We start from the raw sequence: 56,011 nt of genomic DNA, 5'->3' as shown, positions 1-56,011 counted from the left end.
TCGACGACGACCGGGCTCCCGGCCTCGGCGAACACGCCGGCGAGCAGCTTGTCCCGGCTGAACACCTGCCCGGGCCGGACGGCCAACGTGGCCAGCAGCTCGCACTCCCGCCCCGAGAGCCGGACCGGGTCCGTGCCCGCACCGGCGTGCTCCGGGAGGACCTCGCGGGTGTCCAGGTCGAGGCGGTAGCCGCCGACCGGCAGCACCCGGGCGGTGTCGAGATGGCGGCGGCGCAGTGCCCGCAGCCGGGCCAGCAGCTCGTCGACGTCGAAGGGCTTGGCGAGGTAGTCCTCGGCGCCGGCGTCGAGCCCGGCGACCCGGTCGGGCGGGCTGCCGAGCGCGGAGAGCACCAGCACCGGGGTGACGACACCGTGGCGGCGCCAACGGCCCATCAGATCGAGACCCTCGATGGCCGGTAGCCTGCGGTCGAGAACGATCACGTCGTAGTGCCGGGTGAGCCCGAGGTGCAGGCCGCGCTGGCCGTCGGCAGCGACATCGACGCGGTAGCCCTCGTCGGTGAACAGAGCGGCGAGCATCGCGCTGAGCTCGGGTTCGTCCTCGACGAGCAACAGCCGAACCCGGCCGGTGACCGCCTGTGCGGTCGCGTCCACGGCGGCCATCTTCGTCCCCCCGGACCCACCCCGCCAGAGGCTGACGCGACAGCGCCGCGCCACCCACCGTCCCAGGATTCTCCAAGAAATCCGGCGAAGGCTGGAGCCGTGAATCGCTCCCAACGGGCCCTGGTGGCCGACCGCGAACGCGGCCGACACCGGGTCGGCCAGGTGACACGCTGGACCGCTGCGGGCGGTGGCCTGGCCGCGGCGGTGATCGCCGCCCTGCTGGCGCAGGGCCCCGCCACCGCGTCGACCGCTGCCACCACGACCGTCCCCGATCCGGAGCAGGGGCCCGCGCCGGGGGCGCAGGCAGGGTCGCCGGACGCGGCGCAGTACCCCGCTCCGCAGTACTCCCCCCAGGACGGACAACAAGGGAGTGACCAGGGCCTGCAACCCCCGGTGGTGGTCCCGCGGCACTCGCGCGGGGGCGGCTCGCACGCCCTGTCGGGTGCCTCATGACCGCTGCCGTGGCCGACACCGTGACCGAGGTGCGGTTCCCGGCGATCGGGACCACGGCGGTGCTGCTGGTCACCGAACCTGCGGCCGCGCCCGTGGCGGCGGCGGTGCTGCGTGCCCACCTCGCCGACCTCGACCGGGCCTGCAGCCGGTTCCGAGCCGATTCCGAGATCCGCGGGCTGGAACGCACCGCCGGATCCCCCGTGCCGGTGAGCCCGCTGCTCGCCGAGATCCTGGACACCGCGCTGCGCGCGGCTGAGCTCACCGACGGCCTGGTCGATCCCACCGTCGGGACCACGATGGCGGCCATCGGCTACGACCGCGACTTCGCAGCTCTGCCGGTGGACGGCCCGGCCGTCGTCCCGCTGCCGGCGCCGGGGTGGTGGCGGATCGGCTGGAACCCGCGCCGCCGTGAGGTGCTGCTGCCCCGCGGAATCGCCCTCGACCTCGGGGCCACCGCGAAAGCGCTTGCGGCCGACCGGGCGGCGGCACGGATCGCCGACACGGCCGGCTGCGGTGTGCTGGTGAGCCTGGGCGGTGACCTCGCCGTCGCCGGCCCGCATCCGGCGGACGGCTGGCGGGTGCTGGTCGGTGACGACCACACCCGTCCCGACCCCGACGGGGGCCAGACGGTCGCGATCGTGTCCGGCGGGCTGGCGACCTCCGGGACCACCCGGCGCCGGTGGCGGCGTGGCGGCGAGGTGGTGCACCACATCGTCGATCCCCGCACCGGTGCCGCGCCGGGCGGCTGGCGGGCCGTCAGCGTCGCGGCCGCGTCCTGTGTCGATGCGAACATCGCGAGCACGGCGTCGGTGGTGCTCGGTGCGTCCGCTCCGGGGTGGCTGGCCGAGCGCGGCCTGCCCGCCCGGTTGGTCGCTGACGGCGGCCGGGTGTGCACGGTGGCCGGGTGGCCGGCCGGCGCGCCCGCCGGGGCGGGGACCGGCTGATGCAGGCGCTCTGGTACGCCAGCCGCTCGTCGGGGCTGGTCGCGCTGCTGCTCCTGACCGGCACCATGCTGCTGGGTATCACCGGTGTGGTGCGCTTCGCCGCGCCCGGCTGGCCCCGGTTCGTGCTGGCCCAGTTGCACCGCAACCTGTCGCTGATCACGCTGGCCTTCCTCGCGGTGCACGTGTCCACCGCGGTGATCGACCCCTACGCGGGCATCCGCTGGATCGACACCGTGGTGCCGTTCGCGTCCAGCTACCGGACGTTCTGGCTCGGGCTCGGTGTGGTGGCCATCGAACTGCTGATCGCGCTGGTCGTGTCCAGCCTGCTGCGCACCCGGATCGGGCTGCGGACCTGGCGGGCGGCGCACTGGGCCAGCTACGCGTGCTGGCCGGTCGCGGTCGTCCACGGGCTCGGTATCGGCGGCCAGGACATCCGGACCCCGTGGGTGTTGGGGCTGACGGTGGGGTGTGTCGTGCTGGTCGCCGGTGGGCTGTTCTGGCGGGTGCTCGCCGCACCCGCAGCCGAGGCGGGCCGGGCCGAGGTGATCAGGCGATGAATCCTCCGCCGACGACCGGGCCCACGTACGCCGCGATGGCCGGAACCCCGGTCCTGCCCGCCACCGGCCCGCGGCTGCTCGCCGGGTGGCACGAGACGGGCGCACCCGCCGACCTCGCGGAGCACCGTCGCCGCTACGGTCCACTGCCGCTGGCCGGCCGGCCCGGACGGCCGACCGGGTTGATCGACGAGGTCACCGCGGCGGGCCTGCGCGGACGGGGTGGCGCGGGCTTCCCCACCGCGCGCAAGCTCGCGGCCGCCGCGAGCGGTCGCCGGCCGGTGGTCCTGGCCAACGGCTGCGAAGGCGAGCCGGCCAGCGCGAAGGACGCCGCGCTCCTCGACCTCGCCCCGCACCTCGTGCTCGACGGCGCCGTGCTGGCCGCACACGCACTGGGTGCCTCGGAGGCCGTCGTCTGCGTGCACGACGGGGCCGCCGCGCTGAGCACGCTGGCCGGTGCGATCGCCGAACGCGACGATCCGGTGCCGGTCCGCCTGGTCGCCGTGCCCGCGCGGTACGTCGCCAGCGAGGAGTCGGCGCTCGTCCGATTCCTCAACACCGGCGACGCCCGCCCCACCAGCACCCCGCCACGGCCCTCCGAGCGCGGGGTCAACGGGCGACCGACCCTGGTCGACAACGTCGAAACCCTCGCCCACCTGGCCCTCGTCGCCCGTTTCGGCGCCCGCTGGTTCCGCGCCGCGGGCACCCCGGAGCTACCCGGAACGCTGCTGGTCACGGTCGGGGGCGCCGTCCGTCGTCCCGGCGTGTACGAGGTCGCGGGCGGGACCGCACTCGGTGCGGCTCTGCAGCGCGCGGGTGGCCCGGCCACGCCGGTGCCAGCCGTCCTGGCCGGCGGCTACGCCGGAAGCTGGCTCCCGGTCCCGCGCTCGCTGGACGCGCCGTTGAGCCATGAGGGCATGCGCACCGCCGGAGCAGCCCTCGGGGTCGCCGTGCTGCTGGCCCTGCCCACCGGCGCCTGCGGCCTCGCCCAGACCGCGCACCTGCTCCGCTACCTGGCCGCCGAGTCCGCGCAGCAGTGCGGCCCCTGCACCTTCGGGCTGCCCGCGATCGCCACCGACCTCACCGACATCGTGGCCTGCCGCCGCAGCGCCCCCGCCGCACTCGCGCGGCTGCACCGACGCCTCGAGGTGATACCCGGGCGCGGAGCCTGCGCCCACCCCGACGGAGCGGCCCGGCTCACCGCGAGCGCTCTCCGGGTGTTCGCCGCCGACCTGCACGACCACCTGCAGGGACGCCCCTGCCCCGGGGCGGGCGACCCGCCGCTGTTCCCGATCCCGGCACGGCGCTGAGGTGGCCGGACACGGCGGCGAACCGACGCTGCGGATCGACCCGGTCGCCTGCGTCGGGCACGGCCTGTGTGCCGAGCTGCTGCCCGAGCTCATCGACCTCGACGAGTGGGGCTACCCGCTGCCCGACCCCGGCCCGGTGCCCACCGCGCTGCTGGCGCAGGCCCGCCGGACGGTCGCCATCTGCCCCACGCTCGCGCTGCGGCTCCAACGGACGTCGGCTTGACCGGCGCCGTCGAAGCCCCGCCTCGTCAGTGGGGCCGGTTGCTCACACTCACCGCCCGGACGGGTCCCGGCAGGGCGCCGTGCGCCGGCTGACGACGCGGATGACCAGTGCAGGTCCCGCGACGCGGCGAGCTCGCCCACAGTCCCGCGCTGGCGAGGCAGGCTAGGCTCCTGCGCGTCATGCCCGGACATCCCCGCACGCCGCGATTCCCGGTGATCCCAGGCAGCGCCCGCATGCTGCTGCCGTGCCTGCTCGCCCTTCCCATGCTGGTGACCGCGGAGGTCTTCGACCTGCCGGCCGTGTTGTTCCCGGAGGGCATCGCGCTTGCGCTGGGCATCTGGGTGCTGCAGAAGCCCGCGTGGCTCAGATCCCGGGTTCAGATCGCGACGGTCCCGCCCGCGTGCGCCCTGCTGGGTGTGTTGGTCGTGCGGCTGCCGGGTCCGCGCTGGGTTCTGGCCGTCCTCGCGCTCGTTCTCGGAGTGGCGCTCCTTCAGGCGGTGCGCTGCCAACTGGCTCCGGCGCTATCGGCGGCCGTTCTGCCCGTGCTCTTCGACATTCGTGGCTGGCCCTACCCGGTCGCGGTGTTGCTGCTCTGTGCCGTTCTGGCCATGACGGCGCCGCGGCCGTCGCAACCGCAGGCTGCCGCCCGGTGGAGCACACCCGTCCTGGGGGTCTTCGGGGTGTGCGCGGTGGGATGCATTGCCGCAGCCGGCTTGATCGGGCTTCGCCCGCTCGTGGTCGCGCCCCCGCTGCTCGTTGCGTGCTTCGAATGGGTGACCATCGGAGCCCGCCCGCTGTGCAGCGGTATTCGGCGCTGGCTGCTGCTCGTAGCGGCGGGCGTTGTCGGGGCAGGGGCAGCCGCGGTCATCCCGCCCGCATGGGTCGCGGGAACCGTGGCGGTCGCGGTTGCGGCGCTACTCTGCGCGGTGCTGGCCGAGCCACTCACGCCGGCCCTGGCCACCGCGCTGGTTCCTCTCGTCGCCCACGTCCCGGACCCGTGGGTGGTGGGCACTTCGGTCGCGCTCGGAGCGGCCGTCCTGCACATGGCCCCCGTTGCACTGCGTGCCTCATGGCGCGACCGACCCGCACGCTGACCGCGTCGGCTCGGCCGCCGCGTTTCGCCGCCTGAGCTGGCACGGTGCTGTCCGAAGTGGGCCGACGGGCTACCGCCACGTAGATGAGCCTCTTGCCCGCTCGATGCCCGGCTGCTCGGGCCATCGACTCCCCAACCGCGTCCAGCGCGCCGGCGGGAAGTCCACACCACCGCAGAGGAGGCTGTCCCGTGCCGAGCGGGTCAACCGTGAATTCCCTCCGCGAGTGGCGGGCCAGCCGGCCGCCGTACCCAGGGGGTGATCCGCGCTCGCTCTCGGGCCACAGCCGTCGACCGAAGTCGACGGCATGTACGACGACCGGGACACCGTCGGATCCGCCGGCGGGTTCACGAGGTTCGGGACGGCTTCCTGACCAGGGCGGGGGTGGTCGGGTTCTCTACCGCTGCACCCGTCCGGATCTGTCGATACCCGTGTCAGCGCCCCGCGTGTTGGCCCCGGACGACGACGACCGGGCAGGGCGCGTGGTGCATGCACAAGACGACCGATCCCAGGTGCATTCCGGGTGGCTCGCCGCGGCGGGGACTCCCGATCACGAGCAGCTGCGCGTCCTCGACGGCGTCGACCAGCCCGAGCGCCGGGCGTTTTTTCGCCCCTCCGACCTCGAGGGTTCGCTTCCCCAAGGTGTGCGCTGTGACAGGAACGTCCCCATCGAGACGGTTCGATGAGAGACCCAGGTGTCAAGCGACTCCGTCGGTTCTGGAGCAGGGCCCGGTATGCCAGGCGAGGTCGGCGCCACCGGGCCGAGGACTCCTGGGAGCACAACGCCACCCGGGTGGCCGAGGTACTTGCGCCCTACATCCGCCGGCACGCCATCCGGCTCCTGATCCTCGCCGGGGACGTGCGCGCGCCGAAGTGCCTGGACGAGCATCTGCCGGCTCGCCCGGACACTCAGCATGGAGGAACTGGTCGACAGAGGCGCTCGGTCCCCACGTCCGCGGACCTCCGTGCCTCTGCGGGCCCTCGGACACCTCGTCCCGTCGAGTTACGCCGACCGGCGAATCGGTGCACACTGGTTCGAAGCCGCGTCGTGCCCGCGGCGGAGCCGCACAGGGGGACTGCCGTGTCCGCCACGACACCCACTCACCCGCGTGTCGTGCCACGGTGGCGAGCCCCGACAGCGGCGGTACGCACCAGCCCGGCAACATGGAGGACCCTGCGGCGTGAACCCCGACCGGCGGCGATCGGGACACCGGTCCGCCGACTGCCCGGCGACGGGGCGAGCGCGGTGGTCGTCGCCGTGCTGGCCGGGATCAACGTCGTGCAGCACGTGCTGGCCCCGGCGTGGTGGTGGTTCGCGCCTGCGGCAGCGGGCGCCCTGCTGGTGTGGGCACGGCTGACCGGCCTGGGCTGGGCGCAGTTGGGGCTCGGGCGGGACCGGTGGCGGTCGGGGGCGTACTGGGGGCTCGGCGCGAGCCTTGTCGTCGCCGCCGCCTACCTGATCGGAGTGCTGCTGCCCGGGAGCCGATCGGCTTTTCTGGACACCCGCTACCACCTGCCCGTGTCCGGGGCGCTGCTCTCGGCATTGGTGATCATCCCGATCGGCACGGTGCTGCTCGAGGAGATCGCCTTCCGCTCGGTGCTGTGGGCAGCGCTGGCCCGGCACACCCGCGGATGGCGGGTGCTGGCCACCACCTCGGTGGCGTTCGGGCTCTGGCACATCCTGCCGTCGCTGCATCTGGCCGCAGCCAATCCGGGCGTCTCGGCGGTGCTCGGCGGTGGGGGCCGCCCACTCGTCGTGGTCGCCACGGTGGCCTTCACCGCACTGGGTGGGGCGGTCGCCGGCGAGCTGCGCCGCCGCAGCGGCAGCGTGCTGGCCAGTGCCGGCATGCACTGGGCTACCAACTCCCTCGGTGTCCTGTTCGGCCTGGTGGCCTGGCGCCTCGCCGGGTGAATCGAGGTCGCGATGCCCGCATCCAGCGCGGACCGCCCAGCCATCGAGGCCGCGGGCGCACCGCCGGCACCCACCGTGGCTGCGGCGCGCGGGAACGCCGCCCCGCCGCGGGGCCGGTTCACCCGGCTGCGCCGCTACCTGCGCGGGCTGGACCACATCGGCCTGGTGTTCGCCCTGCTCGCCTTCCTCTGCTCGCTGACGCCGTCGCTGCTGCCCCGTTCCTGGGTGCTCCAGGGGCTGGTGTCGGGCCTGAGCGCCACCGCCGGCTACGCCATCGGCGTCGCCGTCACCGAGGTCGGACGCCGGGCCGGTGTCCCGTCCCTACCGGCGCGAGCGCATCGCCGCGTCCGCTGGGGCATCACCGGGTTCGCCGTGATCGCGGTGCCGGCCATGCTGTGGCTGAGCGCCTCCTGGCAGAACGACGTCCGGCGCGCCGTCGCGATGCCGGCCCAGGGCCACTATCTCTACCTCGGGGTGTTCGCGATCGGGGCGGCCGTGTTCGCCGGGCTGATCGGGCTCGCCCGCCTGTTCGGCGATCTCTACAACGCAGTTTTGCGACGCATGCGGCGGTTCATCCCGGTACCGGCGCTCCGGCTGCTCGCCGCGGGCCTGATCACCGTCCTGGTCGTCGTCCTGCTCAACGGGGCCCTCTACCACGGGCTGGTGCTGGCAGCCGACCACGCGTTCTCCTCGGTCGACCGGCGCACCGATGCCGGCGCGCTCCCGCCGTCCTCGCCGCTGCGCTCGGGCGGTCCCGGCTCGCTCGTCTCCTGGAACTCGCTGGGCCGGACGGGGCGCGACTTCGTGTCCTCCGGCCCCACCGTCTCCGACATCGAGCAGCTGACCGGCCGGCCCGCGGTGGCCCCGATCCGCGTCTACGCCGGGGCGAGTTCGGCAGCGAGCCTGCGCAGCCAGGCCGAGCTGGTACTCGCCGAGCTGAAACGCACCGGCGCCTTCGACCGGCCGCTGCTGGCGGTCGCCACCACCACCGGCACCGGCTCGATCGACCCGACGCTGGCCGACCCCCTCGAATACATGTACGGCGGCGACACCGCGATCGCCGCACTGCAGTACTCCCACCTGCCGAGCTGGATCTCCTTCATCGTCGACCGGACCCGGGCCCGGCAGGCCGGCCGCACCCTGTTCGACGAGGTCTACGGCTACTGGGCCGACCTGCCCCCGGACCACCGGCCACGGCTGGTCGTCTGCGGCGAGAGCCTGGGCACCTTCGGCGGCAGCGCCGCCTTCTCCGGCGTCGCCGACCTCACCACCCGCACCCAGGGAGCCCTGTTCGTCGGCCCGCCCAACAGCACCGACCTGTGGCGCGAGCTCACCGACCAGCGCGTCCCCGGCAGCCCGGAGCGCCTGCCTGTCTACGGCGACGGGCAGACCGTGCGATTCGCCGCCACACCCGCCGACCTGCGCGCCCCGGACCGATCACTGCCCAGCCCCCGGGCCGTCTTCGTCCAGCACGCCTCGGATCCCATCGTCTGGTGGTCGACCGCACTGATCTGGACCGAACCCGACTGGCTCGCCGAGCCCCGCGGACCCGACGTCGTCCCTGCGGTGCGCTGGTACCCGCTGGTGACCTTCTGGCAGATCACCTGCGACATGATCATCTCTCTGCAGCCCCCGCCCGGGCACGGCCACCACTACGGCGCCGAGGTACCGATCGCCTGGGCCGCCATCCTGCACCCGCCCGGCTGGACCGACGCGAACACCGCGGCGCTGATATCCCCGCGGTGACCAGGCGACGCCCGGCTCATCAGCGCCTACGGGAGGCCGGCGCCCGGCTGTGGCATGCCCAGCAGGGCGTCCCGGCCTCGTGGTAGGCCGTGCGGCGGCGCTGCTCGACGGGCATCACCACGCTGCGCTCGGCACCGAACCGGATCCGCTCCAGCACGTCGAAGACGTCGCCGGAGGTGACGATCTCTCTGTTCCCCGGGGCGGCCAGGTCGGCCGCCCCCCGGAGCGGCGGAACAGCCACCAGTGGAAGGCGAGCAGCACAAGCAGTGGGCCGATCGGCCCTCCCGACTGTCCGCGGAAGGCCCCACATCCGCGACCGGCCACGCCTCTCCACTGTCCACCCGGGAGGGGTGCCCCCGACTTCGATTGCGTAGTCGGATGACCCGGCTGCTCGGCCTTCATCAGACGTGGCCGGCCGGTGACCACGTGGCGCCATCGCCCGGTGGTGGCTCCGGAGTGCCGGCGGATCTGCGGTACACCGCGCACCTCATGGAGTCGCCGCCGCCAGGCGGCCGACACGATCGACCCGGCTACGAGCACGGCGCCGAGATCGACCGAAGACGAGTGCGAAGTGCTGACCTTCGCGGGCGCAGGCGGGACGAAAGTCCGTCCTCCATCCCGGCCACCGGGCCCGAGGATGGCACTCGCGCTCTCCCCGGCAGGGGGCGAAGCGCTCACCCGGTCCCGCCGAGACGGGGGCTGTCCGTGCCGATACAGACGCCGATACAGACAAGGAGGGACGACATGCAGACAGACATTCCGCAACCACGGGGTCTCGCTGGGCACTTGCTGCAACGGGAGGCGGCCCGGTGGTGGTGGGCGCCCCTCGTGGCCGGGATCATCTGGTTCCTCATCGCCTGGCTGGTGCTGCGCGCGAACGTCACCTCGCTGGCAACCGTCGGCGTTCTCGTCGGCGTGGTCTTCCTCGTCGCTGCGGTCACCGAGGGAGCCCTGGGCGGCATCATGATCGGCGGCTGGAAGGTCGTGCACTACACGCTCGCCGTGCTGTTCCTGCTGGGCGCGTTGTGGTCGTTCGTCCGGCCGATCAACACCTTCTTCGCCCTGGCCTCGACGCTGGGCCTGCTGCTGTTCCTGCAAGGGGTCTTCTACATCGCCCGCAGCCTCGCGCTGCGCGACGAGAGCCCCTACTGGTGGCTGGGGCTGACCTGCGGGGTGTTGATCGTCCTGCTCGCCCTGTGGGTCTCCACCTCCGACCGGGTGTGGGACCTGGCCGGCCGCGCGGCCTTCATCCTGCTCTGGGTGGGATTCATGGCCATCTTCCGAGGGATCTCCGACATCGTGCTGGCCTTCGAGCTCCGCCGGCTGGGGCAACGGGCGCAAGACCGGGAACCGGTAGGCGTCGGCGCGCCGCCGCCCATCCCCGCCGAGGAACGCCGTGCACCGGCGCAGGCGCAGCCGGACAAGCAGCCCCGCTCGTGACCTCAGCAGCGACTTCCGTGCCGAGCCCGTCTTCTCGACAGGTCGGCTGACCCGGACTCAGCCGCCACTCGCCGGGAGCGCCGCGGCCGAGGGTGAACCTGTGTCAGCTGATGGGGGCCGAGGCGGCGATTCCGGAGGCTCGAGGCCGGGCGCGGCCCCGGCCGGTCACTGGCTCGGATCGACCGGAACGCGGCCGGCTGCTCGGTCCAGGCCGAGCATGCAGAACGTCTTTGCGCTGCTCCGTTCGGTGACGAGCTTGACGCCCGGACCTTGCTGAGCCCGACGGCGTCGAGGATGATCTTTGCGGCAATCCGGCGATCGGCGTGGTAGTTGACGATCACGCCGACGCCCTCCACGGCAAGCCGTCTGGCGATGACCGCCGGATACCGCGTGAGCCCCCGTGACCAGCGCCGCCATCTGCGGGCGCTGCGACGCCAACCAGTACAGGGGACGGGTGTGCTGCGGTTCCTGCCCTGGCAACGCGCCGCCGCAGGCACACTGATGGCGTGGGGCGTGCTGCTGGCGCACAGCGTTGTGTGCTCATCGGCATACGGTGCTGCGAGTGTCGGCGCGCGACCCGCCAGGAACGGGGAGGGCATGGCGTTGACTGAGGAGAACGTACTGGTCATCACCCTCGACGAAGCGGCGACGGCCTCGCAGGCCCTCGAGACGCTGACCCGGCTCGCATCCGAGGGCGCGTTCGATCTCCGGGGCGCCGCTGTCGTCCACCGGTGCGGCGATGGCCGGATCCGGATCCAAGACCACGTGGGCGACGTGGAGACAGAGGGCACCCTGGCCGAGCGCCACCCCCGGCTCGCCACCCTCCTCACCATCCTCGCCGGGCCCCTCGACACGCTTCTGTTCGGCAACTCGCTCGTGGTTCTGGCCGGGGCGATGGCCGAGCCGCCGCGCGACGAACTCGCGCTCGAGCACCTCGCCCGAGCGATCCCGCCCGGGAGGACGGCGGTCATCGCCGCCGTGGTGGAGACCGACACCGACGTCCTGGACCGCGGGCTCGGCCCTCTCGGGGGACGGGTGACCAGGCGCCGGCTCGCCGAGGTCCAGGCCGAGATCGGCGCGGCCGATGACGCGCTCAGCGCCGCTGGGACGCAGGCACGGCGAGTGCTGCGCGACGCGCGCCGGACGCACGCGTGACCCGGGTGCCAAGGCGCTGGTCGGTCGCGGCGTGCGGGGTCGAGCAGCCCGTCGACGATCTCGGTGATTCGCTGACGGTCTCGGTGATCCGCCGGTGCATACCGTTGATCCGGCGGGGTGAACTGATGCACGACCACGCGGCGCGGCCGGTCGTGCGTTCCGGCACTTCGCTGCGTGCCATCCGCGCTCTCGGCGGCGCCGTTGGTGCTGGTAGCGCGGTGAGCGCAACCGCCCGTGCCCTCGTAATGCTGGTGACGACACTGCAGCCAGCGATTCGCCGACGTGCCGCGAGTGCCACGGCCGGTGGCTCATCCGTCGTCGCCGACCGGCGGGTCGGTGGCTGCGGTGTTGCGCCGGTCCTCGTAGCGCTGGAGTATCCCGATCCAGTCGATGCGGGTGAGCCCCACCAGCGCAGCGAGCAGGAGCACTTGTACCGCGATGCCCCACGGTGATCTGAACGAGGACATCACCAGCTGCCCGACACTGGTGTTCGCCGCCGCGCTCGCACCACCCACAGCGAGGCCGTAACTGACGAGCCGACCGACGAAGAACGCGGCGGTCAACGGGCCGAGAGCGACCCCGGTGAGCCCGGCCGCCTCGAAAAGCTGGGCGGACCCCACCGGCGCGAAGGCGAACAGGGCCAGCCCGGCGAACGAGCGCGTGCGGGTCCGGCTCAGGACCTTGCCCGCGGCCTCCAGGTTCGCGGTCTGCCGGGCCGGGACGTGCCCCCGCAGATGCCTGAACGCGATGGCGAGCACAAGGCGCCCCGCCGCGGCCGCCATCGCACCGATGAGCACCAGCGGCACCACGGCGAGGTGCCCGTTGAACCGGTAGAACACCAGGACCGCCCAGGTCGGTGGCCCGAAGGCCGGCATGAGGTTCACCCCGAATACGACGGCGGCCACGATCAGGTACGACGCCTGATGCTGCATCATCCGAACCTCCTCCGAGGCCGGCCCAGCCGGGGCTGCCAGCCACGACGGCCACCCGGAGCAGGGCCACTCCGGCCGTGGGTGCGGCCGGTGGACCCGGCCGCCTCCACTCGCCGATGTCCCCACTGGACACCGAAGTCACACCCAGCGGGCGAGGCGTCACGGCCCCGGGACGCTCACCGTGGACCCGTCCACGGCTGGAGGAGGAAACCCACCATGAGTGATACGAGCACCCACCCACCCGCGGCGGCCGGGCGGGGGACCACGGCCTGGTCGACCGGGTTCGCGATGTTCGCCGGCGCGGTCCTGCTGGTGACCGGTATCTGTCAGGCACTGGCCGGCATCTCCGCGCTGTTCCGCGATCAGGTCTACGTGGCCACGCCGAACTACATCTACGCCTTCGACCTCACCGGCTGGGGCTGGTTCCACCTGATCTTCGGTGCGGCGCTCGCGCTGACCGGGATCGGGGTCCTGCAGGGCCAGACCTGGGCCCGGGTCGTCGGCATCGTGCTCGCCTCGCTGAGCATCATCGCCAACTTCCTGTTCACCCCGCACTACCCGATCTGGTCTCTGGTGATCATCGCGCTCGACGTCGTGGTCATCTTGGCGCTGGTCCGCGAGCAGCGGGAGACGGTCTGACCGGCAGCCGAGCTGCCACCCGGCTACCACCTACTCGCCGAGGTCCTCACCCGCATCCGCGCACTGCCCGCCACGTCCTGACCACAGCCACCCGGCCCCGAATTCACTCGAACACGCACACCCGAGACGACGACTCGGGTCGTCGACCCGCGCACAACACCGACCCAGCCCGCAAGATCATCCGACAAAGGTGAAGATCAGTCCGCGGGCTATTCGCGGATTCGGGGCAGGACGGCGGCACGAGCGCGCCCACCACGATTCCGCACGACCGCGCCGCGCTGCATGGTCGCGGACGAAGCCACCGAGGCCGACCACGCAGACCGCCGCCCGCTCCGCCCGGCCCGCGGGGCGCCGTCACCCGCCCCAGGTGAGGCAGTGCTCCCCCCGACCAGGTCATGGTGGGCACATCATTCCCGGGAGGAGCCTCATGACCGAGACCGCCATCGCCGACCACGGGATGATCGGCGACCTGCAGACCACCGCACTCGTGACGACCGACGGGTCGATCGACTGGTTCTGCTGCCCCCGCTTCGACTCCCCGAGCGTCTTCGCCGCCCTGCTCGACGACGGAAAGGGCGGCCGCTTCCGGATCCGGCCCACGGGCACCGCGTTCACCGCCAAGCAGATGTACCTGCCGGACACCGCCGTGCTGGTGACCCGCTTCTTCACCGCCGAAGGCCTCGGCCAGGTCGTCGACTTCATGCCCCCGGCCGGCGACGCGGCCACCGACAGCCACCGGATCGTCCGCATCGTCCAGTGCGTCCGCGGGCGGATGAGCTTCGAGGTCGAGGTGGCGCCCCGGTTCGACTACGGACGGCAACCGCACCGGGCCGAGGTCACGGAGAACGGCGCCGTGTTCTCCGCGAACGGCACCACGCTGACCCTGCACCGGGTCTACGAGACCGGTGAAGAGGCACGGGCCCGCAGCGGCGTCGAGGACGGCGACCTGCACGCGACGCTGGAGCTCTCGGCCGGCGAGCTGCGCGGGGTCGTCCTCGAGTCCGACGCCGACGGTCCCCCGCGACAGATCCGGGTCGCGGAGATCAAGCGGCTGGTCGATGAGACGCAGCGCTACTGGGAGTCGTGGCTGGCGAACTCGACCTACACCGGCCGGTGGCGGGAGATGATCAACCGCTCGGCGATCACGCTGAAGCTGATGACCTACGCCCCCACCGGGGGAATCGTGGCCGCGCCGACCGCGGCACTGCCCGAGCAGGTCGGCGGCGAGCGCAACTGGGACTACCGCTACACCTGGGTGCGGGACGCATCCTTCTCAGTGCACGCCTTGATCCGCCTGGGGATGGTCGACGAGGCCGGCCAGTTCGGCTCCTGGCTGGGCGACCGGATCCGGGAACGGATGGGCAGCGACAGCGGCCCACTCAACATCATGTACCGCATCGACGGCTCCTCCGACCTCAAGGAGGACACCCTGGACCAGTGGGGCGGCTACCGCGGCTCGGCCCCGGTCCGTATCGGCAACGGCGCCGCCGAGCAGCTCCAGCTCGACATCTACGGTGAGGCGCTGGACAGCATCTACGCCGGCGTCCGAGCCGGCCTGCCGCTGCCCTACCGAGGCTGGAAGGCCATCTGCGGCATGCTCGACTGGCTGGTGGAGCACTGGGACCAGCCCGAGGAGGGCATCTGGGAGACCCGCGGCGGCCGGAAGCCATTCACCTACGGCCGACTGATGAGCTGGGTGGCCTTCGACCGCGGGGTCCGGCTGGCCACGCAGCACGGCCTGCCCGCAGACGTCGAGCGCTGGACGGTGGAGCGCGACCAGATCTACCGGCAGGTCATGGAGCGCGGCTTCTCCGACAAGCGGCGCGCGTTCGTCCAGCACTACGACACCGAGGTCCTCGATTCGGCGCTGCTGCGGATGCCCACCGTCGGTTTCATCGACGGCCGCGACCCGCAGTGGCTGTCGACGCTACGGGCCATGGACGAGGAGCTGGTCACCGACAGCCTGGTCTACCGCTACGACCCGGAGGCCTCCCCGGACGGGCTGCGCGGCTCCGAGGGCACCTTCTCGCTGTGCACGTTCGCCTACGTCGACGCCCTCACCCGGGCCGGCCGGCTCCAGGACGCCCGCAGGGCCCTCGAGAAGATGTTCACCTACGCCAACCACGTCGGGCTGTACTCCGAGGAGATCGCCCTGACCGGCGAGCAGATCGGCAACTTCCCGCAGGCCTTCACCCACCTGGCGCTCATCGACGCCGCCCTCACCCTCGACGCCGCACTCGACGCGCGGGCGCGGGCAAAGGCCTGACCTTCCCGTCCGCTCTCCCCACCCGTCCGCCCCGTCCGAAGGCAGCCATGACCTCGACGAGCCGCGGCCTCGCAGCGTCCTCGGCGAGAGCCGCGGTCCTGCCGCTGGCGCTGGCCCAGTTCATCTGCAGCTACGCCGCGTCCAACATGAATGTGGCGATCACCACGATCGCCACGGAGCTCGGGACGTCAATCACCGGGATCCAGACCGCCATCACGCTGTTCACCTTGACGATGGCGGCGCTGATGATCCCCGGCAGCAAGCTCACCGACCTGCTCGGCCGCAAGGTCTGCTTCGTCGCCGGGCTGGTCGTCTACGGCGCCGGTGCGCTGCTGGCTCTCCTCGCCCAGGGCCTGCCGCTGCTGGTGGTCGGCTACTCGCTGCTGCAGGGCGTGGGTTCGGCGCTGCTGATCCCACCCATCTACATCCTCATCACGGTGCTCTTCGACGACCTGAAGACCCGGGCCCGCTGGTTCGGCGTGGTGAGCGGCTCGGCCGGTCTCGGGGCGGCGGCCGGCCCGCTCATCGGCGGCCTCATCACCAGCTACATCAGCTGGCGGGCGTCGTTCGGCCTCCAGGCACTGGTCGTGATCGCGATCATCTGGCTGGCCCGGCGCGTACAGGACCCGCCGCTGCCCGCCGAGCGGCCGCAGTTCGACGTCCTCGGGGCGGTGTTCTCGGCGATCGGCCTGTTCTTCGTGGTCTTCGGCGTCCTGCAGACCGGCACCTACGGCTGGGTCAGGGCGAAGAAGGACGTCACGATCGGGAGCACCGTCCTGATCGCCCAGGGCGGGGTCTCGCCGGTGTGGATCCTCGTCGGCATCGGGCTCGTCTTCCTCGCGCTGTTCATCCTGCACGTGCACAACCGGGAACGGAACGGCCGCACGCCACTGGTGTCGATCCGGCTGTTCCAGAACCGGACGTCGAACCTCGGGCTCGTCACCCAGAACATGCAGTGGCTGGTCATGCAAGGCTCGTTCTTCGTCATCTCGGTCTACCTGCAGCAGGAACGCGGGCTCTCCCCGATCAGCACCGGGCTGATGCTGATCCCGGCCACCATCGGGATCCTGCTCGCCTCGGCCGGCGCCCAGCGCATGGCCGGCCGGCACTCGCAGCGGCTGCTCGTCCGGGTCGGGTTCACGCTCACCGTGGCCGGGATCGCGCTGATCCTCGGCCTGACAGCCTGGCGCCACACCGCCGACTGGACGTTCTGGCCCGGCCTGTTCGTCATGGGCTTCGGCCTCGGCACCATGCTCACCGCGTCGGTTAACGTCGTCCAGTCGGCCTGGCCGGAGGCGGCGCAGGGCGACATCTCCGGCGTGTCCCGCAGCGTCTCCAACCTGGGCTCGTCCCTGGGCGTGGCGATCGCCGGCTCGGTGATGGTGGCCGCCGCCGCCAGCGCTGTCCAGTACGGCATCTCGGTCGTCGTGGTGGGGGCTTTCGCCCTGGTCGGCTGGGTCGCCGCGGTGCTGCTCCCCCGCGAGGCGCGCAGCGAAGAGCCGGCGCCCGCCTGAGCTTGGACGGTCGTGAAAAGGCGGTCCGTGCCGGCCACGGCCCTACGGCTCCCCGCGCGGGCGTGCAAGGATCGCCTTCTCGACGGCGAACCCGGCCCGCACGCAGGGCCGACGCCACGGTGTTCACCAAACTGCCCCGATCCGCACCGTTCACGCCGCAACCCTGCTCGCCGAGATCGGCGACGCCCGTGGACGATTCCCCACCGACGACGCGCTGGCCGCCGCAGCCGGGGTCTCCCCTTCGACCCGGGCATCGGTCCTCAACCACGCTGTTCAACGACAGTTCGCACCACGAATGGCTCCACACGGCGCTGCAGCGGCCGGGCGGTTCGATGCCCGACCTCGGCTAGCGTAGGCGGCTGAGCAGCGACTGCTTGGCCTGTGCGAACTCGTGGTCGGTGAGCGCGCCGGCGCGGTGAAGCTTCGCGAGCTGGCGGAGCTGGGCGACTGGATCCGGTGCCACAGCGGCCGACGGTGCGGGCCAATCGCGACTGCACGCACGGCGTTCTCGACTGCGTCGCGGAGCCATTCGAAAGCTTGTTGCTGCGCGGTCCAGAACACGACGCTGTTCTCGTCGGTGACCGCTTGGTTGGTCTGCTGCCCGAGGCGTGATCGGCGGTCCGTGCCACCGCCGATGCTTCGTGGCCACACTGCCTTGCGGGTGACCGACGCCGAAAGGGCCCCGCTCATCCCCCGACCGGATCGTCGGGACGCCTCCCGGACCGCTGGGCCCGCAGTCGGGCCTCCGCGCGCTGCGCCTCGGCCCGGGTGTTGCGCTCGCGGCGCAGCCACTCCGGCTGCTCCTCCTTCAACGCCGCGATCTGGGCGGTGGTCAGCGGCTCGGTGATCTCGGCGCGGGCCAGCCCGGAGATCGACACTCCCAGTCGGTCCGCGACGACCTGGCGGGGATGCGGGCCGTTGCGTCGCAGCTCGCGCAACCACTCGGGCGGATCGGCCTGCAGGGCGTCGAGCTCGTCGCGCGAGACCACCCCGGCCCGGAACTCGTCGGGCGTCGCGTCGAGGTGCACGCCGAGCTTTTTCGCCGCCGTCGCGGGCTTCATCGTCTGGGTCGACCTCTGCCGCGTCATATGCCCAGGGTATCGGGGCCGGACCAGGCGATAGCCTGGGCCGGTGACCGAGCCGGGCGACACCGCAGTCTTCAGGCTCGGCTACGTCCCAGGCGTCACGCCGGGCAAGTGGGTGCGGATCTGGGCCGAGCGCCGTCCGCACGTCCCCCTGGAGCTGGTCACGGCGACCACGGACGAGGCGGTGGAGCTGATCCGGACCGGCGCCGTGGACGCCGCCGTGGTCCGGCTGCCGATCGACCGGACCGGGCTCCACACGATCCCGCTCTACACCGAGACCACCGTGGCCGTCGTCCCGAAGGAACACGTCCTCACCGCGACCGAGGAGGCCACGGTCGCGGACCTGGCCGACGAGATCGTCCTCCGCCCGCAGGACGACACACTCGCCTGGCCCGGTGACCGGCCGGGGCGGTCCGCGGCGTTCGCCCCCGCGACGACGGCCGCGGCGATCGAGTTCGTCGCCGCGGGCGTCGGCCTACTGGTCGTCCCCCAGTCGCTGGCCCGCCTCCACCACCGCCGGGACCTCGCCTACCGACCGCTGACCGACGCGCCGGGGTCGGGCGTCGGTCTCGTCTGGCCGGACGCGGAGAACACCGAGCTGATGGAAGAGTTCATCGGGATCGTCCGCGGGCGCACGGTCAACAGCTCACGCACCCCCCGCGGGGACGGAACCCCGGCATCGGGCAGACCCGCCGCCACGAAGAAGAGCGGTGCCCGGCGCCCTCCCGCCCGGCGCGGTACGCACCGTCGTTGAGTTCACCCACCGACCCGGCCACGCAGCCCTCGGCGGTGAAGACAGCGCGTCCGCCATCGCGTCGACCGGGATGATCGGCCGGCCGTCATCGGCGGCTGGCTGATCGGCTGCTGACGTCCGACCATGACCCACGCATTACGAGAATTCCGATCGGCGTGTCCACCGTGCTCTGCAGGTCCATCCGTGCACGTCCGCCGCATCGTGGGACGACCTGCTCACAGGTGTCTCCGGACCGTGGCAGCTCGACGAGGCGGCCCAACTCGACGCCGCAGTCGACGAAATCGGGTTCTAGCTGGGCACCCCCACAAGGACTGACCGGTCTACCGGCTCGCACCACCCTGCCGCGGGCGAACTCGATCTCCTACTCGGTGGCCTTCGGATGCGACGGACTCGCCGCGACGACCCACACGACCCGTCGCTGCCCGTCCGGGCAATACCAGATCCGACCACCCGCGGTCACCTCGTACTGCCACTGCGGCAATGTCCGTCCACCGATCTGACGCTCGGCGAGCTGACCCCGCAGGCGGCCGAGCAGGCGGCGCGACCCGATCCCCACGCTTGGCAGGCATCGCTCAGGACCCAGTCGGCGCCGGCACCGGACCGAGATCATCCTCCAGCGGTCGCGACAACTCGGCCACGAGCGCGGGATCGGTGTGCACTGCCGCGGTCGCCTTCCACTCCACCAGGACCTGCGCCAACACCGACCACCGGCCCAACTCCGCCGACGCACCCACCGCCCGCACGAAGTCCGAGACGAACTGGAGCCACTCCGCAGCGGGCAGCAGGTCAGCTCACGGGAACTCCTCGACGAGGACCTCCGCCGCCGCCTCACCAGGCAGGTGGGCGAGCGCGTTGCGCAGCGCCCGCGCCGCGGCCACCGCGCCATCAGCTGCCGAGGTAGCGGAGTCCTCACGTACCAGCAGCAGCGAAACACCGTCCCGACGTCGCACGCGAACATCGCCCTGATCGGCCAGTGCCGCGACACCCTTTAGGGTCGCGCTGCAACTCGCTCCACTGCACCTCGGTCGTCACGCCCGCTCATTCGGAACTTTTTCAGAAGTCTTCGCAAGGCGGTCAGCGTCCACCCACGTTCACCCCGACCACGCCAGCCACCCCGATGTGCAGCGAGGGTGTCGTTTGATATTCGCGTGGTGCGAAACAGAGGCGCGTGGAGACAAACGGATTGAACATCCACAGAGGCCGCTGCGAGGTTTCCACAGGTCAGGACGTGGGCGCGGCAGGGTTCGAACCTGCGACCGCTCGGGTGTAAGCCGAGTGCTCTCCCGCTGAGCTACGCGCCCCGCGGCCGGACCCGCTCGCGCGGATCCGGCCAGGATGATCAGGCCGACAGCGCGGCCACAGCCTTCTTCCAGCCGTCCTGCTCGCGCGCCTCGCCGGGGCCGTTGACCTCGGCGAACTTCACGATGCCGTCCTTGTCGACCAGGAAGGTGCCACGCAGCGCGAAGCCCTTCTCTGCGTTGAAGACCCCGTACTGCTCGGCCACCTGGCCGTGCGGCCAGAAGTCGGCCAGCAGCGGGAACTCGTAGCTCTGCGCGTCCGACCAGGCCTTCAGGGTGAACGGGTGGTCCACCGACACGGCCAGGATCTGCACGTCGTCGTTCTGGAAGCTCGAGAGGTCGTCACGCACCGCGCAGAGCTCGCCGGTGCAGATGCCGGAGAACGCGAACGGGTAGAACACGACCAGTACGGCGCGGTCGCCCCGGAAGGACGACAGCGTCACCTCCTGGTTGTTCTGGTCCTTGAGCGTGAAGTCGGGGGCTTCGGTTCCCACCTGGGGCGCCATGAGCAGCTCTCTCCTCGGCATACGGACTCCTCCGCCGGACTCGGACAGTCGGCGGCAACAGCGACGAGCCTAGGCCACCGGCACCGGCACCCCCACAGGTCGGTGTCACACAGGTTGTTCTCAGGATCGAGGGGGACCCTCTGCCCCGTGCGCTCGACCCCACCGACCCGATGATCGCGGCACTCGCCACCACCGCGCCGCCGCCGCTCACCCTGCTGCGCGCGTTCACGTCCTGGACGCCGAACCCCGGCGTGCTCGTCGCGGTGATCGCGGCGGGCGGGGGCTACCTGGCTGGGCTGCGCCGCCGCGGCGGGGCCTGGCCGCGGGCCCGCACGACGGCGTTCCTGGCCGGCGGCCTGGGCTCGATCCTGCTGGTCACTGTGACGTTCGTCGGCGTTTACGCGGACACGCTGTTCTGGACCCGCGCGCTGCAGAACATCGTGCTGCTCATGGTGGCTCCGATGTTCCTCGCCATGGGTGCCCCGGTCACCCTGCTGCGCGACCTCCTGCCGCCGGGACCGCGCGCCCGCCTCGGCGCGATCCGGCGCAGCCGGATCGCGTACCTCGCCACCTTCCCGGTGGTCGTCACCGTGGTGCTGATCGCACCGCTGTTCGTGGTGTACCTGACCCCGCTCTACGAGCAGTCACTGCGCAACGGCGTGGCGGCGGCGCTGGTCGGGCTGGGCCTGCTCGGCTGCGGGTTCGTGTACTTCTGGACCCGGCTGCGGATCGACCCGACGCCCCGCACCGACGCCTACCTCGTCACCGTCGGGATCACGCTGCTCGAGGTGGTCTCCGACGGCGCGCTGGGGTTGACCTTGTGGCTGGGCCCGCTGATCGCGCCGGACTACTACGTCGAACTGGCCCGTACCTGGGGTCCGAGCCTGCGGGTGGACCAGGTGATCGGCGCCGGGGTGCTGTGGATCGGCGGCGACCTGGCCGGCCTGCCGTTCCTCGGCGCGATCATGCTGCGGATGTTGCGCGAGGACGAGCGGGAGGCCGCCCGGGTCGACGCCGAACTCGACGCCGCGGAAGCGGCGCACGCCACCGCGATGCCGGCCGCGACGGCCGCGCCCCCGGCCGGCCCGGGCGAGCAGGCAGACCAGGACGCGCCGGCGGAACCGGCGGAGCAACCCCGCCCCCGACTGTGGTGGGAGGACCACCCCGAGCTGTCGGAACGATTCCGCCGGCGTCCCTGATGACCTCGGCTCAGCGCTTGGACTTGCCCTGCTTCGGCGCGACCAGCCGGGCCCCGGCCCACTCATCGGTCACGCTCACGTTCGAGGTCTGCGAGAGGCCCGCGGTCGGCGCGGCCTCCGCGATCTCGCTGGGCTCGAGGTGACCGGGGCGGCCGGTCTTGGGTGTCAGCACCCACACCACCCCGTTGTCCGCGAGCGGCCCACGGGCGTCCACGAGGGCGTCGACCAGGTCGCCGTCCCCCTCCCGGAACCACAACAACACGACATCGATGACGTCGACGGCATCCTCGTCGAGCAGCTCGTCCCCGCAGCGTTCCTCGACGGCGTCACGCACCGCCTCGTCGACGTCGGAGTCCCAACCGAGTTCCTGGACGACCATGCCCGGCTCGATGCCGAGCTTGCCCGCGATGTCGGACGACCGTCCGGCATCATCCGCGGCGACCACGCGTGTACCCCTTTTCGCTCTGTGTGTTCCGCGAGCTGGCTGGCCCGCGGCCTGTTCGGATGCGGAATCCGAACATGGCGACGCAGCACTGCGCAACCGCCGTTTCGAGATCACGCGACGAGGGGCACGATAGGGGCACACCCAGACAGTCCGAACACGACCACACGATCAGCCACGCAGGGAGATCCCCTTGACCGGGCCCACCAGCAACATCTCCGCCGCGCGGACGGGAGACGCCCCGCCGCGCCGCGTACACGTCATCCGGGACGGCCTCGCCGCGCACCTTCCGGACATCGACCCGGAAGAGACCGCCGAGTGGCTGGACTCCTTCGATGCGGTCCTCGACGCTGCCGGACAGCAGCGCGCCCGTTACCTGATGCTCCGGATGCTCCAGCGCGCCCGTGAGCGCCACGTCGGGGTGCCGTCCCTGACCAGCACGGATTACGTGAACACCATCCCCACCGACCGGGAGCCGTGGTTCCCCGGTGACGAGGAAGCCGAGCGCGCCTACCGCCGATGGATCCGGTGGAACGCCGCGATGACCGTGCACCGGGCGCAGCGCCCCGGCATCGGAGTCGGTGGGCACATCTCGAGCTACGCGTCGTCGGCGACGCTCTACGAGGTCGGGTTCAACCACTTCTTCCGCGGCAAGGACCACCCCGGCGGCGGCGACCAGGTCTACATCCAGGGGCACGCCTCCCCCGGCATCTACGCCCGCGCCTACCTGGAGGGCCGGCTGACCGAGGACCGCCTCGACGGGTTCCGCCAGGAGCTCAGCCACGGTGGTCCCGGTCACGGGCTGCCGTCCTACCCGCACCCGCGGCTGATGCCCGACTTCTGGGAGTTCCCCACGGTCTCGATGGGGCTCGGCCCGATGAACGCGATCATGCAGGCCCGGTTCAACCGGTACCTGGGTGCACGCGGCTTCTCCGACACGTCCGACCAGCACGTCTGGGCGTTCCTGGGCGACGGCGAGATGGACGAGCCGGAGTCCCGCGGGCTCATCCACGTCGCGGCCACCGAGGGCCTGGACAACCTGACCTTCGTCGTCAACTGCAACCTCCAGCGCCTCGACGGCCCGGTCCGCGGCAACGGGAAGATCATCCAGGAGCTGGAGGCGTTCTTCCGGGGCGCCGGCTGGAACGTGATCAAGGTGATCTGGGGCCGGGAGTGGGACGCCCTGCTGCACGCCGACCGCGACGGCGCCCTGATCAACCTCATGAACACCACGCCGGATGGTGACTACCAGACCTACAAGGCCAACGACGGGGCTTTCGTCCGCGAGCACTTCTTCGGCCGTGACCCGCGGACCAAGGAGCTGGTCAAGCCGCTGACCGACGACCAGATCTGGGGCCTCAAGCGCGGCGGGCACGACTACCGCAAGGTCTACGCCGCCTACGCCGCCGCGCTGGAGCACCACGGCCAGCCGACGGTGATCCTGGCCAAGACCATCAAGGGCTACGGCCTGGGATCGCACTTCGCCGGGCGCAACGCCACCCACCAGATGAAGAAGCTCTCGCTGGACGACCTCAAGCAGTTCCGCGACGAGCAGCGCATCCCGATCTCCGACGCCGACCTCGAGCGCGACCCGTACCTGCCTCCGTACTACCACCCCGGCGAGGACGCGCCCGAGATCCAGTACATGCTCGAGCGCCGCCGCGCGCTGGGCGGCCCCGTGCCGCAGCGCCGCGTCCGCTCCAAGCCGCTGGTGCTGCCCGGGGACAAGGTCTACGACGTGGTCCGCCGCGGCTCGGGCAAGCAGGAGGTCGCCACCACGATGGCCTTCGTCCGGCTGCTGCGCGAACTGGTCAAGGACCCGGAGATCGGCGGCCGGTTCGTGCCGATCATCCCGGACGAGGCGCGCACGTTCGGGATGGACTCCATGTTCCCGACGCAGAAGATCTACAACCCGCACGGGCAGCAGTACACGTCCGTGGACGCGTCGCTGATGCTGGCCTACAAGGAATCCGAGCAGGGCCAGTTGCTGCACGAGGGCATCAACGAGGCCGGTTCGGTGGGCTCGTTCACCGCGGCGGGCACGTCCTACGCCACGCACGGCGAGCCGATGATCCCGGTCTACGTCTTCTACTCGATGTTCGGCTTCCAGCGCACCGGCGACTCGATCTGGGCCGCGGCCGACCAGATGGCCCGCGGGTTCCTCGTCGGCGCCACCGCGGGGCGGACCACGCTGACCGGTGAGGGCCTGCAGCACAACGACGGGCACTCGCTGCTGCTCGCCAACACCAACCCGGCGGTGGTCGCCTACGACCCGGCGTTCTCCTTCGAGGTGGCGCACATCGTCCGCGACGGGTTGCGCCGGATGTACGGCGAGTCGGGCCCGGACGGAACCGGCGAGAACGTCATGTACTACCTGACCGTCTACAACGAGCCGTACGTGCAGCCGGCCGAGCCCGAGGACCTCGACGTCGACGGCCTGCTCAAGGGGCTCTACCGGTACCTGGGCACCTCCCGCGAGGAGGGCCCGCAGGTCCGGTTGCTCGCCTCCGGCGTCGCGCTGCCGTGGGCGCTGCAGGCCCGGGACATGCTCGCCGAGCAGTGGGGCGTGGGCGCCGAGGTGTGGTCGGTGACGTCGTGGGGGGAGCTGCGCCGCGACGGCGTCGAGGCCGAGCACCACAATCTCGTGCACCCCGACGAAGCTCCCCGCACGCCCTTCGTCACCAAGGCGCTCAGCGGGTCGGAGGCGCCCGTCGTCGCGGTGTCGGACTGGATGCGGGCCGTGCCCGACCTGGTCCGACAGTGGGTGCCGGCGCCGCTCGCGACGCTGGGAACCGACGGGTTCGGGCTCTCGGACACCCGGCCCGCGGTGCGGCGGCACTTCGCCGTCGACGCCGAGGCGATCACGGTGGCCGCACTGAGCACGCTCGCCGCCCGCGGGGAGGTCCACCGGGCGGTCGTCACGGAGGCGGCGGCCACGTACCGGCTCGACGACCCGCAGGCGGCCGGGCCGCAGACGAGCGACTCCGGGAACGCCTGAGGACGCCTGCCCCGGGGCCCGCGGGCCCCGGGGCGGCCCCGTCGTGATCACCGTCCGCCACCGGTCCCGAGGCGTCAACGTGCAATAACTCACCGTGACTACCCTCCCGCTTCGCGGTAGATCCACAGGTGAATGGCTCTCGGCAGGAGGCGAATCACACGGTACGCTCCGCCCGACGCCGACCTCGCGTGATCGCGAACGGTGTCCCGACCCGGGCGCGGACCGTAGCGGCCAGGCGGCGCGATGCCGGGGGCGAGTGCCTCGGCACCAGGTACGAGGAGAGCAAGAATGGCAGAGGGCACCGTCAAGTGGTTCAACAGCGAGAAGGGCTACGGCTTCCTCGCTCCCGACGGTGGCGGAGCGGATGTGTTCGTCCACTACTCCGCGATCCAGACCAACGGTTACAAGAGCCTCGATGAGGGTCAGCGCGTCTCGTTCGACATCGAGCAGGGCCAGAAGGGCCCGCAGGCCACCAAGGTCACGCCCCTCGGCTGATCTGGCGCGTCAGGAGAACGCATCCCGCTCGTCCCCGCCCACCCGGCCGCCTCCGGCGGAACAACGGCAGGTGGTGACGAGTCGTCCGGGATCCCGGGTGGCCGCCCTCGCGGCCGCTACCCGGGTTCCACGGACGGTGGTTCAGCCTGCTCACGCGATGGTCGCGTGCATCTCCCAGACGAGCACCTCGGCGCCCTCGGCCCCTGCGGTGACCCGCTGGCCCTCGCCGACCGTGACCCGCGCGGCGTCACCGGTGTGCAGCACACCGGCGCCTTCCAGCTCGACGTCACCGCGGGCGACGAACAGGTGCACCAGCGGCGCGTTCGGCAGCGCCGTCGCATTCCCGGGGCGCAGTCGCGCGGCGTAGAGAGCCGCGTTCTCCTGCCGGATGGAGATGGCGCGGTCACCCGTGTGCTTCGGCATGCCCGAGGCGACGACGGCCAGCTCACCGGAGTCCAGCGTGCCGCCGATGTCGAGCTGTTCGTAGCCCGGCGTGATCTGCTCGGTGTCCGGGACGACCCACATCTGCACGAAGTGCACGTCGTCGTCGTGCCTCGGTGCGGCCCCGTCGAGCCGCCATGAGTCGTTCTTCTCCGAGTGCAGGATCCCCGAGCCCGCGCTCATCCGCTGCGCCAGCCCCGGGTAGATCAGTCCGGAGTGGCCGGTCGAGTCCTGGTGCACCAGCGAGCCCTCCAGCACCCAGGTGACGATCTCCATGTCGCGGTGCGGGTGGGTCTCGAACCCGGCGCCGGCCTTCACCCGGTCGTCGTTGCTGACCATCAGCAGGCCGAAGTGGGTGTTGGCGGGGTCGTAGTGGTGGCCGAAGGAGAAGCTGTGCCGCGAGTCCAGCCACTCGATCTCGGTGTGCGGCCGGTCGTTCGCCCGCCGGACGTCGATCGACGGGGTGAGCGTGCGGCGGCGTTCCTGCGTCATCGGGTGGCCTTTCGTCCGTGGGCCGCGTTCATTGTCTTCGCAACCACATCGGGCGACCGGATGTTCCCGCCCGTCCCGGCGCGCGTGCCATGCTGCCGGACGTGACCCCAGCAGAGGTCCGCGCGCCCGCGGCCGGCCCGGGCCAGGTCCGCCCGGTGTCGCCGGCGACGTTGCGCCGCCTCGAGCTGGCCGCCGGCGGACTGGCCAGCGCGTGCCTGGCCGCGATGGAGGAACGCCAGCCCTGGTTCGACCGGCTCTCGGCCGACCAGCGCGCCGGAGTGCTGCTGGTGACCCAGACCGGGGTCAGCAACTTCGTCGCCTGGCTGGCCGAGCCCGCGGAGACGATCCGGCTCACCGCCGAGGCGTTCCGCATCGCCCCGCGCGATCTGGCGCGCCGGCTCAGCCTGCGCCAGACCGTGGAGCTGGTCCGCATCGCCACCGACGTCTTCGAGCAGCGGCTGCCGCCGCTGGCCGCCGACGAGGCCGAACACCGGGTGCTCGCCGAGGCGGTGCTGCGGTTCGGCCGCGAGATCGCCTTCGCCGCCGCCACGGTCTACGCCGGCGCTGCCGAGGCCCGCGGCGCGTGGGACGCCCGGCTGGAGGCCCTGGTGGTCGACGGGGTGGTGCGCGGCGACGCCGACGACGCCCTGGTCTCCCGGGCCGCCGCCCTGGGCTGGGATCCGGCCGCCGCGGTGCGGGTGCTGGTGGGCAGCCCGCCGGTGGACAACCCGCCCGAGCAACTGGGCGAGCTGCGCCGGCACGCCGTCCGGATCGGCCGCTCGGTGCTCGTCGGGGTACAGGGCAGCCGGCTGGTGGTGCTGCTGTCGGAGCAACGCCCGGACCGCACCCGCACCGATCCGCCCGCCGACCACGATCCACACCCGATCGGACGGCTCGTCGACGACTTCGGGCCCGGACCGGTCGTCGTCGGCCCGGTGACCGCGAACCTGGCCTCGGCGCACGCGAGCGCGCGCGACGCGCTCGCCGGGCTGCGGGCCGCCCCCGGCTGGCCCGAGGCACCGCGCCCGGTCGCCGCGGAGGACCTGCTGCCCGAGCGGGCGATGTCGGGCGACCCGGAGGCACACCGGCAGCTCGTGGAGGGTGTCGTTGCGCCGCTCGCCGCCGCCGGCGGCGAGCTGCTGCGGACGCTCGCGGCCTATCTGGAGGGCGGCAGCGCGCTGGAGGCGTGTGCGCGCGCCCTGTTCGTGCACCCCAACACCGTGCGGTACCGACTGCGGCGCGTGAGCGAACTCACCGGCCGCACGCCGACCGATCCGCGCGACGCGCTCGTGCTGCGGACGGCGCTCATGGCCGGCCGGCTCGCCGCTGCAGCCCGCCCCGACACACCCGCCGAAACGCTCTGAGCTGCGGCGAAGCCTCGTCGATACCTGCTCGACCCTACAAAGACATCCCGCCATCGCCTGCTCGGAGCGCAGCCCGGCCCCAGGTTCTTGTGGGAAACCTCCAAAGGCACATGGCCGAGTTCGTGCGTGGCGGTATCCCACTTCGCGCCCGCGGCAGTGTTTGCTCCCCGATGTGATCGCGTTGCTCGCGCCCGGGCAGGGTTCGCAGACCCCGGGCATGCTCTCCCCCTGGTTGGACGATCCCGCCGCTGAGCGCATGCTCGACGCCTGGTCCGACGCCACCGGACTGGATCTGCGACGGCTCGGGACCACCGCCGACGCCGACGAGATCAAGGACACCGCGGTGACTCAGCCGCTGGTCGTCGCCACCGCGCTGCTGGCCGCGCGGCGGCTCGCTGCCAAGATCGAACTGCCGGCGTCGGCGCCGACCGCGGGGCACTCCGTCGGGGAGCTCGCCGCGGCCGCCGTCGCCGGGGTCCTCTCCGCCGACGCCGCCGTCGCCCTCGCCGCGGTCCGCGGCCGCGAGATGGCCGCCGCCTGCGCGCTGGAACCCACCGGAATGAGTGCGGTGCTCGGCGGCAAGCCCGAGGAGGTCGTCGCACGGCTGGCCGAGCTGGGGCTCGACCCGGCCAACCGCAACGGCGCCGGGCAGATCGTGGCCGCCGGTCCGACCGGGGCGCTCGCCGCACTGGCCGAGAACCCGCCGGAGCGGGCCCGGGTGATCGGGCTGCCGGTGGCGGGGGCGTTCCACACCCGGTTCATGGCGCCGGCCGAGGAAGCGCTGCGCACGCACGCCGCGTCGGTGGATCCGGCCGACCCCGGGCGGCCCCTGCTCTCGAACGCCGAGGGTGCGGTCGTCACGACCGGCGCCGATGCGCTCGGCCGGCTGGTGGCACAGGTGACCCGCCCGGTCCGGTGGGACAAGTGCATGGCGACGTTGCGCGAACTGGGGGTGACCGCGGTGATCGAGCTGCCGCCGGCCGGCACGCTGGTGGGGCTGGTCAAGCGCGAGCTGAAGGGTACCGCGACACTGGCCCTCAAGACCCCCGATGAGCTCGACGCCGCCGTCGAGCTCATCGCCGAACACGCCGGCCGATCGGAGGACCAGCGATGAGTGGCGGCTTCCGTCTCCCCCCGAGCGCCCCCGGCGCCCGCATTCTCGGCATCGGCAGCTTCCAGCCGGAGAAGGTCGTCACCAACGACGACCTGGCCCAGCGCGTCGACACCAACGACCAGTGGATCCGCGAGCGGGTCGGAATCGCCGAGCGCCGCATCGCCGAGCCCGGCCTGAGCCTGGTCGACATGGCGTCCGAGGCCGGGGCCCGGGCGCTCAAGGACGCCGGACTCACCGGGTCCGACGTGGACACCGTCATCGTCGCGACCTGCACGATGCCCAACTCGATCCCCAACGCCGCCGCGCAGACCGCCGAGCGGGTCGGCATCACCGCGCCGGGCGCGTTCGACCTCAACGCCGCGTGCGCCGGGTTCTGCTACGCCCTCGGCACCGCCTCCGACCTGATCCGGGCCGGCTCGGCACAGAACGTGCTGGTCATCGGAGCCGAGAAGCTGTCGGACTGGATCGACTGGGACGACCGCTCGACCTGCATCATCTTCGCCGACGGCGCGGGCGCCGCCGTGGTCGGCGCCGCTGCGGGCGAGGAGCAGGTCGGCATCGGCCCGGTCGCCTGGGGCAGCGCCGGAGATCTCGCATCCGCCATCGAGATCCGGAGCGAGACGAACAAGCTCTACCAGGAGGGTCAGGCGGTCTTCCGCTGGGCCACCACGAAGATCGCCCCGGTGGCGCTGCGCGCGGTCGAGCTCGCCGGCCTCACTCCGGCCGACATCGACGTGCTCGTCCCGCACCAGGCCAACCTGCGCATCGTCGAGGCGGTCGCCAAGCGGCTACGGGCCAAGGGCGCGCGCGAGGACATGCGGGTGGCCGACGACATCGTGCACTCCGGTAACACGTCCTCGGCCTCGATCCCGCTCGCACTGGATCACATGCGCGCCGAGGGCCGGGTGCGCACCGGCGAGAACGTCCTACTCGTAGGCTTCGGCGCAGGCCTGTCCTACGCGGGACAGGTCGTCGTCTGTCCCTGACCGAGACCTGAGATTTCCCACCAGAAGGAGAACACCGTGGCTGACAACACCGAGATCCTCAGCGGCCTCGCCGAGATCGTCGAGGAGGTCGCCGGCATCGACACGGCCGACGTGACCACCGAGAAGTCGTTCGTCGACGACCTGGACATCGACTCGCTGTCCATGGTCGAGATCGCTGTGCAGGCCGAGGATCGGTTCGGTGTGAAGATCCCCGACGACCAGCTCGCCGAGCTCAAGACGGTGGGCGACGCGGTGGACTACATCGCGAAGAACCAGTGACGGCACCTGACGTCGTCGTCACCGGGTACGGCGCGACGACCCCGCTGGGCGGGGACGCCGCGTCGACCTGGGACGCCCTGCTCGCCGGGAAGTCCGGGATCGGCCTGACCCAGGGCGACTGGGTGGCCAAGCACGACCTGCCGGTCAAGATCTCCGCGCAGCTCGCCGTCGACCCGTCCGAGGTGCTGCCGCGCGTGCAGGCCCGCCGGATGGACCGCTGCGAGCAGGTCGCGGTGATCGCCGCCCGGGAGGCCTGGCAGCACGCCGGTGCCCCCGAGGTCGAGCCGGAGCGGCTCGCGGTGGTCATCGGCACCGGGATCGGCGGCGCCGTCACGCTGCTCAACCAGGACGACCTGCTGGAGAACGACGGCCTGCGCAAGGTCTCCCCGCTGACCGTCCCGATGCTCATGCCCAACGGCCCGGCCGCGATGGTCAGCCTCGAGCTCGGGGCGCGCGGCGGGGTGCACGCTCCGGCGTCGGCCTGCGCATCCGGAGCCGAGGCGCTGGCCTGGGCCTGGCGGCTGCTGCGCGCCGGTGAGGTCGACGTGGTGGTGGCCGGTGGCGCAGAGGCGTGCATCACCGGGATCACCGTGGCCGGCTTCGTGCAGGCCCGGACGCTGAGCCAGCGCAACGACGAGCCGGAGAAGGCCTCGCGGCCCTTCGACGTCGCCCGCGACGGCTTCGTGCTCGGGGAGGGCTCCGGGATCATGGTGCTCGAGCGCGCCGAGTTCGCCGCCGCCCGCGGGGCGACGGTGCACGGCAAGCTCGCCGGCATCGGCATCACCTCGGACGCCTACCACATCACCGGCCCGGACCCGGAGGGCTCGGGGCAGGCACGTGCCATCTCGGCCGCGGTCCGCACAGCCGGACTCGAGCCGTCCGACGTGGGGCACGTGAACTGCCACGCCACCTCGACGGTGGCCGGCGACGTGGGCGAGACGGTGGCGGTCCGCAAGGCCCTCGGCGACCACCCGGTGCTGACCGCACCGAAGTCGGCGCTGGGTCACCTGGTCGGTGCCGCGGGTGCGGTCGAGGGGATCATCGCCATGCTCTCGGTCCGCGACGGGGTCATCCCGGCGTCGCTGAACATCGACGAGCTCGATCCCGGCGTCCAGCTCGACGTCGTCACCGGGGAGCCGCGCAAGGTCGACCTGACCGCCGCGGTGAACGACTCGTTCGGCTTCGGCGGGCACAACGTCGCCCTGGCCTTCACCAAGGCCTGATCCGCGAGGTCCGGGCCACCTGCGAGAAGAACACCTTCCAGTCACCAGGAGTTCGGATGACCGCCCTGGCCGCCCATCCCGATCCCGTCGTCGCTCAGGAGCGGCCGCGCGACCCGCGTGATCCGCTGGCCCGGCTCGAGGCCCTGTTCGACGACGGCACCCTCACCCCGATGCGGCCGCAGGACTCCTCCGGGGTGCTCGCCGCGCACGGCCGCATAGACGGGGCGAAGGTGGTCGCGTTCTGCACGGACGCGACGGTCATGGGCGGCGCGATGGGGTCGGACGGCTGCCGGCACATCGTCGGGGCGATCGAGACGGCGGTCCGGCTGCGGGTCCCGGTGATCGGGCTGTGGCACTCCGGTGGGGCCCGGCTGGCCGAGGGCGTCGAGGCGCTCGACGCGGTCGGGCAGGTGTTCGCGGCGATGGTGCGGGCCTCGGGTCGGGTCCCGCAGTTGTCGGTGGTGCTCGGGGCGGCCGCCGGCGGCGCGGCGTACGGCCCGGCACTCACCGATGTGGTGATCATGGCGCCGGACGGCCGGGTGTTCGTGACCGGGCCGGACGTGGTGCGCAGCGTGACCGGCGAGCAGATCGACCAGGAGTCGCTGGGCGGTCCGTCGGCACACGGCAAGCGCTCGGGCGTGGTGCACGTGGTGGCCGAGTCCGAAGCCGATGCGCTGGCCCACGCCCGCCGGCTCACCGGGATCTTCGCCCGGCCGGGGATGTTCGACACCCGCGCGGTCGCCACCCCGGTCGACCTGCGCGCGATGCTGCCCGAGCGCAAGCAGCGTGCGTACGACGTGCGCCCCCTGGTGCGCGGGGTCCTCGACGACGATCCCGACGCCCCCGGGGGTACGGCCTTCACCGAACTGCAGCCCAAGTGGGCACCCAACATCGTGATCGGCTTCGGGCGCCTGGGGGGTCGCTCGATCGGCGTGATCGCGAACAACCCGCTCCGGCTCGGCGGCTGCCTGGACTCGCCGTCGGCGGAGAAGGCGTCCCGGTTCGTGCGGCTCTGCGACGCGTTCGGCGTCCCACTGCTGGTCCTGGTCGACGTCCCGGGCTACCTGCCCGGTGTCGGCCAGGAGTGGGACGGCGTGGTGCGCCGCGGGGCGAAGCTGCTGCACGCGTTCGCCGAGGCCGTGGTGCCGCGGGTGACGCTGGTGACCCGCAAGGCGTTCGGCGGGGCCTACATCGCGATGAACTCGCGCGCGCTCGGCGCCACGGCGGTGTTCGCCTGGCCGGACGCCGAGGTCGCCGTGATGGGTGCGAAGGCCGCGGTCGGCATCCTGCACCGGCGCGCGCTGGCCGCGGCGCCCGAGGAGGAACGCGACGCACTGCACACCCGGCTCGCCGAGGAGCACGAGCGACTCGCCGGTGGGGTGAACCGGGCGCTGGCGATCGGGGTCGTCGACGAGGTGATCGATCCGGCGCAGACCCGGCTGCGGCTGCTCGAGGCGCTCGCCGCCGCCCCGGCGGGGCGTGGCGCTCACGGGAACATTCCGCTGTAGCCGACTCCGTCGTGCGGGCTGGCTAGCAGGCCGCCCCGAGCAGGCTTCCTGCGTTCCCGACCTCCAGCCGCAGCGGGCTGCCGCTCATCGGCAGTGCGCCGCGCCAGCAGATCCGAGCAGCCTGCAGGCCGGCCGGCGCGTCGGACAGGTCCTGGGTGCTGATGAAGCGGACCAGGGCCAGCACCCGGCCGCCGTCGAGATCGACGACGCGGTCGATCCGGATCGTTCCGTCGGTCGTGGTGTCGAGGCTTGCCAGCCACTGCGTGCGGGGCTGCTGCTCGACGCGCTGCCGCACCACCGTGGTGGTCCAGGCCGCGTAGTCATGGGCATTGATCGCGTCGAAGTAGCGCTGCAACTGTGCCCGGACGGCCTCCCCGGCGGGGTGCGCGCGGGCGTCGGCGCTCAGTTCGGCCACCGGGGACCCGGCACCCCGGGCCGGCACCGCAGGTGCCGCACCGGCCGGCGCGACGCCGTCGAAGCTGCGGTAGCCGAGCGACCACGCCGCGACACCGCCCGCCACGAGTAGCACGCTGAGCGTGACGGTCAAGGCCAGCGCCCCCCGCGCTCGTGTCCGCACCCCGGCAGTCTGCCCCAGCGCGGCGGCCCGCCCACGGCAGCGCGCCGGGACCGAGTCGTGATCATCCTCCCGGCCTGCCGGCGCTCGCCGCGGCTCAGCTCACTCGGAGGGCTCCCCGTTCCAGATGTCGACGGCCCACGCCCACGACCCGTCCGGCCGGCGTTCCCAGACGACGACGTACTTCGCGGTGTTCGTGACCGCCTCGCCGCCCTCCGGCCGGATGGTGATGGTCGCGCGGCCGACCTCGTGCAGGATGTCGTCGGATCCGGCGAGCCTCAGCGTCTCCAGACCGACGGGCGTCAGCCGACCTGGTGCAGCCACGTGACCGGCGCGCCGTCCCCGGCCAGCCGGAACGGCTCGAGCGCCGCATCCCAGGCCGACCCGAGGAGCTCGTTGATCCGCCCCGGGATCTGCCCGGGCGACCCGCCGGCCAGCAGCGCACGCAACTGGTCCTCGGCGACCACGATGTCGCCGTTGGCGCTCGTCCGCCCGCTCCACAGGCCCAGGCCCGGGGCGTGACAGAAGCGTTCACCGTCGACGCCCAGGCTCGGCTCCTCGGTGACCTCGAAGCGCAGCATCGGCCAGGCGCGCAGCGCGCCGGCCAGCGCACCGCCGCTGCCGGGTGGCCCCGACCAGGTGCACTCCGCGCGCAACTGACCGGGAACGGCCGGCTGCGGCGTCCATTGCAGCGTGACTCGGGTTCCGAGTACGCCAGAGATCGCCCACTCGACATGCGGACAGACCGCAGTCGGCGACGAGTGGACGAACACCACGCCACGTGTGCTCACTGCAGACCTCCGCTTCGAGACGAGGAACGTCTTCCCCTACGTCCTCGCGCCGCGTCGGGCTGCCGTGGAACTGCTGATTGTCCGGGTCCCGGGCCCGGGATACGAGAGTCGATGTCGCTGCGTGGTGATCACTCTGCCCCATTTGGCGGCAGACAGCCAGCACTGAGTGCTCTCCACGGCGTGTCGCGCACCGCCTGTCGTCGATGCGTCGGGTGCCGGATCAGCCGCGGCCGGTGACCGCTCCGCCGTCGACGAGGGTGGTGTCGGCGAGCAACGACGTGGCCGGAACCTGCACCGGGCCGGCCGTGGCGCCGCGCCGGAACCGGTTGCCGTCCGCGAGGAGCGATGAGGAGCAGGACGTCGGCCCGCTCCGCCGCCCGCGGCGCGACATCGTGCAGCAAGCTGTTGCGCAACGTGGCCCGCGAGCCGAGCCGGGCACCGTCACCGGCCACCCGGGTGATCTCCACCCGTTCGGCGGTCCAATCGTCGTCGCCGATGCCGGCCCCGGTGAACACGCCGGTGACGGCGCTGTCCTCGATCCGGACGGATCCGGGCCGCTGCATGCGCAGGAGGGTACGACCGGCCTCAGGGCCGACCGCGCCGGGTCCGACACAGAGTGAACCGGCATCACCCTGCGTGATAGTGGATGACGCCGTCCTCCTCCGTCGTGACCACCAGACCGCGCTCGGCCAGCACGTCCAGGTGTGCCGAGGTCTCCAGCGTGGCCAGCATCGCGTTGAACGGGTCGAGCTCGTCGAGGGTGCGCTCGCGGCGCGTCCACGGCAGCGCGGCCGCCACCTCGGCGCCCGTCGACCGGCCCTCCTTCACCGCGTGCAGCGTGGCGTCGAGCCGCCGCCCGTGGTGCTCGAGCAGCTCGTCGACCCGCTCGTGCACCCGGCGGCCGACCGGCCCGTGCGCGGGCAGCAGGGCCGCGTCAGGCATGCCGCGCAGCAGCCGCAGCGAGGTCAGGAAGTCCGCCAGCGGGCTGGCCGGCGGGGCCGGCTCGAACCCGATGGACGGGGTGATGGTGGGCAGCACGTGGTCGCCGGCGAACAGCAGCCCGCCCGCCGCATCGGCGAACACCAGATGCCCGCGGGTGTGCCCGGGCGTCTCGATGGCCTGCAGCCGCCGTTCGGTACCGGCGGCGCCCACCGTGACGACCGCGCGGTCGTCCAGCCACTCGTCGGGCATCTCCCACAGCAACGGGTCGGCCTTGGGTGGCGGGGTCGCCTCCAACTGCGCGGCCAGGCGATGCGCACCGGCGCGCCGCAGCCGTTCCCGGTGCACCCGGCCGGCGTCGTGGTCCCGGTAGTTGATCTCCTCCAGCCCGGGTTGCTCCGCGCGGCCCAGCAGCACCCGGGACCCGAACTCGCGGCGCAGCACCACGGCCTGGGTGTAGTGGTCGCGGTGCACGTGGGTGACCAGGAAGCGCCGGACGTCGCCGAGCCCGGCGCCGAGCCGGTCGAGCGCGCCGGCGAGCAGGTCGCGCGCCTCGGACAGCGCCCAGCCGGAGTCGATCAACGTCCAGCCGGCGCCGTCGGCCACCGCGTAGACGTTCACCGCCCGCAGGCCGTCGCTCGGCAGCGGCAGCGGAATCCGGTAGACGCCCGGGGCGCAGCGGTAGACCCCGGGCGCGGTCCAGTCGCCGTCCGGGTCGTCGTCGGGCACCGCGGCGTCATCAGGGCTGATCACGTCTCGCACACTAGATCCGGGTGGGCGCGGTGAACGCGTCGGTGTCGGTCGGGGCCGGCTCGCGGCGGTCGGCGCCGAACATCGCCTCGCCGTAGTACTCGCGGAACGTCGCGAAGATCTCGTCCAGCGGCAGGTCGGTGTGCACGCCGCGGTCGTTGACGTACTCCATGTACTTCTCACCACCCCCGGCGTATTCGTGCATCAGTGCGTCGCTGCGCCCGTCGAACGCGATCGGGTCGACCCCGAAGCGGGCGCAGAGCTCGGCGTTGAACGCCGGCGTCGCCTTGACCCAGCGGTCGTCGAGCAGCATGTCGGTGTAGCCGTGGTAGACGAACAGGTCGGCCCCGCCCATCCGCTCCCGCAGCCGCTGCGTGTTGAGGTGGTTGCGCACGTCGGCGAAGCCGAGCCGGGCCGGGATCCCGACGGCGCGGGCGGCCGCGGTGAGCAGCACCGCCTTGGGGACGCACCAGTTGCTCCTCGAGGTGGCGACGGCGCTGGCCCGGTAGGCGGCCGGGTCGGTGCTGAGCCCGAACGGGTCGTACCAGATCTCGTCGCGGACGGCCTCGAACAACCGCACGGCCATCGCGATCGGGTCGGTCTCGCCGCCCACCACGCGGCGGGCGAACGTCTGCACCTCCGGCGAGTCGGAGTCCACGAAACGGCCGGGGGCCAGGTACTCGGATCCGGCGCTGCGCTGCGGCCCCTGCGATGACCCTTGTGACGACACTGTCGGGTTTCTCCCCTCACCTCGGGCCCCTCCATCGGAACCCCCGCGACTACTCTACGCGCAGGTAGCCTGCACGTAGCGTTGCTACGTTGCGCTGACCCATCCTGCATTCCACCCGTCCGGGTCGCTGCTCGCACCTGGAAGGTGACGCATTGTCGGTTAGTGTCGCCACACCGGAACGGTGAGACGGCCGTTGCACGGCCCGATCGGGCACGACCGGTTCGACGCAGGAGAGGCTGGAGAATGGGACCAAGGGTGCCGGACCACCCGGACGTGATCGAGGCACCGTTCCTCACCGTGGCCGAGGTGGCCGAGCGGATGCGCGTCTCGAAGATGACCGTCTACCGGTTGGTGCACGCCGGGAACCTCCCTGCCGTCCGCTTCGGGCGCTCGTTCCGGGTGCAGCGCGGCGCCGTCGAGGACCTGATCCGGGCCGCCCGCTACGAGGCAGGCTGAGCACCCTGCTGCCCTTCGACGACGCCAGCGCGCGGCGCATCGCGCGCACGTACACGACTCCCGACATCGTCGGTCAGCGCGAGCACACGCTCGCGGCGCTCGACCTCGCGCCCGGCGAGCGGGTGCTCGACGTCGGCACCGGCCCGGGCCAGTTGCTGGCGGCGATCGCTGATCGGGTGGGTCCGGACGGGCTGGCGCACGGCGTGGACCCCAGCCCGGCGATGGCCGCGATGGCCCGGCAGCGCTGCGCGGACCGGCCGGGCGTGACCGTCACCGACGGCGGCGTCGACGGGCCCGGCTCGCTGCCCGACGGGCCGTTCGACGTGGTGGTGTCCACCCAGGTGCTGGAGTACGTGGCCGACATCCCGGCCGCACTCGCCGAGATCCACCGGGTACTGCGTCCCGGCGGCCGGGTGCTGCTGCTCGACACCGACTGGGACTCGGTGGTCTGGCAGGTGCGCGACCGGGAGCGGCACGCCCGGGTACTCACCGCGTGGGAGGCGCACCTGGTCGACCCGCGGCTGCCGCGCACCCTCGGCCCTGCGCTGCGGGCCGCGGGCTTCGACGCGGTCCGGGTCGACGTGGTACCGCTGCTCAACACGGCCTACGCCCGGGACACCTACAGCGCCGGCATCGCCGAGATGATCGCCGCCTTCGTCCCCGGCCGGGACGGGCTGACCCGCGCCGACGCCGACGCCTGGCTCGCCGACGTACGCGACCGCGACGACTACTTCTTCAGCCTCAACCGCTACGCGTTCCGGGCCGTCCGCCCGTAGTGCCTGCCGGCGACCGTTGACAGCTCGACTCCCGGCAGGCGGGAAGCCAGCCCTCGACGGCGCCACCGGGCCCTCGGGCCGCTCGCGCTCGCCGCGGCCGGCCAGCACCTGCTCGCGTGATCGGTGGGGCCGTTCCGGCCAGCCGACGGCGCCCGGCTCGGGCAAGCGCCGCTCACCCTCAGGCCGAGTGTGGAGACCCCGGCCGGTGGTGCTCGGGTTCGGAATGGGGGGTCTGGCGCGGCCGAGGCGTGTTCGCGCTGCCGCGCAGCGACCGAGAGACCCCGGGCCGGGAGCGGCGTCCCGCGCTCGGCGCGCGCCGGTCGGCTCGGCCACGGCCGCCCGCCACGAACGCGAGCAGCGTCCCCAGCGCGACGAGCGCGACCAGCGCCGCCACGATGAGTCCATACATGCCAACCGAGGGAGCAGTCATCGGCTCATCCGTTCTGTGAACACGTGTTCGCCGGGTGAGTCGCTGCTCGGGGGTTGCCGACGCAGTCGTTAGGTCCTGCGCCAGTTCGTTACCGAACAGTTATCATTCGGTGCCACATGGCGGAGCGCCCATCCGCCGACCGGCCCCCAGGCCTCAGCGGGCGCCGTGCGCCCGTCTGAGGAGATCAACCAGCCACTCGCCGGTCCGCAGATCCCCGGAGCGGCGCGTGGCCGGCCTGTCCACGGCCCCGACGATCGTTCGATGGACGAACCGGCGCCGATCGAACGCGAGTCAGGAGCGGGTCGGTGGCGGCGTCGAGGACGAGCCACCACACCGCGCCCGCGACCTCGCGGGTCAGGTCGGCCAGGTCGCGGACAGGCTGCATCGGGGTCATGAGAGTGCCGTTCTGTGCCGGGGAGCGAACTCGTCTCAGAGTCGTCGCCGGGATACCTCCCGCCGACGGCCGTCGAGGCGATCGCGCCGAGCGGTCGGGTGGCCGCGCCCGGTGATTGCGCCATCCCGCCATGCCCTCGACGCCGTTCGCCGCAGTTGCGCCGGCTGGACGACACCGCCGCTACTCCGCGGTCACGGCGGACGCTTCCGCTGCCGGTTGTGGTGGCGGTGACCGGTCAGCGCCCCATGCTCGGGCGCCCGTGGTGGTTCGGCCTCAACCGCTACGCGTTGCGGGCCGTCCGCCCGCGCGGGCGCAACGGCGTCGCCGGCAGTTCCGGGGCGGCCAGCGCCGGGCCGTCGTAGCCGCACACCGCGCCGAAGCGGTTCCCGCCGCTGCCCGCCAGCTCGGCCTGCCAGTCGGCCCGCGCCGCGGCGACCTCCTCGCCGCTGCTCCCGACGAAGTTCCACCACATCACGATCTCCTCGGCGAACGGCACCCCGCCGAGCAGCAGCATCCGGCTGTCGGTACCGGCGCGCAGCCGCAGCTCCGAGCGCCCGCAGCCCAGGTAGCAGAACGTCCCGGGGTCGAGTTCGCCGTCGATGTCCGGCGCGCCGGAGACGGTCAGCACCGCGTGCTCGAAGTCGGGCTCCAGCGGGATCCGCACGTCACTGCCCGCGTCCAGCGCGATGTCGACGCCGACCAGCGGGCTGTAGAGCCGGCCCGGGGAGAACGCCCCGCCCAGCTCGCCGAGCAGGACGGTCGCGCGCAGGCCGCGGTCGGTGACCACCGGCAGGTCGAGGTGGTGCTCGAAACGCGGCGCCGTCACCCGGTCGGCGTCGGGCAGTGCGATCCACAGCTGGGCGCCGTGCAGCACCGGCGCGTGCGGGTCCGGTGACTGCTCGGAGTGCGCGATGCCCGCCCCCGCCGTCATCAGCGCGAGCTCCCCGGGGCGGACGAGCACGTCGCCGCCCAGGCTGTCGCGGTGGTGCACCTCCCCGTCGAGCAGCCAGCTCACGGTCTGCAGCCCGACGTGCGGGTGCGGGGCGACCTGCATCCCGGGCTCGTCGGCGATGTCGTCGGGACCGTAGTGGTCGACGAAGCACCACGCGCCGACCATGCGCCGGTCGAGGCTGGGCAGCAGCCTGCGCACCTCGGTGCTCGCCCCGAGCTGCACAGTCCGGGCCGGCAGCAGCTCGCGCACCGGACCCGCCGTGGCGGTGCCGGCGCAGACCCGCAGCGCGCTGTCGGTCGCTGTGTTGCTCATTCAACTACCGTACTGTCCGCCCACCCGTTCGCGGGCACCCGACCTGACCGGTCGTGCAGGGTCAGAAACCGAACGTGACCACCGGGGGCAGATCGCCGTCGCGGAGCCGGTCGAACACGTAGCGCTCGTGCGGAACCACCGGGTCGGGCAGAGCGTCGAGGGCGAACCAGCGCAGGTCGGCCGCCTTCTCCGGCTCGACCAGCCGGGGTTCCCCGGTCCAGCGCCGGCACTCGAAGAAGAAGTCCACCCGCTCGTCGACGGACCGGTGGTTGCCCCGGGTGCGGTGCATCCCGGTCAACGGGGCGAGGTCGGCCGCGTCGATCGTGACACCGATCTCCTCGGCGGCCTCCCGGCACGCCGCGGCGAGGACGGACTCGTCGGCCTCCACGTGGCCCGCGGCCGCGGTGGCCCAGTGGCCGTCCATGAACCCGGTGTTCCGCCGCAGCTGCAGCAGCACCTCGTCACCCCGGCGCAGCAGGACGTACGCCGCGGGCACCAGCCGGAACCGACCGGTCGGATCGGGCGCCGGGTCGGATGTGGGAGCGGGCACCGACCGACTCTATGCGTCCCCCCTGCGCCGCCCACCGGGGCCTGCCCGACCCGCGAGATACGCCGGTTCCACGGCGATCCGGCGCGATTCGTCGGCCTGCTGGAGGAGTTCGTGGCCCCCGCCGCAGCGGCGCACTGAACCCCCGAGCAGTGGCGTCGGCTGCTGCGCGCCCCGAACCCGTCGCACCAGGATCAGGTGGCCGAGCGCTCGGCGACCTGAACCGGCCCGCCCGTCGCCGGAGCGAGTCCGGCACCGGCGGCCGCCCTCGTCACACCGGTGCGCATGCCGTGCCCGGGGCGTGCGACGGTGCCCTGGTGATCGACCCACTTCCCGCCGACGCCCCCGTCCTGCTCGTGGACGACAGCCCGCTGCCCGCCGGACTCGACTCCCGCCTGCGGGAACAGCTCACCTTCATCGTGGAGATCGACCGGCTCAAGACCGTGCTGCGGGCCTCCCCGCTCGCCGCGGCCGACCGCCGGGAGAACGACGCCGAGCACTCCTGGCACCTGGCGATGATGGTGCCGTTGCTGGCCGAGTACGCCGACCGGCCGATCGACGTCGGGCACACCGTGCAACTGGTCCTCGTGCACGACCTCGTCGAGGTCTACGCGGGTGACACCCCGCTGTACGACGCCGCCGCGCGGGCCGGCCAGGAGGCCCGCGAGCAGGCCGCCGCGGACCGGCTGTTCGCGCTGCTGCCCACCGACCAGGGCACCCGGCTACGGGCGCTGTGGGACGAGTTCGAGGCGCGGGCGACACCGGAGGCGATGTTCGCCAAGGCCCTCGACCGGCTGCAGCCGGTGCTGCTCAACTGGATGGCGGCGGGTGGCACCTGGCGCACCTACGGCGCCACCGCCGCGGAGGTGCTGCACCGGACGTCGGCGATCGGCGAGGCCTCGGCCACCCTCGGCACGGCGCTGAGAACGATCGTCACCGAGGCGGAACAACGCGGCTGGACCCGCACCCCCTGACTGCGTCATGGCTCCACAACGCGGGGGCACCGGCGCGCGAGGCGCGGGGCGAGCAATGCCCGCCCCGCGCCGACGCGTCGTCGTGCTGGTGCAGGGGCCCTATTCGGTGCCTGCGGTATGCCCCGGTCGGGCGGCGACGAAGGCGTGCCAGTCGCGGGCAGCGAGCTGGGACCAGCGGGTGGCGGTGACGTGGTGCAGGCCGATCAGATCGGCCAAGACGGCAGGCGGGAGCTGAGCGGCAAGAGCTATCAGGGCTGCGTTGCGGGCTGGCCGGGCGTGCAACCCGAAGCCGGCGAGTTTGGCTCCAAGGCCCTCGGCGCTTAGAGGTCGGCCGGGGACCAGGCCGGTGAAGAGCCATCGCCGCGCGCCCGGACTAGGTGAGTAGCGGGAACGCCCGCGCCCAGCTTCGGCGAGGTCACTGAGCATCTGAGCCAGCTTGGGCGGTAGAAGCAGGCGGTGGGCGCCGACGATGAGGTAGGCGGGTCCGTCGTCCTGCTGCTCAAGGTGATCTGTGGTGAGACTACGGACGCGGATGAGGGGGAGCCCGTAGAGCAGGATCAGGGCTGCCGCGGCGCGGGTGTCCAGTGGAGCCGTTGTGTCGTGGAGGCTGCGTTCGAGCAGCCGCCAGCGGTCCTGTTCGTCGAGCATCTCTGCGGGCTGGGACCGCGCTTGGGTTGGGACGCGGAGGTCCTTGACCAGGCGGTGTGATCGAGCCCAGGCCAGGAAGTAGCGGACTTCGCGGAAGCGGGTGGTGCCTTCAGCGAGCCAGCGATCGACGGCCGCTTGGTCGGTCGCTGCGAGGTCGAGTTGCAGGGTGTCGAGCCAGGTGAGGAACTCGAGGGCGACGCGGATCTTCATGCGGATGTGGTGGCCCGCCTGAGCTTGGTAGCGGCGTCGGGCCGCGATGCGGCGGGCGCGGCGTAGCACGAACCAGTGGGCGAACGGCTGGATCAGACGGACGTGGTGGTCCGGTTGGTCGACGAGCAAGGTGTCGAGCCAGGGCGGGATGCGTTCGAGGTCGTCGTTGCGGGCGGGCAGGACGCCTGCTTCGACGAGCAGTTGGCGCAGGAACATTTCCGCCCGGGTCTGGGGCAATGTGTCGAGGTAGTCGTGGGTGACCGCCTCCTCGCGGCTCGCGAGCTCCCGCAGTAGTCGCGCGCTGCCACTGCGGGCGAGCCATGCGATCTGTCCGTTGGGGTGCTCGGCGGCGAGGAGGAGCTCGCGGACGGGGGCGAGCTGTGTGTTGAGGGTGCCGTCGGGGCTGGTAAGTAGCTCGTCGACGCGGTCGGTGAGCACGCATCGGGCGCACTTGTCGCCGGTGTGGTGGCGGCCCGGGCGGTAGCAGGTGCGGCAGCGTGGGTCGAGGTCGCTGCCTGCGCAGGGCCCGCAGATGGAGCCGCGGTCGTCGTGGCCGATGAGCACGCGAACCTCGCGGCAGCCTGCGCAGGGAGCGGGATGGTCGTGCAGCGCGCAGTAGCAAGTGCTGCAGACTGGCCCGAGCGGGAGGAGCGCGTTGACGGGGCGGGAGCGGAGGCAGCGCGCGCATGTCCGTGGGATGCGGGGCGTGCAGTTTTTGCAGATCCACTCGCCGTGGTCGTCGCGGTGTCCCGGTCGGTCGCGGCCGCACTGGCTGCAGGTGGCGGTGGCCCTGGTGGCGGGATTGCAGCTTTCGCAAAGGTCGGGTGCGCCGTTCTTGCCGCGGCGGGAGACGATCCGGACCCGGTTGCAGCGTCCGCAGAGCGCGCGGGGCCGATGGTGCCGGCGGTAGCAGTTGACGCAGAGGGGCCCGTCGTCGCTGACGAAGACGACTCGGCCGACGCGTCCGCAACCAGCGCAGGGCTGCTGGGGCGGGGTCCAACAGCGCGAACAGATGGCGCCGCCGTTGTCGAGGCGGGCGACGGCGTGCTGGTCGCGGCCGCATCGGGCGCAGGGCTCGATCCGATCCGTGCGGTAGCAGGAGTAGCAGATCCGGCCTTCAGGTCGGCGGGCGGCAATACGAGTGTTTGTCCGCCCGCAGCGCGCGCAGTCGCCGAAGTAGCTCTTGGCTCCGCAGGCTTGACAGACTCGGCCGTTGCTGGCGATCCGCGGCAGGTTCGCGGTCTGCTTGCCGCAGCTGGTGCAGCAGGGCAGCACGACTGGGTAACCGGCGACGGCGAGCAGACCAAGCAGCCGCAACAGCACCTTGGGACCGTCAGTTGAGCCTGTCAGCAGGGCGTCCGGGTGGGCTTGCAGGTGGTCAGCGAGCTCGCGTAGCCCGATTCCGCCGGTGGCTCGTGCGGCGGCCAAGACCTCGTCGAGTGCTCGCTCGTCGAGATCGGCGATTGAGGAGTTGAGCGTCATTCGGATCGCAGTCTGACGCTGCTGGGTCTGTTCTCGGCGCCGGGTCTCCCGAGTCTTGCGAGAGGTCACGACTGGCGCGGGCGACGGATGGTGGTGCGCCGAACTTCCGGAGCGGGCCGGGGAGCGGTGTCGGTGCCGGTCTTGCGCACCGTGGCGTTGACAATGGTGACCTCGATGAGGTCGTTGGGGCTGCAGTCGAGGATGTCGCAGAGCGCGGCGAGGGTGTCCATCGAGAGACGCTGCGGGGGCTGGGTGACCAGCCGGTAAACCTGTTCGCGGGAGAGTTCGATGCCGCGCTCGGCGAGTAGCGGCACCAGGTCTGAGGTCTGGAACAGGTCGCGCTCGGCCATGCGTCGGCGCAGGTGCCACTGAACGCCCATCTTCTTGATCATGAGTCGGGCTCCCAGAGGTCGAGGCTGGGCGCGGTCAGCGACCGCTGCAGCAGTCGGTTGCGGTAGTCGTCGGAGACTCCGGTGTAGATCGCCGTGGTGCTGGCGTAGGAGTGACCGACCTGCTCTTGGACGAAGCGTTCGGGATAGTCGAACTCGACCAGGTGCGTGACGTAAGAGTGCCGCAGTGAGTGCAAGTCCAGCTCAGGGTCGATGCCAGCCGCGGCGCGGGCGTGCTCGAAGGCCTCGTTGATCGACCGCAGCGACATCCGGCCGCGGCGCTCGGTCATCCAGAATGCCGGATGCTCCCCCGGGACGAACATCGGCCGGACCTCGGTGAGGTAGTGCTCGATCAGCTCGACGATCCAGTCGAACTCCGGAACCGTCAGGACAGTGCGACGCTTTGCAGCGCTGCCGCGCGAGGACTTTCCGTGGCGAACGAACAGTCCGCCGACGCGGCCGAAGGCCTTTGCCTTCGGGTTGCTGCGGAGATCCACGAGGTCGAGACCCCGGGCTTCCTGACGGCGCAGCCCGAACGCGTAGACGGTCTTGAGCAGCACCGCGTCCCGTTGCGCGGCGGCGGCGCCCTTGCGTCGACGTCCGCGGATCTCCTCGACGCGCCCGTCAGCGGCGTCGAACAAGGCCTGGACCTCGTCGTAGCTCAACGGGCGCCGTGATGTGCGGCCCTCGAACTCGACGTTGTGGACCACCGAGTTCCACTCGTGCAGCACCTGCTGCGGAGCAGCGCCGAACCGCTTCAGACACTCGCCGGGCCAGCCATAGCGGGCGTCGGTGACGTACTCACAGAACAGCCGCAGCGCGTTCTGGTAGCTGCGGGCGGTCGACATCGCCACCGAGAGCGAGACCATGAACGCCTCGAGCTCGCTCGGTGTCCACTGCCAGGGTACTGGTTGGAGAACCGGGCGAACCGGCGCACCATCTCGAGCCGGGGCTTGATCGTCGCGTCCGCCCGCAGGAACCGCGACCGCTGCTGGCGTGACCAGCCCTCCAACATCGCCTCGAACATCGCCGGGCCGGGGTCCAGATGACGAACCCCGGACACCAGCACTGAGGACGCCGCCCCCGGCAGCACTGCACCTTGGTCCACGAGGTTGCATCTAACACAACATCGATGCATTCGATCAAGGAGAGTCCCGGTCCAACCCGAGGGCAGCGCCGCCAGGTGTCTAGCCCGTCGCCTCGGTCGCGTCAGGCGGAACCACGAGGGTCAGCGAGCGGGGGTCGGCATCGGCTGCGTGGAAAAGCTGCGGCAGCTCGGCCCCGGTCAAGCCGTTCAGGGCCAGACTCGCGCGGCCCAGCTCGTGCGCCTCATGCAGCGAGGTCCCGTCTGCGATGGACGTGTAGAACCGTGCGGCGTAGGAGATCGCCGTCCCGTCCTCGACGCTCTCAGACATCCCGATCGCGAACGGCACGACCTGCTCGACCAGCCGAGCCGCCTGATCCGCCGACTCGCACGAGTTGAGCATCACCAGCAGAGGGGGTTCGCTCACAGCACCCAGCGTCCTGGCGAAGGCGTCGGCTCCGACATCGACACCCGCGTGGGGCTGGTCGACGTCGTTCTCGAACACCAGCAAGTCCTTGCTGCTGTGCCCTGAGAAGTGGACGACGTGCGGACGGAACCTGACCAAACCGTCGAGCAGGTCATCGGTAGTCGCAGAGGACTTCACCTCGAACTCGATGAGATCGCGGTGCAGAGCGCTCTCGGTCGCACGACGAATCCGTGTCTGTTCACGGCCAACCCGGAGGTCCCCCTCCGACGAGGCTGCGAGCATCAGGATCCTCAGACGCTCCGCCTTCGGCGGCCGCATCTCCCGCAGCTCACTCACGTCAGCTTCGGTCCGAGCAAGCCTCGCCATGAGCTGCCGGTGGTCCTGATCGGCTCGCCGCCGAGCCGCTGCATGCTCTGCTTGCTGCTTCCGAGCCTCGTCCTGCTCGGCCTTCGACAGTCGAGCCTGCAAAGTGGCGATGTCCTTCGCGAGGCTGGCAACCTTGCCCTGCGTGGCGGCGGCCTCCTTGGCCGCGTCGTTCGCCGCCTTCTCGTAGCGTTCGGCATCGCGGTGCTTCGAGCGGCGAGTGATCTCGCTCTTCGTGCCGCTTGCGGCCGCCCTGGCCTTCGCGGCGGCAGCGCGCTTGTCGGCCTCCTTCTTGCGGGCATCCCCCGCCTTGCGCTCGGCTGCAGCCTGCTGCTCCTGCTTCCTGAGCAGTTCCCTGCGGTAGTGATCGCTATTCATGACGCTGCCTCTCCGCGCGCCACCTCAGACCTACGCGCGACCGCTCTGAGGCTCACAGCCTCAGAGTTTTCGGATCCGACTTTGGCGCACGCAGGCCTGACCGATCGGGTAGTGATGGGCCACTTCCCGTCGCGGGATGCACTGCGGCGTCGTTAGGGTTCCGAGGCCCGGGCCGAGGATGGTGCCAACATCCTCGGCCCGGGCCTCATCGCCCTACTTCTTCTTCTTGCTCGGGCGGGTCTGCGCCAGAGCGCTTCCTGCAGCCGACTTGGCCGCCGGCGACGCCTTGCTCTGCAGGACCTTCGATGCCGCCTTCGCGACCTTCGCGCTGGTCTGCTTCGGATTGGTCTTCGCCACATTTCCTCCTCTCTGAGCTCCGATCCACCTCGGGCCGCCTAGATCCTCAGCAGGGGTCATAGGCGGCCCGAGTCACCGGCGGGTTACACCCGCCGGCCGTCGCGTGGGGGTAGCGCCCCCTTCTGTGGAGTTGTCGGCCGACGACGCGACCTGTTGCAGCTAGCGCAATACCGCCTATTTTCAGCTGCAGCCGCTGGTCGAGCCGCAGCCCTCGCACACGTAGCAGGACCCGGCCGGGCGCATCTTCGTCCCGCAGGTCATGCACAGCGGGGCGTCGGCGGCCTTGCCCAGCCGCAGCTCGAGCAGCTCGGTGGAACTGCCGACCTCGACCGGGGCCGGCGTCACCCCGGCCGGGGTCTCCGACTGCGCGGGCGCCGCGTCCACCGAGGTCCGCAGGGCCTCGAGGTCGACATCGCCGTAGCTCTCCGCCACCTGGGCGGTGCGCTCGTCGGCGGAGAAGATGCCGAGCTGGGCCCGCTTCTCGTAGGGCAGGTAGTCCAGCGCCAGCCGGCGGAACAGGTAGTCCAGCACGCTCGTCGCGATCCGCACGTCCGGGTCGTCGGTCATCCCGGCCGGCTCGAAGCGCAGGTTGGAGAACTTCGAGACGTAGAACTCCAGCGGGATGCCGTACTGCAGGCCGACCGAGATGGACATCGAGAACGCGTCCATCACGCCCGACAGCGTGGAGCCCTGCTTGCCGAGCTTGACGAAGATCTCGCCCAGCCCGTCGTCGGGGTAGGACCCGGCGGTCAGGTAGCCCTCCGCGCCGCCGACGGTGAACGAGACCGTCTCGCTCGGCCGCTTCTTCGGCAGCCGGCGGCGGACCGGACGGGCCTCGACGACCGGCGCCGCGTCGGCGGTCGCGGTCTCCTTGGCGCCCTTGCCGGCCGACAGCGGCTGGCCGACCTTGCAGTTGTCGCGGTAGATCGCCAGCGCCTTGAGCCCGAGGCGCCAGCCCTCCATGTAGATCTTCTCGACGTCGGCGACGGTGGCCGCCTCCGGCATGTTGACCGTCTTGGAGATCGCGCCGGACAGGAACGGCTGGACCGCGGCCATCATCCGGACGTGGCCCATCGCGGCGATGGACCGCTCGCCCATCGCACAGTCGAACACCTCGTAGTGCTCGGGGCGCAGGCCCGGGGCGTCGATGACGTGCCCGTGCTCGGCGACGTACTCGATGATCGCCTCGGCCTGCTCGGGCTGGTAGCCCAGGACCTGCAGCGCCCGCGGCACCGTCTGGTTGACGATCTGCATCGAGCCGCCGCCGACCAGCTTCTTGAACTTGACCAGCGCCAGGTCCGGCTCGATACCGGTCGTGTCGCAGTCCATCATCAGGCCGATCGTGCCGGTCGGGGCCAGCACCGAGGCCTGCGCGTTGCGCCACCCGTTGCGCTCGCCGATGGCGAGGGCGTCCTTCCAGGTGATGGTGGCCAGCTTGTGCACCGGGATGCTGGCAGGCAGCGTCCGGACCGCGTCGTTGGCGGCGGCGTGCTTGCGCATGACGCGCTGGTGGGCCTCGGCGTTGCGGGCGTAGCCCTCGTAGGTGCCGACGACGCCGGCCAGCTCGGCCGAGCGCTTGTACGCGGCGCCGGTCATCAGCGAGGTGATGGCTGCGGCCAGCGAGCGGCCGCCCTCGGAGTCGTACGCGTGCCCGGTGGCCATCAGCAGCGCGCCGAGGTTGGCGTAGCCGATACCCAGCTGGCGGAACTTGCGGGTGGTGTCGGCGATCGGCTCGGTCGGGAAGTCGGCGAAGCAGATCGAGATGTCCATCGCGGTGATGACGATCTCGACGGCCTTGGCGAACCGCTCGGCGTCGAACCGGCCGTCGTCGCGCAGGAACTTCAGCAGGTTCAGCGACGCGAGGTTGCAGCTGGAGTTGTCCAGGTGCATGTACTCCGAGCACGGGTTGGACGCGGTGATCCGGCCCGACTCCGGGCAGGTGTGCCAGTCGTTGATCGTGTCGTCGTACTGGATACCGGGGTCGGCGCACTCCCAGGCGGCCTGCGCGATGCCGCGGAACAGCGTCTTCGCGTCGATCGTGTCGATGACCTCACCGGTCATCCGGGCGCGCAGCCCGAATTCGGTGCCCTCCTCGACCGCACGCATGAACTCGTCGGTGACCCGGACCGAGTTGTTCGCGTTCTGGTACTGCACCGACGTGATGTCGGCACCACCGAGGTCCATGTCGAACCCGGCGTCGCGCAGCACCCGGACCTTGGCCTCCTCCTTGGCCTTGGTCTCGACGAACTCCACGATGTCGGGGTGGTCGACGTCGAGGACGACCATCTTGGCGGCCCGGCGTGTCGCGCCACCGGACTTGATGGTCCCCGCGCTGGCGTCGGCGCCGCGCATGAACGAGACCGGGCCGGAGGCGGTGCCGCCGGAGGAGAGCAGCTCCTTCGAGGAGCGGATGCGCGACAGGTTCAGCCCGGCGCCGGAACCGCCCTTGAAGATCAGACCCTCCTCGCGGTACCAGTTGAGGATCGACTCCATGGTGTCGTCGACGGCGAGGATGAAGCACGCGCTGACCTGCTGCGGCGAGCTGGTCCCGACGTTGAACCAGACCGGCGAGTTGAAGCTGAACACCTGGTGCAGCAGCATCCAGGTGAGCTCGTGGGCGAAGATCTCGGCGTCCTCGGCGGTCGCGAAGTAGCCGTTGTCCACGCCGGCCTTGTGATAGGCGCCCACGACTCGGTCGATGAGTTGGCGCAGGCTCGACTCCCGCTGCGGCGAGCCGACGGCGCCGCGGAAGTACTTGCTGGTGACGATGTTGGTCGCGTTGACCGACCAGAAATCCGGGAACTCGACGCCGCGCTGCTCGAAGTTCACCGTGCCGTCGCGCCAGTTGGTCATGACGACGTCACGGCGCTGCCAGTCGACCTCGTCGTAGGGGTGCACGCCGGGAGTGGTGTAGAGGCGCTCGACGGTCAGCCCGACCGGCCGCTTGCGCTTGTCCCCCTGCTTGGCGCCGGACTTGTCCCCGCGTCCCGAGGCTGTGGCCCCGACGGTCTCCGTCATGCTCTCCCTCTTCTGCTTGCCGAACATGCTCTGTGGGTGCCCTCGGCCCCGGTGGGAGTCGACGGCGGACTCCGGTCGGGTACGTCAACCGGTGGAGGAACCACTGCGCTGTTCGACTGCTTCCCCGGCAGCCGGCCGACGCAGATCGGCGATCTCCTTCTCGAAGTCCTCGATGGAGGAAAACGAGCGATAGACGCTGGCGAAGCGCAGATAGGCGACTTCGTCGAGTTCCCGGAGCGGCCCCAGGATGGCCAGCCCGACCTCGTGGCTGGGGATCTCGGCGGCCCCGCCCGCCCGGACCGCCTCTTCGACGCGGTGCGCGAGCTGCTGGAGCGCGTCCTCGTCGACCGGGCGCCCCTGGCAGGCACGCCGCACGCCGCGCACGACCTTCTCGCGGCTGAACTGCTCCGTGACCCCGCTGCGCTTGAGCACCGCCAGCACAGCTTCCTCGACCGTGGTGAACCGGCGGCCACACGCCGCGCACGAGCGGCGACGCCGCGTGGCCTGACCGTCCTCCACCTCGCGGGAGTCGATCACACGGCAGTCCGAATGACGACAGAACGGGCAGCGCATGATGCGTCCCCCTCCCCCGAGAACCCCAACCTGTAGCCGAACGACACGAGTGTAACCACAACATGTTGGGGTTACGAAGCTCTGCACACCGGTCGGTGACATGTGTCGCCCAATCGAGACAGCACGCCGTACAGCACCCGGCACACACCGCGTCGGCACCGGCGGAGAGCCGTCAGCCGAGCGGTACCCGGACGACCCGTCCGGGGTCCGGCCACTGCGCAGGGGCACCACTCTCGACCACGATCCAGGCGACGACGGCATCGGCGTCCACCGCGCACTGCTCGGGCGCGACCCGGCGCGCCAGGTCCTGCACCGTCTCCCCGGGCGCGCCGTCGCCTCTCGCCGGTCCCCACCGCGACCGGCGCTGCACCCGGCGCCCACGCCACCGCGGCCAGGCCTCGGCGGATCCGCGACGGCCCGATCGCAGCCCGGGCCCGACCACGGCGCCCTGCGCGCGGAGCGCGACCCGCTCGTGGCAACCCGCCTACTGTACGTACACCCGAACGCGCACTCACGGCCGGCGTCCCGGAGACCGAATCGGCACGCTCCGCTGCGCACACGGCGCGCCGCACGGCTGCCCGTTCGCCGCCGATCCGGGCCGATCGCACTCCGGTACCCGGCCGGCCGATCGCGCAGCGCCGTCACCGCGCCCGCCCCGGCGACCCTCGCCCCCCGGTGCCCCGACATCCATGACGGCCCCCTTGTCGCCGCATCCGGTGGCCCGGGCCCGGCGGGCCCGGGCCCGGCCGAACACCTGTGCGCTGTCCGGCAGCGGGGTCCGACGATGCCGGACGACTCGGACGGCAGACCGTCAGCCGGCGGGCACCCGCAGCACCTGGCCGACCCGCAATGACGTCGAGGACAGCCCGTTGTCGACGACGATCCGCTCCACCACCGCGGACGTGTCCGACGCGGGAGCGGCCCGCCGGGCCACCCCCCAGACCGTGTCGCCGGCACGCACACTGACCTCCCGGGTCCCCGACGGGACCGTCGAGCGGGCGACGGCGTCGCCGGCCAGCCCGGCCAACTGCCCCCACCCGACGACGGCCCCCGCCGAGACCAGCATCAGCACCGCCCCGGCCACCGCACGCCGCAGCCGGTAGCGCCGCGCCGACGGGGTGCCCGCGACAACCCGGCCCGGGCGGCCGGACGCCGGCCGGGCCAGCACCCGGGCCCGCGCGGGCAGCGGGGCCGCGGTGACCGGGCGCACCGGCACCGCCGCGACACCGGGCCGGACCGGCCGCGGGCCCCGGCCCGGAGCCGCGCGGCGCCGCCCACGGCGCACGCCGGGCACACCCGCCCGCGCGTCACCGGGCGGCCCGACCCTGCCGTCGATCGTGCTGAGCCCCATGGCGACCTCTCCGTCCCTCGCGTGCCCGACCCCGGTTCGCACAGACGTTCGATCGAACGTCTGTGCGATGTGTACCAGCTGGAGCCGTCGGAATCGAGAATCCGAGGGCGTGTCGTTCGAACATGTGTTTGGCGCAGCGGGTGATCCGGTCTAACGTTTGTGCAACGACGCGGCGCCCACGGGGCCGCGAGAACACGCGATGAGGAGGCGAACCAGATGGCACGGGACGAATCCGGCACCGGCGCGGACGCCGGCCGGGGCCCCGGGCAGGTGCGCGCCTTCCCGGACCCCCCGGCCGATCCGGTGGGATTGACGCCGCGCCAGCGCAAGGTGCTCGAGGTGATCCGGGACTGGGTGGAGCGGTTCGGCTACCCGCCGAGCGTGCGCGAGATCGGTGACGCGGTCGGGCTCACCTCCACCTCGTCGGTGCATCACCAGCTGCGCACCCTGGAGCGCAAGGGCTATCTGCGTCGTGACCCCAACCGCACCCGCGCGGTCGACGTCCGCGGCCCCGACGAGGGCCCCGCGGCCCAGGAGCAGGACGCGGTGCCGGGTCGGATCGCCGTCGAGGTGGCCGACGCCGAGTCCGGGGCGACGGGCTCGGATCGCCCGTCGCCGGCGTTCGTCCCGCTGCTGGGCAACATCGCGGCCGGTGGGCCGATCCTGGCCGAGCAGGCCGTGGAGAGCGTCTTCCCGCTGCCGCGTGAGATCGTCGGTGAGGGCACGCTGTTCCTGCTGAACGTGCGCGGCGACTCGATGGTCGACGCGGCGATCCGGGACGGCGACTGGGTCGTGGTGCGCCAGCAGCCGGTCGCGGAGAACGGCGAGATCGTCGCCGCGATGATCGACGGCGAGGCCACGGTGAAGACGTTCAAGCGCCGCGACGGGCACGTGTGGCTGATGCCGGCCAACCCGGCCTACGACCCGATTCCCGGCGACGAGGCCTCCGTGCTCGGCCGGGTGGTGGCGGTGCTGCGCCGCCTCTGAGCGGCCCCTGAGCCGTCCCCGGAGCCGCCTGGGACCGGGGGTCGGCGAGCCGCTCAGCGCCGGCGCCGCCGGGCCCCGTGCACGGCCATCACCACGGCCAGCAGCACGAGTACGCCGGCCGCGGCGACCGCCCCCACGGCGGCCGGCAACCACGCCGGCGCGCTCTCGTCGGCGCCCACCACCGGCGGGTCCGCGGGCGCCGGCCCGCGGCCGCTCGTGGCGGCGAGACCGGCGGCGCCCGGTACCGCCCGGATCTCGCCGGGTACGACGCGTAGCTCCGAGCCCGACAGCAAGGTGCCGTCGGGCTCGAACGCAAGGGCCTCGCCCTGGGGTTCGCCGGGCAGCGGGACGCGGGCCGGGGTGCCCGCCAGCGCAGCGACCAGGTCGCCGTCGGTGACCGGGTAGAGCCAGGCGTCGGTGTAGCTGCGCAGCGCTGCGACCCGGCCGTCGGCGCTGAGCGCCGCGCCGGTGACCTGCCGCGACCCGAGCCCCCCGAGCGGGCCGCCGGCCGTGTCGGACGCCGGCAGCGCCACCTCGCCGACGAGCGCGAGCGGGGTCGGGCCGGGTTCGGCCGGCGGGCCGGCCGGCCGGTAGATCCCGGCCCGGCCCACCTCCTTGGTGATGAGCAGCGGGACGCCGTCGGCACCGACGAGCAGCGCCTCGGCGTCGTGCGGGCCGTCCGGGTAGGTCAGCCGGTGCAACCGGGCGCCGCCGGCACCGCCCGCAGGCAGCGCGACGAGCGCGACGGTGTCCCGGCGGCGCTCGTTGTCACCGGTGTCGGCGACCCACAGCGTGCCGTCGGGACCGCGGGCGAGGTCCTCGGCGTCGAACGGATCGATCGCGGCCGTGCGGGTCTCGAGCACGCGGCAGATCGGGCCGGTGGTGTCGAGCCGGTGCAGTTCGACGCGGCGCCCGCCGTCGTCCGTCGCCCACAGCCCGCGTTCGTCGACGACCATCCCGGACAGCTCGGACAGCCGGGGGTCCTCGACGGTGCAGCGGGTCTGCGGCGCGGGCGCGCCGGCCGTCACCGGTCCGGCGGTCAGCGCCGCGGCGAGCAGACCGGCCAGCGCCGGAATGCTCAGCGGCCCGCGCCGTCGCCGGCAGCGCTGCCGGTCGAGCCGGCCAGCGCGAACGGCAGCACCGCCGTCGCCAGTTCGGCGCCGACCCGGGCGTGCAGCCGGGTGCCCTCGGCCGTGTGCTCCTCGGCGAGCACCTCGCCCTCGGCGTGCACCCGGGCCGCCAGCGAACCCTCGGTGTAGGGCAGCAGCAGCTCGACGTCGACCTCCGGGCGCGGCAGCAGGTCGGCGATCCGCCGGCGCAGCCTCGCCACCCCGTCGCCGCGGCGCGCGGAGACGAACACCGCGTCCGGCAGCAGGTGGCGCAGCCGGGCCAGCTGCAGGTCGCCGGCGGCATCGGTCTTGTTGACCACCAGCAGTTCCTGCGGCATCCGCCCGTGCCGCTGCTCACCGATCTCGATCAGCACCTGGCGGACCGCCTTGATCTGGTCCTCGGGCAGCGGGTCGGACGCGTCGACGACGTGCAGCAACAGGTCGGCCTGCGCGGTCTCCTCCAGCGTCGAGCGGAACGCCTCGACGAGCTGGTGGGGAAGGTGGCGCACGAAACCGACGGTGTCGGTCAGCGTGTACGCACGCCCGTCCGGCGTCGCGGCCCTGCGGGTCGTCGGGTCCAGCGTCGCGAACAGGGCGTCCTCGACCAGCACCCCGGCGTCGGTCAAGGCGTTGAGCAGGCTCGACTTGCCGGCGTTGGTGTAGCCGACGATGGCCACGCTCGGCACCTCGTTGCGCCGCCGGTTGCCGCGCTGGGTCTCGCGGACCGTGCTCATCGCGGCGATCTCGCGGCGCAGCTTGGACATGCGGTGGCGGATCCGCCGCCGGTCGAGCTCGATCTTGGTCTCACCCGGGCCACGGCCACCGATGCCGACGCCGCCGGCGGCCCGGCCGCCGACCTGCCGGGACAGTGCCTCACCCCAGCCGCGCAGGCGGGGCAGCAGGTAGGAGAGCTGTGCCAGTTCGACCTGCGCCTTGCCGTCCCGTGAGCGGGCGTGCTGGGCGAAGATGTCGAGGATCAGCGCGGTCCGGTCGATCACCTTGACCTTGAGCTTCTCCTCCAGCTGACGCAGCTGGCCGGGCGAGAGCTCGCCGTCGGCGATCACGGTGTCGGCGCCTGCGGCCTGTACCGCCGCGCGCAGCTCCTCGACCTTGCCGGTCCCGATGAAGGTCGCCGGGTCGGGGCGGCTGCGCCGTTGCACGAGGCCGTCGAGCACCTGGGAGCCGGCGGTCTCGGCCAGCCGGGCGAGTTCGACGAGCGACGCGTTGGCCTGCTCGGAGGTGCCCTCGGTCCAGACGCCGACGAGCACGACGCGCTCGAGCCGCAGCTGGCGGTACTCGACCTCGGTGATGTCGGTGAGTTCGGTGGAGAGCCCCGCTACCCGCCGCAGGGAGGTTCGCTCCTCGAGCTCCATGTCGCCCGTCGAGGGCGGTGTGGCCGTGCCGGCCAGGCCGCCGCGTGCGGTCGTGTCCAGTGGGGATTCAGTCATCGTGAGGTTCATGCTCCCACGTCAACGCTTCCGACGTCCGCTTTGTTTCGTCCCGGCCACCCGGCCGGTCGGGTAACCGGGCCGCGCCGGCGACCCTGCCCCTCAGACCTGGGCGTCCCACCACGAGCCCTCGAGCTCCCCGTGGCCGACCAGCACCGCCGGGCCGTGCAGCGTGGTGCTGCCGTCGTCGACGGTGACCCGCAGCCGCCCGCCCGGGGTGCGCACCGCGACGGTGCCGGAGCCGGCACCGGCGTGGCGCAGCACGGCGACGACCGCGGCGACGGTCCCGGTGCCGCAGGAACGGGTCTCCCCCACCCCGCGCTCGTGCACCCGCATGGCGACCTCGCCGCTCCCGCCGGTCAGCGGGCTGACGAACTCGACGTTGACCCCGTGCGGGAACAGCGCCGGGTCGTAGCCCGGCGGCACCTCCAGCTGGAGGCTCTCCAGCTCCACATCGGTCACGCAGGCCAGGTGCGGGTTGCCGACATCCACCGCGATGCCCGGGAACGCGCGCCCGGCGACCGCGGCCGTGCTGGCGTCACCGATGAGCGCCGGGCCCATGTCGACCGAGACCTCGCC

The 56,011-nt window shown here is 72.2% G+C and carries 58 protein-coding genes, 1 tRNA gene and 1 pseudogene (2 of these 60 only partly in view); 30 read left to right on the top strand and 30 right to left on the bottom strand.

Annotation, left to right across the window (positions count from 1 at the left end; all coding sequences use genetic code 11):
- On the bottom strand, window positions 1-611 hold the 5' portion of the coding sequence (locus HF526_RS01065; RefSeq protein ID WP_420821571.1) for a response regulator transcription factor. It extends 97 nt beyond the left edge of the window; the window shows 611 of its 708 coding nt (coding positions 1-611); the start codon lies at window positions 609-611; its stop codon lies beyond the left edge, outside the window.
- A gap of 108 nt (window positions 612-719) precedes the next feature.
- Between HF526_RS01065 and HF526_RS01060 the strand changes: the two genes are divergently transcribed.
- From HF526_RS01060 to HF526_RS01035, 6 genes are all read left to right on the top strand, one after another.
- Window positions 720-1,073, top strand: a complete 354-nt coding sequence (locus tag HF526_RS01060) for a hypothetical protein (RefSeq protein WP_169379275.1) — start codon at window positions 720-722, stop codon at window positions 1,071-1,073.
- Window positions 1,070-2,017, top strand: a complete 948-nt coding sequence (locus tag HF526_RS01055; protein WP_169379274.1) for an FAD:protein FMN transferase — start codon at window positions 1,070-1,072, stop codon at window positions 2,015-2,017. Before HF526_RS01060 ends, HF526_RS01055 begins: the two co-directional genes overlap by 4 nt.
- Window positions 2,017-2,574: a ferric reductase-like transmembrane domain-containing protein gene (locus tag HF526_RS01050; RefSeq protein ID WP_211176583.1), complete on the top strand. Its 558-nt coding sequence runs from the start codon at window positions 2,017-2,019 to the stop codon at window positions 2,572-2,574. The genes HF526_RS01055 and HF526_RS01050 overlap by 1 nt, the downstream gene beginning before the upstream one ends.
- A complete protein-coding gene (locus HF526_RS01045) occupies window positions 2,571-3,881 on the top strand; it encodes an NADH-ubiquinone oxidoreductase-F iron-sulfur binding region domain-containing protein (RefSeq protein ID WP_239028130.1) in 1,311 nt (436 codons plus the stop codon). The genes HF526_RS01050 and HF526_RS01045 overlap by 4 nt, the downstream gene beginning before the upstream one ends.
- Window position 3,882: 1 nt before the next feature.
- On the top strand, window positions 3,883-4,104 hold the full coding sequence (locus tag HF526_RS01040) for a ferredoxin (RefSeq protein WP_169379273.1): 222 nt from the start codon (window positions 3,883-3,885) through the stop codon (window positions 4,102-4,104).
- A gap of 233 nt (window positions 4,105-4,337) precedes the next feature.
- Window positions 4,338-5,198, top strand: a complete 861-nt coding sequence (locus tag HF526_RS01035; RefSeq protein WP_169379272.1) for a hypothetical protein — start codon at window positions 4,338-4,340, stop codon at window positions 5,196-5,198.
- A 431-nt stretch (window positions 5,199-5,629) separates the two neighbouring features.
- Here the strand turns inward: HF526_RS01035 and HF526_RS01030 are convergent, their stop codons facing one another.
- Window positions 5,630-5,836, bottom strand: a complete 207-nt coding sequence (locus HF526_RS01030) for a universal stress protein (protein WP_239028129.1) — start codon at window positions 5,834-5,836, stop codon at window positions 5,630-5,632.
- 41 nt (window positions 5,837-5,877) lie between these two features.
- Here HF526_RS01030 and HF526_RS37260 point away from each other — a divergent pair.
- From HF526_RS37260 to HF526_RS01020, 3 genes and pseudogenes are all read left to right on the top strand, one after another.
- Window positions 5,878-6,087: pseudogene (locus HF526_RS37260) on the top strand (baeRF2 domain-containing protein); the annotation flags it as partial.
- Window positions 6,088-6,441: 354 nt separating this feature from the next.
- Window positions 6,442-7,107, top strand: a complete 666-nt coding sequence (locus HF526_RS36720; RefSeq protein ID WP_338051204.1) for a CPBP family intramembrane glutamic endopeptidase — start codon at window positions 6,442-6,444, stop codon at window positions 7,105-7,107.
- Between the two features lie 12 nt (window positions 7,108-7,119).
- Window positions 7,120-8,853, top strand: a complete 1,734-nt coding sequence (locus HF526_RS01020) for an alpha/beta hydrolase (protein ID WP_169379270.1) — start codon at window positions 7,120-7,122, stop codon at window positions 8,851-8,853.
- Window positions 8,854-8,872: 19 nt separating this feature from the next.
- Here the strand turns inward: HF526_RS01020 and HF526_RS01015 are convergent, their stop codons facing one another.
- On the bottom strand, window positions 8,873-9,094 hold the full coding sequence (locus tag HF526_RS01015; protein ID WP_169379269.1) for a hypothetical protein: 222 nt from the start codon (window positions 9,092-9,094) through the stop codon (window positions 8,873-8,875).
- Window positions 9,095-9,597: 503 nt separating this feature from the next.
- Here HF526_RS01015 and HF526_RS01010 point away from each other — a divergent pair.
- Together HF526_RS01010 and HF526_RS01005 are read left to right on the top strand one after the other, a co-directional pair.
- The gene (locus tag HF526_RS01010) at window positions 9,598-10,293 is read left to right on the top strand and encodes an HdeD family acid-resistance protein (RefSeq protein ID WP_169379268.1); all 696 of its coding nucleotides are present in this window, start codon (window positions 9,598-9,600) and stop codon (window positions 10,291-10,293) included.
- A gap of 330 nt (window positions 10,294-10,623) precedes the next feature.
- The gene (locus HF526_RS01005; RefSeq protein ID WP_169379267.1) at window positions 10,624-11,448 is read left to right on the top strand and encodes a hypothetical protein; all 825 of its coding nucleotides are present in this window, start codon (window positions 10,624-10,626) and stop codon (window positions 11,446-11,448) included.
- A gap of 308 nt (window positions 11,449-11,756) precedes the next feature.
- Here HF526_RS01005 and HF526_RS01000 read toward each other — a convergent pair whose 3' ends face one another.
- Window positions 11,757-12,383, bottom strand: coding sequence for a hypothetical protein (locus tag HF526_RS01000; protein ID WP_211176582.1), 627 nt, complete (start codon window positions 12,381-12,383; stop codon window positions 11,757-11,759).
- A 213-nt stretch (window positions 12,384-12,596) separates the two neighbouring features.
- On the opposite strand from HF526_RS01000, the gene HF526_RS00995 reads away from it, so the two are divergent.
- The 4 genes from HF526_RS00995 (at window position 12,597) to HF526_RS34915 (ending at window position 17,154) form a co-directional block, all read left to right on the top strand.
- Window positions 12,597-13,019, top strand: a complete 423-nt coding sequence (locus HF526_RS00995) for a DUF7144 family membrane protein (RefSeq protein ID WP_169379266.1) — start codon at window positions 12,597-12,599, stop codon at window positions 13,017-13,019.
- Between the two features lie 427 nt (window positions 13,020-13,446).
- Complete coding sequence (locus HF526_RS00990) at window positions 13,447-15,285, top strand: glycoside hydrolase family 15 protein (protein ID WP_169379265.1); 1,839 nt, start codon at window positions 13,447-13,449, stop codon at window positions 15,283-15,285.
- A gap of 47 nt (window positions 15,286-15,332) precedes the next feature.
- Window positions 15,333-16,799: an MFS transporter gene (locus HF526_RS00985; protein WP_169379264.1), complete on the top strand. Its 1,467-nt coding sequence runs from the start codon at window positions 15,333-15,335 to the stop codon at window positions 16,797-16,799.
- Between the two features lie 70 nt (window positions 16,800-16,869).
- Complete coding sequence (locus HF526_RS34915) at window positions 16,870-17,154, top strand: transposase (protein WP_338051205.1); 285 nt, start codon at window positions 16,870-16,872, stop codon at window positions 17,152-17,154.
- Here the strand turns inward: HF526_RS34915 and HF526_RS00975 are convergent.
- The gene (locus HF526_RS00975; protein WP_169379263.1) at window positions 17,146-17,262 is read right to left on the bottom strand and encodes an SHOCT domain-containing protein; all 117 of its coding nucleotides are present in this window, start codon (window positions 17,260-17,262) and stop codon (window positions 17,146-17,148) included. The two genes, HF526_RS34915 and HF526_RS00975, sit on opposite strands and share 9 nt — an antisense overlap.
- 223 nt (window positions 17,263-17,485) lie before the next feature.
- Window positions 17,486-17,887: a DUF5997 family protein gene (locus HF526_RS00970; protein ID WP_169379262.1), complete on the bottom strand. Its 402-nt coding sequence runs from the start codon at window positions 17,885-17,887 to the stop codon at window positions 17,486-17,488.
- Between the two features lie 43 nt (window positions 17,888-17,930).
- On the opposite strand from HF526_RS00970, the gene HF526_RS00965 reads away from it, so the two are divergent.
- On the top strand, window positions 17,931-18,638 hold the full coding sequence (locus HF526_RS00965; protein WP_169379261.1) for a LysR substrate-binding domain-containing protein: 708 nt from the start codon (window positions 17,931-17,933) through the stop codon (window positions 18,636-18,638).
- A gap of 791 nt (window positions 18,639-19,429) precedes the next feature.
- On the opposite strand, the gene HF526_RS00960 is transcribed toward HF526_RS00965, so the two are convergent.
- The 3 genes from HF526_RS00960 to HF526_RS00950 form a co-directional block, all read right to left on the bottom strand.
- Window positions 19,430-19,588 carry a hypothetical protein gene (locus tag HF526_RS00960; RefSeq protein WP_169379260.1) on the bottom strand — a complete coding sequence of 53 codons (159 nt, stop codon included), beginning with the start codon at window positions 19,586-19,588 and terminating at the stop codon, window positions 19,430-19,432.
- Window positions 19,589-19,867: 279 nt separating this feature from the next.
- A tRNA-Val gene (locus HF526_RS00955) sits at window positions 19,868-19,939 on the bottom strand.
- A gap of 38 nt (window positions 19,940-19,977) precedes the next feature.
- Window positions 19,978-20,442, bottom strand: a complete 465-nt coding sequence (locus HF526_RS00950; RefSeq protein ID WP_169379297.1) for a peroxiredoxin — start codon at window positions 20,440-20,442, stop codon at window positions 19,978-19,980.
- A 170-nt stretch (window positions 20,443-20,612) separates the two neighbouring features.
- Between HF526_RS00950 and HF526_RS00945 the strand changes: the two genes are divergently transcribed.
- Window positions 20,613-21,641 (top strand): cytochrome c oxidase assembly protein, encoded by a 1,029-nt coding sequence (locus tag HF526_RS00945; RefSeq protein ID WP_169379259.1) that lies wholly within the window; start codon window positions 20,613-20,615, stop codon window positions 21,639-21,641.
- Between the two features lie 10 nt (window positions 21,642-21,651).
- Here HF526_RS00945 and HF526_RS00940 read toward each other — a convergent pair whose 3' ends face one another.
- On the bottom strand, window positions 21,652-22,086 hold the full coding sequence (locus HF526_RS00940) for a DUF3052 family protein (protein ID WP_169379258.1): 435 nt from the start codon (window positions 22,084-22,086) through the stop codon (window positions 21,652-21,654).
- 190 nt (window positions 22,087-22,276) lie between these two features.
- Between HF526_RS00940 and aceE the strand changes: the two genes are divergently transcribed.
- Window positions 22,277-25,081, top strand: a complete 2,805-nt coding sequence (aceE, locus tag HF526_RS00935) for a pyruvate dehydrogenase (acetyl-transferring), homodimeric type (RefSeq protein ID WP_169379257.1) — start codon at window positions 22,277-22,279, stop codon at window positions 25,079-25,081.
- A gap of 288 nt (window positions 25,082-25,369) precedes the next feature.
- Entirely contained in the window at window positions 25,370-25,576 is a 207-nt protein-coding gene (locus HF526_RS00930) for a cold-shock protein (RefSeq protein WP_075941971.1), read from the top strand.
- A 150-nt stretch (window positions 25,577-25,726) separates the two neighbouring features.
- Here HF526_RS00930 and HF526_RS00925 read toward each other — a convergent pair whose 3' ends face one another.
- On the bottom strand, window positions 25,727-26,509 hold the full coding sequence (locus HF526_RS00925; protein WP_169379256.1) for a pirin family protein: 783 nt from the start codon (window positions 26,507-26,509) through the stop codon (window positions 25,727-25,729).
- A gap of 101 nt (window positions 26,510-26,610) precedes the next feature.
- On the opposite strand from HF526_RS00925, the gene HF526_RS00920 reads away from it, so the two are divergent.
- The 6 genes from HF526_RS00920 to HF526_RS00895 all read left to right on the top strand — a co-directional run bounded on the left by HF526_RS00920 (window position 26,611) and on the right by HF526_RS00895 (window position 32,983).
- The gene (locus HF526_RS00920; protein ID WP_338051203.1) at window positions 26,611-27,873 is read left to right on the top strand and encodes a PucR family transcriptional regulator; all 1,263 of its coding nucleotides are present in this window, start codon (window positions 26,611-26,613) and stop codon (window positions 27,871-27,873) included.
- A gap of 172 nt (window positions 27,874-28,045) precedes the next feature.
- A complete protein-coding gene (locus HF526_RS00915; protein ID WP_169379254.1) occupies window positions 28,046-28,987 on the top strand; it encodes an acyltransferase domain-containing protein in 942 nt (313 codons plus the stop codon).
- Window positions 28,984-29,973, top strand: coding sequence for a beta-ketoacyl-ACP synthase III (locus HF526_RS00910; RefSeq protein WP_169379253.1), 990 nt, complete (start codon window positions 28,984-28,986; stop codon window positions 29,971-29,973). Before HF526_RS00915 ends, HF526_RS00910 begins: the two co-directional genes overlap by 4 nt.
- 36 nt (window positions 29,974-30,009) lie before the next feature.
- Complete coding sequence (locus HF526_RS00905; RefSeq protein WP_169379252.1) at window positions 30,010-30,252, top strand: acyl carrier protein; 243 nt, start codon at window positions 30,010-30,012, stop codon at window positions 30,250-30,252.
- Complete coding sequence (locus HF526_RS00900; RefSeq protein ID WP_169379251.1) at window positions 30,249-31,475, top strand: beta-ketoacyl-ACP synthase II; 1,227 nt, start codon at window positions 30,249-30,251, stop codon at window positions 31,473-31,475. Before HF526_RS00905 ends, HF526_RS00900 begins: the two co-directional genes overlap by 4 nt.
- A 56-nt stretch (window positions 31,476-31,531) precedes the next feature.
- Complete coding sequence (locus HF526_RS00895; RefSeq protein WP_169379250.1) at window positions 31,532-32,983, top strand: acyl-CoA carboxylase subunit beta; 1,452 nt, start codon at window positions 31,532-31,534, stop codon at window positions 32,981-32,983.
- Between the two features lie 22 nt (window positions 32,984-33,005).
- Here HF526_RS00895 and HF526_RS00890 read toward each other — a convergent pair whose 3' ends face one another.
- From HF526_RS00890 to HF526_RS00880, 3 genes are all read right to left on the bottom strand, one after another.
- The gene (locus HF526_RS00890; RefSeq protein ID WP_169379249.1) at window positions 33,006-33,560 is read right to left on the bottom strand and encodes a hypothetical protein; all 555 of its coding nucleotides are present in this window, start codon (window positions 33,558-33,560) and stop codon (window positions 33,006-33,008) included.
- Between the two features lie 99 nt (window positions 33,561-33,659).
- Window positions 33,660-33,881, bottom strand: coding sequence for a YybH family protein (locus tag HF526_RS00885; protein WP_169379248.1), 222 nt, complete (start codon window positions 33,879-33,881; stop codon window positions 33,660-33,662).
- Window positions 33,860-34,348, bottom strand: coding sequence for a DUF3145 family protein (locus tag HF526_RS00880; RefSeq protein WP_169379247.1), 489 nt, complete (start codon window positions 34,346-34,348; stop codon window positions 33,860-33,862). Before HF526_RS00880 ends, HF526_RS00885 begins: the two co-directional genes overlap by 22 nt.
- Window positions 34,349-34,608: 260 nt before the next feature.
- On the opposite strand from HF526_RS00880, the gene HF526_RS00875 reads away from it, so the two are divergent.
- Window positions 34,609-34,968, top strand: coding sequence for a hypothetical protein (locus HF526_RS00875; RefSeq protein ID WP_169379246.1), 360 nt, complete (start codon window positions 34,609-34,611; stop codon window positions 34,966-34,968).
- A 7-nt stretch (window positions 34,969-34,975) separates the two neighbouring features.
- On the opposite strand, the gene HF526_RS00870 is transcribed toward HF526_RS00875, so the two are convergent.
- On the bottom strand, window positions 34,976-36,040 hold the full coding sequence (locus HF526_RS00870) for an MBL fold metallo-hydrolase (RefSeq protein WP_338051202.1): 1,065 nt from the start codon (window positions 36,038-36,040) through the stop codon (window positions 34,976-34,978).
- Between the two features lie 10 nt (window positions 36,041-36,050).
- Complete coding sequence (locus tag HF526_RS00865; RefSeq protein WP_169379245.1) at window positions 36,051-36,767, bottom strand: transglutaminase domain-containing protein; 717 nt, start codon at window positions 36,765-36,767, stop codon at window positions 36,051-36,053.
- A gap of 243 nt (window positions 36,768-37,010) precedes the next feature.
- Here HF526_RS00865 and HF526_RS00860 point away from each other — a divergent pair, with 243 nt between their 5' ends.
- Entirely contained in the window at window positions 37,011-37,223 is a 213-nt protein-coding gene (locus HF526_RS00860) for a helix-turn-helix domain-containing protein (RefSeq protein WP_169379244.1), read from the top strand.
- Window positions 37,220-37,999, top strand: a complete 780-nt coding sequence (locus tag HF526_RS00855) for a methyltransferase domain-containing protein (protein WP_169379295.1) — start codon at window positions 37,220-37,222, stop codon at window positions 37,997-37,999. The genes HF526_RS00860 and HF526_RS00855 overlap by 4 nt, the downstream gene beginning before the upstream one ends.
- A gap of 1,104 nt (window positions 38,000-39,103) precedes the next feature.
- On the opposite strand, the gene HF526_RS00850 is transcribed toward HF526_RS00855, so the two are convergent.
- Window positions 39,104-40,087, bottom strand: a complete 984-nt coding sequence (locus HF526_RS00850) for a pirin family protein (protein WP_169379243.1) — start codon at window positions 40,085-40,087, stop codon at window positions 39,104-39,106.
- Window positions 40,088-40,148: 61 nt separating this feature from the next.
- Window positions 40,149-40,637: an NUDIX domain-containing protein gene (locus HF526_RS00845; RefSeq protein WP_169379242.1), complete on the bottom strand. Its 489-nt coding sequence runs from the start codon at window positions 40,635-40,637 to the stop codon at window positions 40,149-40,151.
- Window positions 40,638-40,951: 314 nt separating this feature from the next.
- Here HF526_RS00845 and HF526_RS00840 point away from each other — a divergent pair, with 314 nt between their 5' ends.
- Window positions 40,952-41,608 carry an HD domain-containing protein gene (locus HF526_RS00840; RefSeq protein WP_338051201.1) on the top strand — a complete coding sequence of 219 codons (657 nt, stop codon included), beginning with the start codon at window positions 40,952-40,954 and terminating at the stop codon, window positions 41,606-41,608.
- Window positions 41,609-41,707: 99 nt separating this feature from the next.
- On the opposite strand, the gene HF526_RS00835 is transcribed toward HF526_RS00840, so the two are convergent.
- The 9 genes from HF526_RS00835 to HF526_RS00795 form a co-directional block, all read right to left on the bottom strand.
- Window positions 41,708-43,948, bottom strand: a complete 2,241-nt coding sequence (locus HF526_RS00835) for a site-specific integrase (RefSeq protein ID WP_169379240.1) — start codon at window positions 43,946-43,948, stop codon at window positions 41,708-41,710.
- Between the two features lie 65 nt (window positions 43,949-44,013).
- Window positions 44,014-44,340: a helix-turn-helix domain-containing protein gene (locus HF526_RS00830; RefSeq protein WP_169379239.1), complete on the bottom strand. Its 327-nt coding sequence runs from the start codon at window positions 44,338-44,340 to the stop codon at window positions 44,014-44,016.
- Window positions 44,337-45,185 (bottom strand): tyrosine-type recombinase/integrase, encoded by an 849-nt coding sequence (locus HF526_RS00825; protein ID WP_239028152.1) that lies wholly within the window; start codon window positions 45,183-45,185, stop codon window positions 44,337-44,339. The genes HF526_RS00830 and HF526_RS00825 overlap by 4 nt, the downstream gene beginning before the upstream one ends.
- A gap of 339 nt (window positions 45,186-45,524) precedes the next feature.
- On the bottom strand, window positions 45,525-46,589 hold the full coding sequence (locus HF526_RS00820; RefSeq protein ID WP_169379238.1) for a CHAT domain-containing protein: 1,065 nt from the start codon (window positions 46,587-46,589) through the stop codon (window positions 45,525-45,527).
- A 213-nt stretch (window positions 46,590-46,802) separates the two neighbouring features.
- Window positions 46,803-46,946, bottom strand: a complete 144-nt coding sequence (locus tag HF526_RS00815; protein ID WP_211176579.1) for a hypothetical protein — start codon at window positions 46,944-46,946, stop codon at window positions 46,803-46,805.
- 180 nt (window positions 46,947-47,126) lie between these two features.
- On the bottom strand, window positions 47,127-49,964 hold the full coding sequence (locus HF526_RS00810; RefSeq protein ID WP_169379236.1) for a vitamin B12-dependent ribonucleotide reductase: 2,838 nt from the start codon (window positions 49,962-49,964) through the stop codon (window positions 47,127-47,129).
- A gap of 84 nt (window positions 49,965-50,048) precedes the next feature.
- Complete coding sequence (nrdR, locus tag HF526_RS00805) at window positions 50,049-50,537, bottom strand: transcriptional regulator NrdR (protein WP_169379235.1); 489 nt, start codon at window positions 50,535-50,537, stop codon at window positions 50,049-50,051.
- Window positions 50,538-50,709: 172 nt separating this feature from the next.
- Window positions 50,710-50,850, bottom strand: coding sequence for a hypothetical protein (locus HF526_RS00800; protein ID WP_169379234.1), 141 nt, complete (start codon window positions 50,848-50,850; stop codon window positions 50,710-50,712).
- A 498-nt stretch (window positions 50,851-51,348) separates the two neighbouring features.
- On the bottom strand, window positions 51,349-51,888 hold the full coding sequence (locus HF526_RS00795; protein WP_169379233.1) for a LysM peptidoglycan-binding domain-containing protein: 540 nt from the start codon (window positions 51,886-51,888) through the stop codon (window positions 51,349-51,351).
- Window positions 51,889-52,104: 216 nt separating this feature from the next.
- Between HF526_RS00795 and lexA the strand changes: the two genes are divergently transcribed.
- On the top strand, window positions 52,105-52,875 hold the full coding sequence (lexA, locus tag HF526_RS00790; protein WP_169379232.1) for a transcriptional repressor LexA: 771 nt from the start codon (window positions 52,105-52,107) through the stop codon (window positions 52,873-52,875).
- 53 nt (window positions 52,876-52,928) lie between these two features.
- On the opposite strand, the gene HF526_RS00785 is transcribed toward lexA, so the two are convergent.
- From HF526_RS00785 to dapF, 3 genes are all read right to left on the bottom strand, one after another.
- Complete coding sequence (locus HF526_RS00785) at window positions 52,929-53,903, bottom strand: hypothetical protein (RefSeq protein WP_338051200.1); 975 nt, start codon at window positions 53,901-53,903, stop codon at window positions 52,929-52,931.
- A 50-nt stretch (window positions 53,904-53,953) separates the two neighbouring features.
- Window positions 53,954-55,432, bottom strand: coding sequence for a GTPase HflX (hflX, locus tag HF526_RS00780; RefSeq protein WP_169379231.1), 1,479 nt, complete (start codon window positions 55,430-55,432; stop codon window positions 53,954-53,956).
- Window positions 55,433-55,534: 102 nt separating this feature from the next.
- Window positions 55,535-56,011, bottom strand: the 3' portion of a protein-coding gene (dapF, locus tag HF526_RS00775) for a diaminopimelate epimerase (RefSeq protein WP_211176578.1). The gene runs 399 nt beyond the window's last position; the window shows 477 of its 876 coding nt (coding positions 400-876); the start codon falls outside the window, past its right edge; its stop codon occupies window positions 55,535-55,537.

The organism is Pseudonocardia acidicola, from assembly GCF_012911935.1.
Lineage (GTDB): Bacteria > Actinomycetota > Actinomycetes > Mycobacteriales > Pseudonocardiaceae > Pseudonocardia > Pseudonocardia acidicola.
The sequence above is the reverse complement of the archived record's forward strand: the minus strand, read 5'-3'. Positions and strand labels throughout refer to the sequence as shown.

Excerpts from the sequence above, each read along its gene's own strand:
- HF526_RS01010 (WP_169379268.1), top strand. The coding sequence starts at position 9,598 with ATGCAGACAGACATTCCGCAACCACGGGGTCTCGCTGGGCACTTGCTG.
- HF526_RS01055 (WP_169379274.1), top strand. The coding sequence starts at position 1,070 with ATGACCGCTGCCGTGGCCGACACCGTGACCGAGGTGCGGTTCCCGGCG.
- hflX (WP_169379231.1), bottom strand. The coding sequence starts at position 55,432 with ATGACTGAATCCCCACTGGACACGACCGCACGCGGCGGCCTGGCCGGC.
- HF526_RS01045 (WP_239028130.1), top strand. The coding sequence starts at position 2,571 with ATGAATCCTCCGCCGACGACCGGGCCCACGTACGCCGCGATGGCCGGA.
- HF526_RS00945 (WP_169379259.1), top strand. The coding sequence starts at position 20,613 with ATGATCGCGGCACTCGCCACCACCGCGCCGCCGCCGCTCACCCTGCTG.
- HF526_RS00795 (WP_169379233.1), bottom strand. The coding sequence starts at position 51,888 with ATGGGGCTCAGCACGATCGACGGCAGGGTCGGGCCGCCCGGTGACGCG.
- HF526_RS00985 (WP_169379264.1), top strand. The coding sequence starts at position 15,333 with ATGACCTCGACGAGCCGCGGCCTCGCAGCGTCCTCGGCGAGAGCCGCG.
- HF526_RS00860 (WP_169379244.1), top strand. The coding sequence starts at position 37,011 with ATGGGACCAAGGGTGCCGGACCACCCGGACGTGATCGAGGCACCGTTC.
- HF526_RS00950 (WP_169379297.1), bottom strand. The coding sequence starts at position 20,442 with ATGGCGCCCCAGGTGGGAACCGAAGCCCCCGACTTCACGCTCAAGGAC.
- HF526_RS00925 (WP_169379256.1), bottom strand. The coding sequence starts at position 26,509 with ATGACGCAGGAACGCCGCCGCACGCTCACCCCGTCGATCGACGTCCGG.
- HF526_RS00835 (WP_169379240.1), bottom strand. The coding sequence starts at position 43,948 with ATGACGCTCAACTCCTCAATCGCCGATCTCGACGAGCGAGCACTCGAC.
- nrdR (WP_169379235.1), bottom strand. The coding sequence starts at position 50,537 with ATGCGCTGCCCGTTCTGTCGTCATTCGGACTGCCGTGTGATCGACTCC.
- HF526_RS00850 (WP_169379243.1), bottom strand. The coding sequence starts at position 40,087 with ATGAGCAACACAGCGACCGACAGCGCGCTGCGGGTCTGCGCCGGCACC.
- HF526_RS00895 (WP_169379250.1), top strand. The coding sequence starts at position 31,532 with ATGACCGCCCTGGCCGCCCATCCCGATCCCGTCGTCGCTCAGGAGCGG.
- HF526_RS01050 (WP_211176583.1), top strand. The coding sequence starts at position 2,017 with ATGCAGGCGCTCTGGTACGCCAGCCGCTCGTCGGGGCTGGTCGCGCTG.
- HF526_RS00930 (WP_075941971.1), top strand. The coding sequence starts at position 25,370 with ATGGCAGAGGGCACCGTCAAGTGGTTCAACAGCGAGAAGGGCTACGGC.
- HF526_RS00820 (WP_169379238.1), bottom strand. The coding sequence starts at position 46,589 with ATGAATAGCGATCACTACCGCAGGGAACTGCTCAGGAAGCAGGAGCAG.
- HF526_RS00810 (WP_169379236.1), bottom strand. The coding sequence starts at position 49,964 with ATGACGGAGACCGTCGGGGCCACAGCCTCGGGACGCGGGGACAAGTCC.
- HF526_RS01000 (WP_211176582.1), bottom strand. The coding sequence starts at position 12,383 with ATGATGCAGCATCAGGCGTCGTACCTGATCGTGGCCGCCGTCGTATTC.
- lexA (WP_169379232.1), top strand. The coding sequence starts at position 52,105 with ATGGCACGGGACGAATCCGGCACCGGCGCGGACGCCGGCCGGGGCCCC.
- HF526_RS00825 (WP_239028152.1), bottom strand. The coding sequence starts at position 45,185 with ATGTCGACCGCCCGCAGCTACCAGAACGCGCTGCGGCTGTTCTGTGAG.
- HF526_RS00995 (WP_169379266.1), top strand. The coding sequence starts at position 12,597 with ATGAGTGATACGAGCACCCACCCACCCGCGGCGGCCGGGCGGGGGACC.
- HF526_RS00910 (WP_169379253.1), top strand. The coding sequence starts at position 28,984 with ATGAGTGGCGGCTTCCGTCTCCCCCCGAGCGCCCCCGGCGCCCGCATT.
- HF526_RS00830 (WP_169379239.1), bottom strand. The coding sequence starts at position 44,340 with ATGATCAAGAAGATGGGCGTTCAGTGGCACCTGCGCCGACGCATGGCC.
- HF526_RS00990 (WP_169379265.1), top strand. The coding sequence starts at position 13,447 with ATGACCGAGACCGCCATCGCCGACCACGGGATGATCGGCGACCTGCAG.
- HF526_RS01035 (WP_169379272.1), top strand. The coding sequence starts at position 4,338 with ATGCTGCTGCCGTGCCTGCTCGCCCTTCCCATGCTGGTGACCGCGGAG.
- HF526_RS01020 (WP_169379270.1), top strand. The coding sequence starts at position 7,120 with ATGCCCGCATCCAGCGCGGACCGCCCAGCCATCGAGGCCGCGGGCGCA.
- HF526_RS00970 (WP_169379262.1), bottom strand. The coding sequence starts at position 17,887 with ATGACGCGGCAGAGGTCGACCCAGACGATGAAGCCCGCGACGGCGGCG.